Raw genomic sequence first — 55,726 nt, forward strand, 5'->3', positions numbered from 1 at the left:
TAAGCGGGAAACCCACCTCTAAACAAGCATTCCCTGAAGAGCCGTGGTAGACCACCACGTCGATAGGAGGCATGTGGAAGCACAGCAATGTGTGAAGCTTAGCCTTACTAATCGCTCGTTCGGCTTGATCCCTCACCGCTCATGCGCAGCGGCAAACCCACACGAACACGCATACACAAGCATCAACCCGCACACTTCACAAAACCAATCCCTGTTACGCGCCGACCTGGTGGTCATAGCGAGGGCCCCCCACCCGATCCCATCCCGAACTCGGCCGTGAAACCCCTCTGCGCCAATGGTACTTTGTCTTAAGGCACGGGAGAGTAGGTCGCCGCCAGGTCCGCTCGTAACAGGTAATCACGATACCAGAACAAAACGCCCCTCGGCACATCGCCAAGGGGCGTTACCGTTTGGGGGCACCAACCCCCTCTGACGCGGGGTGGAGCAGCCCGGTAGCTCGTCAGGCTCATAACCTGAAGGTCACAGGTTCAAATCCTGTCCCCGCATCCATAAAAGCCGCTGAACTCGTAAGAGGGCAGCGGCTTTTTGCTATCTGCGCCATACCGATACAGCAGACAGTGACGGAACACCCAAACCCGAATGTTCCGTCAGAACCTCTCAATTCTACCCCCGCTTGCTTCGCGGAGCGGCAGCCTTGCGTGGTTCCGGTTCTGGCGGCGGGGGCGTGTCGGTGGCGGCGACATCGGCCAGGATCGCGTCCAGCACGGCGAAACTCTGGGCCGGGGCGGTACTCTCCCCCTTGCGCTGACGCAGGAATTCCTGAAGCGACGGGTTGGCCTTGATGGCCCGATCGACCTCCATGTCGCTGCCGGCGCGATAGGCGCCCAGGCGGATCATCTCCTCCATCGCCTCGTACCGGGACAGCAGGGCGCGGGCGCTGCTGGTGGTGGTGTTCTCCGCCTCCGTATGGCAGGCGGGCAGGGCGCGGGACACGCTTTTCAGCACGTCGATGGCGGGATAGCGGCCCCGTTCGGCGATTTTACGATCCATGACGATATGGCCGTCCAGAATGCCGCGCACGGCATCGGCCACCGGCTCGTCATGGTCGCCACCATCCACAAGCACGGTGAAGACGCCCGTAATGTCGCCCGTGCCCTCCGCTCCCGGCCCGGCCCGTTCCAGCAGGCGCGGCAGTTCGGCAAACACGCTGGGCGGATAGCCCTTGGTCGTGGGCGGCTCCCCCGCTGACAGGCCGATCTCCCGCTGGGCCATGGCAAAGCGGGTGACGCTGTCCATCAGGCACAGCACATCACGCCCGGCATCGCGGAAATATTCCGCCACCGCCATGGTCAGATAGGCTGCCTGCCGGCGGGCCAGCGCCGGCTCGTCCCCCGTGGCGACGATGACGATGGATCGGGCCAGCCCTTCCGGTCCCAGATCATCCTGGATGAATTCCTGCACCTCGCGCCCGCGTTCCCCGATCAGGCCGATGACATTGACATCAGCGGCACTGGACCGGGCCAGCATGGCCAGCAGGGTGGATTTGCCGACACCGGAGCCGGCGAAGATGCCCAGGCGCTGGCCCCGGCAGAGCGGGGTGAAGGCGTCGATCACCCGGATGCCGGTTTCCAGCCGCTCCCCCATGCGCCGGCGCTCAAACGCCGGAGGGGGCGGCGCGCGTAAGGGGCGGTTGGCATCACCGCGCCCGATATGGCCCTTGCCATCCATGGGCTTGCCGAACGCATCGACCACCCGGCCCAGCCAGCTTTCATCGGGGCGTACCAGCCCCATGGCGGTGCCGGCCTCCACCTTCGATCCCAGCCCCACCCCTTCCAGCGTGGCCAGCGGCAGCAATACGGCCCGACCCTGGCGGAAGCCCACCACCTCGCACGGCACGCTACGGCCATCGCGGGCCTGCACGCGGCAGCCATCGCCAACGGACAACCAGCGTTCCAGCCCTTCTGCCTCCAGCGCCAGACCGGAGCAGGTGACGATCTGCCCGTGGAAAAAGGGGCCGGGAAGCTGTTGGATATCGGCCAGAAGGCCGGCCAGGATGGTCATGGGGCAATCCTTGCACGCACGAGATGCCGCCATCCTTGGGACCATGAGGTTAAAGCCGGTTAAAGCCCGGCCCCATTCGCCCCGTCCTTAAACGCCGCTTTAAGCCCGCCATGGAACCATCCGACCCCGAGCCGCATGGGCCCGCCCGGAGCCACCCGCTTTGGAAGCCCCCGCATCGAGGAGTTCACAATGGATCTCGCTTCCATCGGTCTGTTCAACCTGGCCAGCCGCCGCATGGAATATCTGTCGGCACGCCACAAGGTGCTGGCCGAGAACATTGCCAATGCCGATACGCCGGGCGTGAAGGCGCATGACCTGAAGCCGTTCGATTTCGCCCAGGCGATGCGTGGCGCGGGCGTCGCCCAGGCGCGTACCGATGCCGCGCATCTCGTCTCCACCCGCCCCGCTGCCGCCTTCCGCGAGGATCGGCGCGTCACGCCCTATGAAATGGCGCCTGATGGCAATGGCGTGGTGCTGGAAGAACAGATGATCAAAACGGCAGAGGTGCGCGGTGCCTACGACCTGGCGGCCAACCTGTTCCAAAAACATGTCGGCATGATGCGCCAGGCTTTTGTCAGCCGCTGATCGGGGAGTGTTGAGCCATGTCCTTTGATAATCTCGCCTCCTCCTTCGGGATCGCCGCCACGGGCATGAAGGCGCAGACCGCGCGCCTGCGCGTGGTGGCGGAGAATATGGCCAATGCCAATTCCACGTCCGAGACGCCGGGCGGTGACCCCTATCGCCGCAAGACCGTCGTCTTCGCCTCCGTGATGGACCGCGCGCTTGGCGCGGACACGGTGGAGGTGAAGCGCGTGGGCCGCGATCTCAGCGATTTCACCCTGCGCCATGATCCGGGCCATCCGGCGGCGGATGAGAATGGCTATGTGAAGGTGCCCAACGTCAACACGCTGGTGGAAGCGATGGACATGCGCGAAGCCGGCCGTTCCTACGACGCCAACATGAATGTGATGCAGCAGGCCCGCGGCATGTTGAGCCGCACCATCGACATGCTGCGCGGCTGATCCTGACAGGGGAATATATCCATGGTCGTCGTTCCCGTTTCCGGCGTTACCAACGCCTATGCCGCCGGCAAGCTGCCCGGCATTGCCGGCCCGGCGGAAGGCATCACTGCCACGCCGGCGCGCGGCTCCTTCCCGGAGATCATTGGCAATGCGGTCAAATCCGCCATCGCCAATGTGAAGCAGGGGGAGCAGGTGGCCGCCGCCGGCCTTCAGGGCAAGGCCAGCGCGCAGGAGGTGGTGCAGGCCACACTCTCGGCGGAACTGACGGTGCAATCCGTCGTCGCCGTGCGGGACAAGCTGGTCACCGCCTATCTTGACATCATGCGCATGCCGATCTGACCGGGAGGGACGCGCGGTGACGGAGGCTGATGTCCTGGACCTGCTGCGCAGCGGCATCTGGGCTGCCATCTGGGCGGCCACACCGCCGTTGGTCGTGGCGCTGGTCGTGGGGCTGGGCATCTCCTTATTGCAGGCGCTGACCCAGGTGCAGGAAGCCACCCTGTCCTTTGTGCCCAAGATCGTGGCCATTCTGGTCACGGTCGTGCTGTCGCTGCCCTTCATGTTCCATATCCTGGCCCGGTATTGGGAAGAGATACTCACCATCATCAGCGGCGGTGTGCCGCCATGACCGGGGGCGGCCGCATCCTGCTGCCGCTGATCCTGCTGGCCCTGTTGCTATCGGCGGCGGTGCCGGCGGCCGCGTCACCTTCCCCCGCGTCGCATGCCATCGCGTGCCTGTCCGCCATCCGCATGGCGGAAAAGCAGATGCGGATGCCGGGCCGGCTGCTGATGGCGATTGGTGTTACGGAATCGGGGCGGGAGGTGGAAGGGCGGCTGACCGTCTGGCCCTGGACCGTGAATGCGGAAGGGCGCGGGCGCTATTTCGCCGATAAGGAAGCTGCCATCGCCCATGTGCGCGGCCTGCGCCAGCGGGGCGTGCGATCCATTGATGTGGGCTGCATGCAGGTGAATCTGCACTGGCACCCCAAGGCCTTTCCCGACCTGGAAACGGCGTTTGATCCGGAAGCCAATGTCGCCTATGCCGCGACGACGCTGAAGGAATTCCACGGCGATCTGCGCAACTGGACGCGATCAGTCAAACATTACCATTCCCGCACCCCGGACAAGGGCAATGCCTATTTCGACCGGGTGGCGGCCAATCTGCGCCTTGTCATGCTGCGCCGGAACGATCTGGCCGATGCCCCGCCGCCGCGCAAGCGCCGCCCGGCCACGGGGCCAGAGGAACGCTGGGCCCTGCCGCCGCAGATGGGCTGAATGAAAAGGGATCGGCCGGGCAAAGACGCCTTGTCTTGAACCCCAGATTTACCGGGCTTGCGTAGTGTCAGGCCGGATACGTTCCGGAGAACCAGAGCCCGATGTCTGCCGCCACCGCCATCCCCGCCGGCCTGCGCCATCGCGACGTCTTGTTCGCCCTTGGCCTTGTGCTGATCCTGACCATCCTGATCCTGCCGGTTCCGCCCTGGATGCTGGATATGGGCTTGGCCATGTCCATGGCGGTCAGCGTGCTGATCCTGATGGTGGCGCTCTGGATCAACCGACCGCTGGATTTCTCCAGCTTCCCCACCATCCTGCTGATCGCCACCATGTTGCGGCTGGCGCTCAACCTCGCCTCCACCCGATTGATCCTGTCCCAGGGCCATACCGGCACCGATGCCGCCGGCCATGTGATCATGGGCTTTGCCGATTTTGTGATGGGCGGCAATTTCATCATCGGGCTGATCGTCTTTGCCATCCTGGTTGTGGTGAATTTCATCGTCATCACCAAGGGTGCGGGGCGTATCGCGGAGGTGGGCGCGCGTTTTGCCCTGGATGCCATGCCCGGCAAGCAGATGGCGATTGATGCCGACCTGTCCGCCGGCCTGATTGATGAAGGCACGGCCCGCCAGCGCCGCAGCGAGCTGGAACAGGAAAGCCAGTTTTATGGCGCCATGGATGGTGCCTCCAAATTCGTGCGCGGCGATGCGGTCGCCGGTCTGATCATCACCGCCATCAATGTGCTGGGCGGGCTGCTGATCGGTGTGACCCAGCATGACATGGCGTTCGGCGACTCAGCCCGCACCTACACGATCCTGACCGTGGGTGATGGTCTGGTCACCCAGATCCCGGCCCTGATCGTCAGTCTGGCTGCCGGTATCCTGGTGTCCAAGGGTGGCAATCAGGGTTCCATCGACAAGGCGATGCTGGGCCAGTTGGCGGCATATCCCAAGGCGCTGGGGGTGGCATCCGGCCTGCTGGTGCTGCTGGCGGTGACCCCGGGCCTGCCGGTGCTGCCCTTCCTGATCCTGGGCGGCATGGCCGGCGGGCTGGCCTGGTATCTGCCCCGCCAAGCCGCCAAGGAGGCGGAGCAGAAGCGCCATGATGAGTTGATGGCCGCCAAGGCACCCACGGCGGAAGAGCCGGTGGCCGACATGCTGCGGGTGGATGATATCCGGGTGGAACTGGGTGGCGGCCTCGTCTCCCTGATCCTGGACCCGGCCATCGGCCTGTCGGCCAAGGTGCGCCGCCTGCGCAAGCGCTTTGCCACTGAATTCGGCTTTCTGCTGCCGTCGGTCCGGCTGCGTGACAGCGCCACGGTGCAGATGAACAGTTACGAGATTTCCATCCAGGGTGTGGTGGTGGCCAAGGGCGATGTGCAGGTGCGCAAGATGCTGGCCATCGACCCGCGCAGCGAAGGCATCGATATTCCCGGCACCGATACGCGGGAACCCACATTCGGCCTGCCCGCGCGCTGGATCGAGCCCTCGCTGGCGGAAGAGGCGGAACTGCGCGGCTTCACCGTTGTCGATCCCGACAGCGTGATCACCACCCATCTGGCGGAGGTGATCAAGGAACATATGCCCACGCTGCTGGGCTATGCCGCCACCAAGCGCCTGCTGGATGAGATGGACCGCGAGCATCAGAAACTGGTGGCCGACCTGATCCCGTCCCAGGTCAGCCTGTCCGTGGTGCAGCGTGTATTGCAGGCCCTGCTGTCGGAGCGGATTTCCATCCGCAACCTGCCTTTGATCCTGGAAGGGATTTCGGAAGCCGCCGCCTGGACCCGCAATATCACGCTGATGACCGAGCATGTCCGCTCCCGTCTGGCGCTCCAGATCTGTCAGATGCTGACCACGACGGATGGCACCATCCCCGTCATCGTCGTCAGCCCGGAATGGGAACAGATCTTCCTGGATAATATTGTGGAGCAGGGGGAGGACCGGCAGTTCGTGATGCCGCCTTCCACGGTGCAGGATTTCCTGCTGGCCGCCCGCTCCCGCATCCAGACCCATGCCACGTCCGATTACTGGCCGGCGGTGCTGGTGGCCCCGGCGGCGCGGCCCTTCGTGCGGTCGCTGCTGGAACGGGTCAGCCCGTCCACGCCGGTGATCTGCCATAATGAACTGCACCGCAAGGCGCCCGTGACCACGATCGACCAGATATGATCGCCGCCACCGGTCACCGCCCATGACATTGACCCTGACCGAGCTGCTGACGGGGGAGCTTTACGGCCTGCTGCTGGTGCTGATCCGGGTGGGCGCGGCCATGTCCATGCTGCCCGGTTTCGGGGAAATGACGGTGCCGGTGCAGACCAGGCTGGCGGCGGCCTTTGGCCTGTCCCTGGCCATTGCCGGCATCGTGCCGGGATTGCCGCCCGCCCCGGATACGATATCGGACCTGATGCGCCAGATTTTCGCGGAATTTGCCGCCGGCATGGTGCTGGGCGTCAGTGCGCGCATCCTGTTCGCCGCCCTGCAGATCAGCGGTCAGGTGATTTCCCAATCCACCGGCCTGTCCAGCATCTTCGCCCTGCCGGGCACGGGGTTTGAAGGCGGGTCGGTGCTGGGGTCTTACATGATGCTGGGCGGGCTGGTGCTGATCTTCGTCACCGACCTGCACCATGCCGTCATCGGCGCGCTGGTGGAAAGCTATCGCATGTTTCCGCCGGCCACGCTGCCGGCCATGGGTATGCTGGCCCAGATCACGACGGAGGCGGTGTCCACCTCCTTCCGCATGGCGGCGCAGTTTGCCGGCCCGTTCATCGTGCTGGGCTTCGTCTATAATGTCGGTCTGGGGCTGATCAACCGCGCCATGCCGCAATTCGCCGTCTTCTTCATCGGCCTGCCCATTTCCATCCTGGGTGGCCTGTTCATCCTTTCCCTGACCATCGCCGCCATCCTGACCGGTTTCCTGGACGGATTTGGCGGCTGGCTGGCGCGATTCGGCGGGTGACATGAGCGAACAGCCCGATGACAGCCAGAAAACCGAAGAACCCACCGAACGAAAACTGGAGGAAGCGCGAAAGCGCGGCGACCTGCCGACCAGCCGCGATGTCGGTGCTGCCCTGCTGGTGTTGGCCGCTGCCATCCTGGCCGGTGGGCTGGGGCCGGGGCTGGCGACGGACCTGATGGCCCTGTTCCTGCCGCTGGTGGAAAATCCCGGCGATATCCTGCTGGCGAACCCGTCCGATGCGTTCGCCCTGGTGGGGCAACTGGCCGGGCAGGTGGGGCTGGTGCTGTTGCCGGCAGCAGCCCTGTTGATCGGGGCCGGCCTGCTGGGCGCGGTGGGGCAGGGCAGTGTCGTGGTGGCGGGGGAGCGGATCGAGTTCAAGCTGAACCGCATCTCCCCCCTGGCCGGGCTGAAACGGCTTTTCTCCCTGCGCACGCTGGTGGAGTTTCTGAAAGGGCTGGCCAAGGTCGTGGCCATCACCTTCGCTTTTGTGCTGGTGGTGGGGCCCGCTGTGCGGCAGGCAGAGGCGATGGCCTTGTCCGATGCCGCGACCATGCCGGGCATGCTGGTGGATGTGACCGTGAAGCTGCTGCTGGCCGTGCTGGTGGTCAGCATCATCATCGCCATCCTGGATGTGCTGTGGCAGCGCCTGTCCTGGCGGCGGCAGCAGCGGATGAGCCTTCAAGAAATCAAGGACGAGTTCCGTCAGGCTGAAGGCGATCCGCATGTGAAGGCGCGGTTGAAGCAACTGCGCCGTGACCGGGCGCGCAACCGCATGTTCGCCGAATTGCCCACCGCCACCGTGGTCATTACCAACCCGACCCACTTTGCCGTGGCCCTGCGCTATGACCTGTCCAAGGCGCCGGCACCGGTCTGTGTCGCCAAGGGGCAGGATATGGTTGCCCTGCGCATCCGCGAGACGGCGACCAAGCATGAGGTACCCATCGTGGAGAACCCACCCCTGGCCCGCGCGCTGCATAAGGCGGTGGAGATCGGGGAAGAGGTCCAGCCCGAGCATTACGTGGCCGTGGCCGAACTGATCAGCTATGTGCTGAACCTGAAGGCGAAGACGACGGTGGTTTGAAGTTTGTGAGTTTTAGGCTGGATCGGAATGGTTCTCACGACCGTCACCCCGGCGCAGGCCGGGGTCCAGGGGCCACAAGCACTTTGCTCTACGAAACTGGACCCCGGCCTGCGCCGGGGTGACGGTAGAGGAACGCGAAGGCTGTGATGCTGAAAGCGCCTGCCTCATCCCCCATACCCCAACACCAAAAAGCCCCCGACGCGGCTGCGCGGGGGCTTCAAGCGATCGTCCCTTTCCCTGCCTTTATTCCGGCAGGCTGGCCGTCTGGGGCGGGTTCTTGCGGGCGCCGCCGGGACGGTCGGCGGGCAGAACGCGGCGTTCAGCCAGGGTGCGGGTCAGGGCGTTGACCTTGCGGGCATCCATTTCCGCCAGGATGGGGGCGGAGCGGCGTTCCTGCATCAGATCCAGCAGATCAACCAGGATTTCCGGGTCCGTCTCGTTCAGCAGGCGGGCGGCATCCTTGGGCTTCATATTCTCATAGATGGAGACCAGCCGCTGAAGGTCGGCCTTGGCCATGCTGGCGCGCCGGTCGAGCAGGCCGCCGACATCGCGGGCGGCCTGTTCCAGCCTTGTCACCTGGGCTGCGGCTTTCTTTTCCGCCGCGGCCAGCATCTGGGCGCGCAGGTCGAGTTCTGCCTGTCGGGCAGCCAGCGCCTTGCGTTCCGCCGTCAGCAGTTCCGCCAAACCGGGATCGCAAACCATGGGCGGGGCATCCCAACCGGTTGCTGGCGGTGTCGTGTTCAGCATGTCGGTATAAGCGGGCAACTTGCCCGGCGGGTCTAGGGGCTTTGGCCCAGGCGGCGGTGTGGTCGCTGTCGCCCCACCGCCATTCCCGCCATCCTGGACGGCGGCGGTCAGGATCGATCCGTTCATCCGGTTCACCACGGCCAATGCATAGACAGGCACGGCGATGGCGCAGATGGCGATGGCGGTCGGCAACAGACGCGGCCGGGTCAGCAGGCGCTGCATCAGCTTGGCGGGATCAAAGGCCACGGAATGTCTCCCGGAACAGTCGCATGGCGGCCCGTTCATGCGGGCCGGCCGGGGCTTGGGGCGAACCCACGGGGGCCCCCTTGAGCAAAGCGGCGTCGGCAAAGGGTTTCGGCTTGGCCGGGCCGGGCTTGGTGGCTTTGGCCGGCGCTGCGCTTTCTGGTGTCGGGGCGGCAGTGACACTGGCCGCTATCGGTCCCAGCCGCTCCATCGCCTGGCGCGCGGCGGCGCAGGTCCGGTCTACTTCCGCCCGCAGCCGTTCCGCCTCGTCCATCGTGCGGCCCAGATCAATGGCCAGGGCCTGGGCCGACTGGCGCATGGCGGTGATCGACCGTTCCGCCCCATCCACCGAATCGGAACAGGCACGCAGCAGGCCGCGCAGTTCCGACTGGGCGCCGCGCATCGCGGACACCCGGTTTTGCAGGCGGGCCAGATAATAAAGCGTGCCGGCGAACAGCACCGCCATGGTCAGGCTGAACAGGGGACTTAAGAAATCAGCGCTGAAGAAGGCCATGGATCACCTCGTCCTGACCGCCGAGATCGGCCTCGATACGGATGGCGATACGGCCGTTGCGCTGCCCCATCTCGCCCACGAACATCGGCACATGGCCACAGCACAAAGTGGGGCGGGCATCGCTGCGCGCCTCCAGCTTCAACTGCGTGCCGGGCTGCCAGTTCAGGATATCGGCCAGGTTCACCGGCACCTGGGCCAGCACGGCGGACAGGTCCACATTGGTGCGCCGCAGCTCATTCTTCAGGTGGTTTTCCCACATGCTGTCACGGCCGAATTTCTCGCCCATGAACATCTGCAACAGCACATCGCGCACCGGTTCCAGCGCCGCATAAGGGATCAGCAGGCTCATGCTGCCGCCGCGCCCGTCCAACTGCGCGTTGAAGGTGACGGCGACGGCGGCATTGTTGGCACGCGTGATGGTGGCGAATTGCGGATTGGTCTCGATCCGCTCCGGCACGAAATGCACATCGGCCAGTGGCGCAAAGGCGGCGCCCAGATCGCGCAGCACCATCTTGATCACCCGCTCGGCCAGCGCGCGCTCAATCACCGTATAGGGGCGGCCATCAATGGGGGCCGGCTCGCTGCGCCGCCCGCCCAGCAGGATATCGACGATGGAATAGATCAGTTCGCTATCCACGGTCAGCAGCAGGCTGCTGTCCCATTCCTCCGCCTTCACCACGGTGATCAGGGAGGGCAGGGGAATGCCGGACAGAAAGTCGCCGAAGCGCACGGCAGCCGGCGTTGCCGCCGTCACTTCCACATTGCCTGAGGTCATGTTGCGGAAGCTGGAACTCATCATCCGCACCAGCCGGTCGAAAATCACGTCCAGCATGGGCAGCCGGTCGTAATTCACGAAGCTGGAATTGACGATCTGGTCGATGACGCTGCGCGGGGGCGCGCTGGCATCATTGTCAAACTGCATCAGACGGTCGATTTCCGTCTGGCTCAATACCTTGTCGGCTTCCGCGGCCAGCATGCTTTCCCATGCCGCCTCGTCATCGCCCGCCATCTCCGCATCGCTCATCGCCTACTCCTATTGCAGGATCAGGGTGCGCAGCAGCACCGATTCCACCGGGACCGGATCGGCCATCAGCCGGATACGGCGCAACAATTCCGCCCGCAGGGTTTCCACCCCCGTGCGGCCTTCAAGATCGTTCTCGTCCAGCGTGCGCAGATATTGCTGCATGCCATCCACCAGAACCGGCTCCAGCGCCGCCAGGGCGGCGCGGTGTTCGCCATCGGTGGACAGGGTGACGCCGATCTTCATCAGCTTCACCGCCGCCGTCGGGCGCAGATTAACGGTCAGTTCCGGCAGCACGATGAAGCGTTCGGCGGCATTCACGGACAGGGGCGATGCCTCCTGCGCGGGTGGCGCATCCACGCTCATCCGCCCGACCACGACACCAGCCACGGCACCGGCCAGCAAGGCGGCGCCCACCACCAGAAGCTGACGACGATCCTTCTGGCCCGGCGCCGGCAGACGTTTTTCCAGACGGTCAAATGTACTTTCAGTCATTCTCGGTCCCGTCGCAGAATATGCCAGGAAATTCGAAGTATTTTCTCTGGTTCTACTGACTGCCCCTTTTTCGCCTCTGCATCCATCGGCCGTTTTTACGCCCGTTAAAAGTGCCTCGGCTAAGGTGACAACCAGGTCACGGGTTCGAACATACCGGGGCCGGTTTCCAGAAACGTTAAAGAGCCGAGGCCAGGGTGGCGAACCTCCTTCAGAACCTGATGGCGTTGGGACCGCGGCGACTGGCGCTTATGGGCGCTATCGCGGTGGCGGTGATGGCAGCGGTGGGCGGTGTCGCCTATACGGTGTCGCGTCCCACCATGGGCGTGCTCTATGCCGGATTGGACGATGCCGAAGCCGGCCGCATCCTGGGCCAGCTCCAATCCATGAACATCACGCACGAGGTCAGCCGCGAAGGCGGGGCCATCCGTGTGCCAGCGGACAGTATCGCCCGCATCCGGATGGAACTGGCCCAGCAGGGCCTGCCCAGCGCCGGCGGCGTCGGGTACGAACTGTTCGACAGCCAGGGCGCCCTGGGCCTCACCTCCTTCATGCAGAAGGTGAACCGGCTGCGCGCCATGGAAGGGGAATTGTCCCGCACCATCCAGACGCTGAACGGGGTCAAATCGGCCCGCGTCCATCTGTCGGTGCCGGACAGCGACTCCTTCCAGCCGCGTTCCACCAAGCCGGCGGCGTCGGTGGTGGTGCGCACGGCAACGGCGGGGCTGGACCGGTCGCAGGCCATGGCCGTGCGCCATCTGGTGGCGGCCGCCGTGCCCGGCATGCAGCCCGGTGCCGTGACCGTGATGGATGGCAATGGCGTGGTGCTGGCCGCCGATGGCGGGATGGCCGACGGCATGGCCCTGCTGCGGGCCGAAGAACTGCGCGCGGCGACCGAACAGCGTCTGGCCCGCGCCGTGGAGGAAATCCTGGTGCCGAAATTCGGCCCCGGCAATGTCCGCGTCCGCGTGGCGGCAGAGATCGACCTGGGCCGCGAAACCCTGCGGGAGCAGATTTTCGATCCCAATGGCCGGGTCGAACGCTCGGTGCAGAGCGTGGCGGAACGGGAAAATTCCTCTGACAGCCAGGGCGAGCAGCCCACCACCGTGCAGCAGAACCTGCCGCTGGAGGATGTGAACCAGGGCACCGCCGCCGCTTCCACCAACGAGACGGCGCGGGACGAGGAAACCACCAATTACGAGATCAGCTCCCGCCAGCGGGAACGGGTGCAGGATGCCGGCGATATCCGCCGTCTGGCCGTGGCCGTCGTCGTCAATGGCGTCTACAGCGCTGGTGCCGATGGTGCGGCCAGCCAGTACCAGCCGCGCACGGCAGAGGAATTGCGGCAGGTGGAAAATGTCGTCCGCACCGCCATCGGCTTTTCCGAGGCGCGCGGCGATCAGGTGACGGTGGAAAATCTCCAGTTCCTGGAAGAACCACCCATGGCGGAAGCGGCCCTGCTGGCCGGTGGCGGCAGCGCCACGCGCGACTGGCTGCCCTGGATCATTGCCGGGGTGGCGGCCACGCTGCTGGCCCTGGTGGCGATGCGACCGCTGCTGGGCCGCCTTGTGCCCGGTCTGGCCCCGACACCCGCGCTGGCCGCTGCCGGTGTGGGCGGCCTGGAAGGGGAGGCCGCGCAGCTTGGTGCCGATGCCACCACCACCCAGGCCCCCCTGCTTGGCCATGCCCCCGGCACCGACCTGGCCGCCGCCCCCGGTGCGGCAGGCGAGAGGGAGGCGGAAGAAGATGAAGAAGTGATCGACCTGCGATCCGTGGAAGGCGGGGTCAGTGCCGCTGCCATCCGCCGCCTGATCGCCATGGTCGATACCCATCCCGAAGACAGCATCAATGTGCTGCGCAGCTGGATCTATGAGGGGACGTCGTAACCATGCGCCCTTTTCTGTTCGACACGCATTTCCCCGCTGACGCCCTGGACGAATCCGGTCCTGCCCCCTTGCCCCGTCCGGAGCCGTCCTTCCAGACCGGCGGCTTTACGGAAGAAGACCTGGAGGCGGTGCGCGACCGTGCCTTCAAGCAGGGGATGGAACTGGGGGAGCGCGACGGGTTTGAGCGCGGCCAGCAGGCCGCCCGCCAGTCCCTGGATGCCCAGCGCACCCAGGCCCTGGCCGCCATCGAGTCGGCGATGAAAGGGGCGATGGAGGATGTCACCGCCTTCCGGGAGCGGCTGGAGCATGACACGGTGCGTGTCGTCAGCGCCCTGGTGGCCCGGTTGGCGCCGCCGCTGCTGGATGCGGTGGCCGATGCGGAACTGGACAGTCTGGTCCTGGACATGCTGCGCGCGGCCATCGGCCGGCCTTTGCTGGAAATCCGCGTTTCCCCCGCCACGCAGGAACGGCTGCAAGCGGAAATCGACACGATGGCGGCCAATGCCGGCTTCCGCGGCGATGTGCGCCTGATTGCCGATGCGTCCCTGACCGCGGGCGCTGCTGTGGCGGATTGGGGCACCGGCGGGGCGCAGCATGACCCCCGCGCCCTTGAACGCGCCCTGGCCGATGCCGTGGCCATCGCCATCAGCCGCCTGGGTGTGCATAGCCGCGCCAGCCGCTGACCCTTTCTCCCGCCATTCCCGCACAAACCCTTTTTTTGAGGAACCAGTCCATGAGCCAGCAGGGAACTTTCCCCGGCGCCACCGCCGCCCCGGCCGCTGACGAGCCCGAAACGGCCTCGCCCCAGGACCGGGATGAATTGCGGGCCATCTTCAATGTGCCCGTCAATGTCCAGGTTGTGCTGGGCCGCACCACCATGCCGGTCAGCCAGCTTCTGAAGCTGGGCCGTGGCGCCGTGGTGGAACTGAACCGCAAGGTGGGCGAGGCGGTGGATGTCTATGTCAATGACCGGCTGATCGCCCGTGGCGAGGTGGTGATTGTCGATGAAGGCCATCTCGGGGTCACCATGACCGAGATTGTCAAAAGCGAACTCGGGCTGATCTGACCCGTGGCCCCCCGTTCAGAAGGACGGCTGATGTCTGCGGCCCGGTTCCCCTTCCTGATCCTGTCCCTGCTGCTGCTGGCGCTGGTCTGCCCGCCGGCCATGGCGCAATCCATCACGCTGGATGCCGGCAGCGGCGGTGCCGCCTTCTCCGGCCGGCTGGTGCAGGCCGTGGCGCTGATCACCGTGCTGTCGGTGGCGCCGGGCCTGCTGGTGATGGTCACCAGCTTCACCCGTATTGTCGTGGTGCTGTCGTTGCTGCGGTCCGCCCTGGGCCTGCAGCAGACGCCGCCCAACATGGTGCTGGTGGGGCTGGGCCTGCTGCTGACGGCCTATATCATGGCCCCCACCATGGACCGCGCCTGGACCGAAGGGGTGCAGCCCCTGGTCGATGGCCAGATCGTGGAGGAACAGGCGCTGGAACGCACGGTGGAGCCGTTCCGCGCCTTCATGATGACCCATGTCCGGCCCAAGGATCTGGAAGCCTTCCAGTCCCTGGCCAACAGCCTGGGCCAGCCACCGGCTGGGCAGTCATCCCCCAGTCAGCCGGTGGCCGAACAGCAGCCCGGCCTGCGCACGCTGATTGCCGCTTTCGTGATTTCGGAGCTGCGGCGGGCGTTCGAGATCGGCTTCATGCTGTTCCTGCCCTTCCTGGTCATCGACATGATCGTCGCCGCCGTCTTGATGGCGATGGGCATGATGATGCTGCCGCCGGTGGTCATTTCCCTGCCATTCAAGATCATCTTCTTCGTGCTGGTGGATGGCTGGCTGCTGGTGGCGCAAAGCCTTGTGCGGTCCTATGGGGGTGGGGGATGAACGATCTGCCCACCCGTCGCCCGGATATGGGCGCCCGCGCCGCCGCCCTGCAGTATCGGCGCGGGGATGATGCGCTGCCCCGCGTCACGGCCAGCGGCCGGGGCGCCGTGGCGGAACGGATCGTGGAACTGGCCTTCGCCCATGGCATCCCCGTGCGCGAGGATAGCGACCTTGCCACCCTGCTGGCGGCGGTGGAGCCGGACAGCGACATCCCGGTGGAAGCCATCATGGCTGTGGCCGAGGTGCTGGGGCACCTGTACCGCCTGAATAACTGGCTGGCCGGGGAGATGGCGGAAAGCGCCACCCCGTCGCCGGCCCCCCTTATGCCCAGCGGAGACCGTTGATCATGAAAGTACGCAGCGATCACAAGACCCTGAACGGGCTTGAAAAGGCCGCCGTCATCCTGCTGGCGCTGGGCGAGGAGCGCGGCGCCCGCCTGATGGAACGGCTGGAGGATGATGAGATCCGCGAAGTCTCCTACTCCATGGCCGGGCTTGGCACCGTGTCGGGCAAGGTGGTGGAGCGGCTGATCCAGGATTTCACCCACCGTTTCTCCGGCACGGGCGAACTGGCCGGCACCTTCGATACGACCGAACGGTTCCTGTCCAAGTTCCTCAGCGGTGACCGGGTGCAGGAGATCATGGCCGACATGCGCGGCCCCGCCGGCCGCACCATGTGGGAGAAGATGAGCAATGTGAATGAGCAGGTGCTGGCCACCTACCTGCGCAATGAACATCCCCAGACCATCGCCGTGGTGATGACCAAGATCAGGCCGGAGCATGCGGCCAAGGTGCTGGGCCTGCTGCCGCAGAATCTGGTGCAGATGGTGGTCTCGCGCATCATCAAGATGGAAGCGGTGCCGCGCGACGTGCTGGAGGATGTGGAAAAGACCCTGCGCAGCGAATTCATGGCCAATTATGTCCGTACCCTGGGCCATGACAGCCACGCCATCATGGCGGAAATCCTCAACCGTACCGAAAAGGGCCTGTTCGACACGATCATGGAGCCGCTGGAGCGGCGCATGCCGGAAAGCGCGCACCGCATCAAGCAGCTTATGTTCACGTTCGAGGATCTGGGCAAGCTGGAGCCGCAGGCCATCCAGGTGCTGATCCGCAATTGCGATACGGCCCAGTTGGCCCTGGCCCTGAAGGGGCTGGACGATGGCATGCAGATCCATTTCCTGGGCAACATGTCCGAACGCGCCGGCAATCTGGTGCGCGACGAGATCGAGCTGATGGGCCCGGTCCGCGCCAGCGATGTGGAGGCTGCGCGCCTGTCCATCCTGCGCACCGCCAAGCAACTGGCCGAGGATGGCCAGATCCTGATCACCAACAATGGCGATCAGGCCAATATGCTGGTCTATTGATCGGCCAGGGCGGGGCGTAGCACATCATGGCGGCGGACAGGTTCAGCACCGGGGCCACGGGGGCAATCCCCCCGACCGGCCCTGTTTCCCCGGCGGCAGCGGCGAAACCGCCGGCCCTGCCGATGCAGGCGGCGGTGCTGGCCCGTCCGCCGCAACTGAACCTGTCTTCCGCGACGACTGTCACCGGCACGCTGGGCACCGCCCTTCCCAGTGGCGAAGTGCCGCTCACCACCAGTTTTGGCAATGTCCTGTTGCGCCCCGTGCCGGGGGCGTGGCCGGCGGAATTGCCTTCCGGCTCCACCGTGTCGCTGGTGCTGGGACCGGGGGCGCGGGCCGGCAATATCCAGCAGGCAGCGACACCCGCTCTCCCTCAGACATCGGCGGAACGGCCGGTCCCTACCGCAAATGCCCGCCCACCCGGCGGCGGGGCGGAACTGGCCTTGCGCGGCTTCCTGGCCACGGCGGGGGCTCAGGGAGCCAGCAGTTCGGCCGCGCCGCGCCCGGTGGTCGCGCCCGTCAATGCCGCGCCGGCAGCGGCCCCGCCCAATCCGGGACAGGCGGCGAACGCGCCGGCCGTGAATACGCCCCTGGTGGCCACTGCCGGTGCGGTGCAGGTGCCCAAGCCCGGCCCGGTCGCGGTGGGGGCGCCGGCATCGGCGGCCGACCCGCAACGGGGGATCGCCGCTTCCCTGGCTCCCCAGGCGGTGGCCGATGTGGCGAAGGAAGCCAAGGCCGGCATGCAGGATCTGCAGCGGCAGGCCCTGTTGCAGGGACAGGCCGATACCATCAAGGATGGTCGGGCCCGTCCTGCCAGCGCTCCGGACCCGCTTTCCCTGGCCACGGCATCCCTGGCGGCCCCCGCCGATCCGGCGGCCCCCCGGCCCGATCTGGTGCTGGCCCAGGCGCTGGCCCATCCCGGCATGATGGCCCGCATGGCTGCCTTCATGCCCCGCGCCGACCGGCTGGGCGGGGTGGCTTTGCTGCTTTATCTCTTTGGCGCGCGCAATGGCGGCGTGCGTGCCTGGTTGGGGGATGATCAGGTGCGCCACCTGACCCGCAGCGAGGCGGCGGCACTGGCCGAAGTGGAAGAGGCGATGGTGCCCAAGCCGCGCATGGCGGCGGATGGGTCCATCTGGTCCACGCTGATGGTGCCGTTCAATGATGGGGACAAGCCATCGGTCATGATGCTGGCGACCATGCCCGGCCTTGTCATGCCCGTTGATGGGGATGAGGCAACACCGGAACAGCCGGGAGAAGGGGGGGGACCCGCCACCGCCTTCACCCTGGGGTTGGAACTCAGCCTGCTGGGGCCGGTGCAGTTGCGCGGGTTCGGTGTGGCCGACCGTCTGGTGCTGGACCTTTCCGTCTCCGCCCTGCCTGACGGGTCCACCCGTTCCCTGTTTCAGGAGGCGGTGGACAAGGCGCTGATCCGGATGGACATGAAGACCAGCCTGCGGCTGCATTGGGGGCGTGGCCCCTTCCTGCCGGACCTGATGCCGGCGGCGGGCCTGCCTCTCCAGGACCATAGGGCCTGATATTCAGGCAGGTGCTGCCTGATATTTAGCTGCCAAATTGCCGGGCTGCGCCGTTTTTAACGCCGCTTTAACCCGGTTCGTATCAAATTTTAGGAAAAATACCACGTCGGAAAGCGCCGTGCTTTCCGGTGCCATTGTATAGGAGGAACCGATGTCTCTGGTTGCTTCGCTTCAGATCGAATTACACCGCTTGTTGGATAGTGCGGCCCAGCTCAGCGACGAGCAGGCGCTGGCCCGCCTCCATCAGATGCTGACCTGCCTCGCCGAAGGGGCGGAGCTGGTCAGCTACAATCTGGACGTGCCGGATGGGCTTGGCCATGTGCCGGCCCTTCAGCGGGCTATGCTGACCCAGACCCTGCTGACGGCGGATACGGCTGGCCGCTGCTGAATTGCGGATGAGGGGCGTCGGCACCTTCATCTTGGAACCGGTAGAACCGCGCCGGCGATCAGGGTTTTCCAGCCGCATCAGAAGAGGCGGATACCCTGGGCGGGCATAGTGGCCGAGAATGATTGGGTATGTTGGGGCCGGGCACTGCAATCCGGCCTTTTTATCATCCGGGCTCTGGCTGATATCCTGTCAGGAGCCGCTGGGCTTGCGGCCTTTCAGGCGGCTGTCTGCCGCCTCCAGTACCGCCCAGAATTGCTTGAACATTTCCACCCGCAGCGGATAGCTCTCATCCCGCACGGCGGTATCGGGGTGGAACAGGCGGGCGAAGGCGACCTTCAGCGCCGCCACTTCCTTTTGCGCGATCACCATATCGGCCAGCCGTACCGTGTCCTCCCCGCCAGGTGGTTCGCTTTGGGCGTCTTTGCGGGTTCCTTCCGGCTTGGGCGGCGGGGGCTTTTCCGCTGTGCTGGCTTTGGCCGCCAGATCGGCCTGCCGGTCGGCGATAAAATGGGGCCGGCTGATCCGCGGCTGAAAATGGGTGGCGATACGGCGCGCCTCCGGCACATCCAGGCAGACATAGGAGGCGGCGAGCATATGGCTTTCCGGCTGCCAGCGTACCACGCGCAGTTCCGCCGGGAAGGTGAAGCGATGGCCAGCAGAAAGCAGCTCCACCTGGGCGGAGACACGCCCGCCGCGCTGGGCCGGCGGATCATCGGCATGCATCAGCAGGCCGTTCTGGCTCCAGTTGACCAGGGGCATGATGTAATCGCCGACCCGCACGGACCCGGATTCCACCGGCTCCCGCAATTGGCGGCGTTTCTCAAAGAATGGACTGCGCACCGCCGTCCCCTGCGGCTGGAAGGAAAGCCACTCTACCTAAAGCGGCTTAAGGGCCGGTAAACCAGGGGGCAGGCCCTAAAATGTCACAACGAAGGGTGGTTGCGGACCTGCGGGAAGCGGATACGAAAAGGGCCGGGAAAACCCGACCCTGAAAGCATCTGATTCTGCGGATGAACAGAAATCAGGCGGTGATGTTGACGAAGCTGCCGCGTGTGCGACCGGATTGAAGGGCCTGCTGGCGCTCCTGCTCCGTCGGTTCGGTATTCTGCGCCGTTTCCTGCTGCTGCTGGGCGGTGGTTTCCCGCTCCGCCGCTTCAACAGGCTGCACCGGCTGGGCGCGGAAGCCGCCATCCGTCGTCCGGACCGTCGGGCTCTGCGCGACAGCCTGGGAGGCATAAGAAGAAATGCTGCTGATGGCCATAATCCACCTCACTTGATCTCCCCCAAAATACCCTCGGACCGATAGTCCGTCAACCGGGCCCGGCAGACCTTTCGGTCAGGGGGCCATGCGTGGGGCGCTGGCGGGGACGGCGGTTCCTTCTGCCGGCCCCGGATTGGCTGTTCCCTCCCTGCCGCTTTCAGGCATGATGGAGGCCGGTTCCGTTAAGGGAAAGGGGAATGCCCCGATGATCAATCTGCTGCTCAATGTGCTGTGGGTGTTCTTTTTTGGCTTTGCCGCGGCTCTCGGCTGGCTGACAGCGGCGCTTTTCATGGTCATCACCATTGTCGGCATTCCCTGGGCGCGGGCGGCGGTCAATATCGCCATCTTCATGCTCTGGCCGTTTGGGCGGGTGGCGGTGGACCGGGAGCTGTTGACCGGCCGGGGGGATCTCGGCACCAGTCCGCTGGGGACGATCGGCAATATCCTGTGGTTCATCTTTGCCGGCATCTGGCTGGCGCTGGGTCACCTGATCCTGGGGATCGGCTTCTGCCTGACCATCATCGGCATCCCGTTCGGCTTCCAGCATTTCAAGTTTGCCGGGCTGGCGCTGGCCCCCATTGGCAAGACCATTGTCGACCGGGAAGTGGCCGATGCCATGATTTATGGGCGGCGTTAAGGCTGGTGCTTACCGACCCGCTGCCGCCCCGGTTGGTGTCAGCGGGGCCAGCAGGTCGGGCACCCGGTCCTTTTCCACCGCTTCCAGCCAGTAATCGGCCAGCCGGTCGGTTTCCGCCACCGCCTGACGCCAGTAACGCTGGCGGGCGGCGGTTTGCATGCGCTTGAAATCGCCCCGGTCGGGGATTTTGCCGTGGGGCAGGCCGGCGGTGAAGTTGGCGGACGGGCAGATCAGCAGCGTCCGCGACAGGTTGGCCGCGTGGGCGCGGCGCCAGCGCAACGGCTTGTCGAACCAGCCGGGCACAATCCTGTCACTGAAATGCGGGTAAAGCACCAGACCCGGCGCCGTGAAGCGCAGGTCCAGATGGTAATCCAGGATGCCGCCATCCAGATAAAGCCCCGGCAGCGCCCCTTCCAGGGCTGCCACCCCGTCAAAGACGAACGGCACGGCGGAAGAGGCGAGCAGCGCCGCCACGGCATTGCCCACTGTCAGCGCCACGCGCTGTGACGGGAAATCGCCTGAACAATCAAAGGGCGGCGGGTCGCGCCGGTCATGGATGATGGTGCGCTGGAAAAACAGGCCCACGCCCCGGCGGTTGATGCTGTTGGCCAGCCCTGCCGCCGCCAGCCCTGCCCCCAGCCCCAGCCGGGAACCCGGCCGCACCGGCCCCCGTCCGCGCACGGCCAGGATGGATTGGCGCATGAAGGGATGCTCCACCATATGGGCCACCCCGTCGGCCCCGAAAATAATCTCCAGGAACTGGCGGCAATGGTCCGTCAACTCAGCCGATGTGACCGGGGGTTCGACCGCATAATCCAGATAAGCATCCTCAAACCGCTTGCAGGCGGCCACCGGGTCGGGCTGTGACAGGCAGGCAAAACGCCAGGTGCCGATGGAACTGCCCACCATATGCAGAGGCCGGGTGCGGCTGCGGAACCAACGGCCGAACAGGGCCTGATCCAGCCGGGTCAGCCCCAGCCATTTCGCCCCGCCGGACGCACCCGCCACCACATCGAACAGATCCTCATGCAGCCCGTCGCGGCGGATGCGTTCCATCGCTTCCGGCCCGGCCAGCAGGCGTAGGGGCTGATTATCCCGTACGGGGATGATGAAAGGGCTGGGGTGGGTGGCGGTCACGTCATATCCCCGGTTCCGATACGGCGGTGCCGCCCGCTATTGACGGCGGATCGGCCCGCATGGTGATAGTGCCTGCAACCAACCCTGACAATGCGGACCATAAGGGCAGGACCCATGTTCACTATCGCCACCGTGGATTTCCAGGCGCCGGACGCGCCGGAACAGTTTGTGCGCTCCATGCATGAGACCGGCTTTGCCGTATTGCGCAACCACCCGATCGACCAGGGCCTGATCGGTGATCTGTATAAGGTCTGGTCAGGCTTCTTCGCTGGGGCGGAGAAACATGATTACACCTTCGATCCCGCCCATCAGGACGGCTATTTCCCGTTCAAGTCGGAAAATGCCAAGGATAGCGCGGTCAAGGACCTGAAGGAATTCTACCATGTCTATCCTGGCCGTCGCCTGCCGCCGGGGGTGAAGGACGCAACCGACCGGATGTATGCCGATCTGGCGCGCCTGGGCGATACGCTGCTGGGCTGGATTCAGGATCAGGTGCCGGCGACTGTGCGCGACAGCTTCTTTGAACCGCTGCCCAGCATGATGCACGGATCCGACCGGTCGCTGTTCCGCGTGCTGCATTACCCACCCATCGGGGAAGGGTACGAGCCCGGCGCCGTGCGCGCCGCCGCGCATGAGGATATCAACCTGATCACCCTGCTGGTGACGGGGTCGGAGCCGGGCTTGCAGGCGCAGGATACGGCGGGCACCTGGTATGATGTGCCGTGCGATGCCGGGATGATCGCCGTCAATGGCGGTGACATGCTGAAGCTGGCCTCGGGCAATTACATCCCGGCCACGCCGCACCGGGTGGTGAACCCCCCACCCGAACATAATGTCTCCCGCTATTCCATGCCCATGTTTCTGCACCCGCGCGCCGATGTGCGCCTGTCGGCGGACTTGACGGCAGGGGAATTCCTGGACCAGCGGCTGCGGGAAATTGGCCTGAAGAAGTAATACCAATCCGCCTTGAGCTTGACTCATGGCGGATTGGGATCGGCGGCGACTGCCGCCGCGCGGCACGTGCCGCGTTAGCCAAGCCAACTGATGTTGGCGCCGGCGCCTGAGGTCGTCGAAGGGTTGACCAAGGGGCAATCCTTCGGCGGATTGGTATAAGTCCCAATAAGGCTTTATCCGTACCCAGGCGCCGGCACCGTCAAGGTCCGGCGCCTTTCTTTATGCCCTACCCTTGACGACGACTATATGAACCATATACGGATCATATATTGATGAAGAGGGGCGGCTGATGGGCATTGTGAAAATCGACGATGATCTGCATGAGGAGGCCCGCCGGGCCGCCACGGTCATGTGCCGGTCGATCAATGCGCAGGCGGAATTCTGGATGAAGATCGGCATGCTGGCCGAGGCGCACCCGACCCTGTCCTTCAATGAAATCGTGAAGATGCAGCTCACGGCGGCGCAGGTCCGGCTGACCGATCTGGCGGTGGCCTGATCATGGTGAAAACCCCCGATGAACTGGCGCTGATGCGGGCCGCTGGGCGCTTGCTGGCCTCAGTATTTGAGATGCTGGACGGGCTGGATCTGGCCGGCATGTCCACCATGGCGGTGAATGATCTGGTGGATCGTTTCATCAGCGTGGACCTTGCCGCCCGCCCGGCCAGCAAGGGGCAATATGGCTATCAATATGTGCTGAACTGTTCGATCAACCATGTCGTCTGCCATGGCGTGCCGGATGCCGATACCATCATCCGTGACGGCGACATCATCAATCTGGACATCACGCTGGAAAAGGATGGCTTCATCGCCGATTCCAGCAAGACCTATATGGTCGGCACGGTTTCCCCGGCGGCGAAGCGGTTGGTTCGGGTGGCGCAGGAAGCGATGTGGCAGGGCATCCGGCAGGTCCGGCCGGGCGCGCATCTGGGCGATATCGGCTTTGCCATCGAACAGCATGCCAAGAAGAGTGGCTATTCCGTCGTCCGGGATTATTGCGGCCATGGCATCGGCCGGGACATGCATGAAGAGCCGCAAATCCTTAATTTCGGCAAGCGCGGTACCGGCATGAAATTACGGGAAGGCATGGTTTTCACCATCGAACCGATGGTCAATCAGGGCACCCGCAAAGTCTCAACGGAAAGCGACGGCTGGACCGTGGTGACCGACGACCGCAAACTTTCCGCCCAGTTCGAGCATACGGTGGCGGTGACGAAAACCGGGGTTGAAGTCCTGACCCTGCGCCGGGATGAGAAGGCGGCAATGGCTTAAAGATGGTGCCCGCTACCGGACTCGAACCGGTACGCCCCGGAGGACAACAGATTTTAAGTCTGTGGCGTCTACCATTCCGCCAAGCGGGCCCAAACGTGCAAGGACGCTAAGCCGGCGGGGAACCTAGCTGAACAGGGGGCCGGCTGCAAGCCCATGTGGCAGGCGCCGACCCCTTCTGCTCTGACATAAGGATCAAGCCGCCTGGGCGGTCCCGCCATCCTGGCCGGTGGACAGGCTCTTGGCCAGATTCTGGCCGATGATCTTGCCGTGGCGCTGGTTGTCTTCATCCTCCTCATCATCCCGTTTACGGGCTTCCGGGCTGCCAGGGCGGGCGGCGGGGTCGGACAGGCGGGGGCGCTCAGTCAGGCGCAGGGTTTCGCGCCACATTTTTTCATCATCTGTGGGCGGGGCAACGCCAGCCTGCATCAGCTTTTCACCCATGCCGGTGACCTCAAGGGACAATTCATTGCCCTCCAGCGTGAAACCGCTGGCCGCGTCGATCTGCTTGGCGGCGGAGATCAGGTTGCGATTGGCGTCGGCTTCTGCCGTACCAGCATTGATCTGGCGATACCAGCCGGCCTGCGCCGCCGCATGCTCCATCAACTGGGCGTCGCCCACCAGCTTGCCCAGGCGCCGTTTCAGGTCCGGCTGGTTATCCAGGGCGGCCATGATGTCTGCGCGCCTCGGATCGTCGGCGGTGACATCAAGCTCCCCCTGTTCATCGCGGGTGAAGGTGATGGGCGGGCTACTGCGGATGCCAGCAATACCCAGCACCATCTGCAATTCATTGCCAAGGGCTGCCTTGTCCCGCTTCACGCTGTCAGCGCTGGGCATTTCCAGATTTGACAGGCCCTCGATCTGCGTTCCCTTTGTCCCGGTAATCCCGCCCTGGCTGCTGGTGCTTTCCCCGGTTGCACTGCTGCTGGTGGCGTCGCTGCTGGTGACATCATCGCTGTTCTTGGTCGCTTGGGCAGCGCTGGTGGCGGTGGCGGCGAAGGGCTGCCATTGGGTGCGGCGGGCAAGAAGTGACTGGATATCCATCCCATCCCCCTATGGTTGGGCAAAATTTGCCCATCTCGCGCGGCAGGCTTTGCCGGGCCGTGGCGAGGCGTTCAGGCGGGAAATGGCAGAAATCCAGCGGCCGCCCGCATTACCGGCCTTGTCCTGGGGCCGCAATGCGGCACCTGCGCGGGTGACTAAAAGCAAACCCCGTGCCGGTGGCAGCGGGGATGAACAGGCCGGGGTTGACAGGGGGGCTCGCCCGCCTCACATCCAGGGAATGACAGAGAACCAGCTCCTCGCCCTCGTCTCTTCCATCCTGGTGTTGATTATCGTGCTGCGGGGGCGCGGGCGCCACGTGCTGCGCCAAGGCGGGCTATTGCCCAAGATCGCCATCTGGCTGGCATTATTTGCCGCGGCGGGGTTTATCTACCACCTGTTCGGGCCGTTCGGTAATTTTTGACCCGGCCCGCCGGGGGCGACCTCTCCCATAAAGGAAAAGGCCGCCGCCCCTTTGTTATTATGATTCCGGAACAACCTTGGCCGGACGACGGCGACGGTTCCGCCACCGTTTCAACAATTCCTCGAACGGTTCCAGCAGCCGCTCCTGCAAGCCGGGGTCACCTTCCAGCTTGCCAAAGACAAAGGCGCCGGCTTCCAGGGTGGAAACGCTCTCGCGGCGGGGTTCCTTGCGGATCGTTCCGTAGGCGGAACGGAAATCCGGATGGATCACGATGCGCCGCAGCTTCAACAGCCAGGCATTGCGCCACCACAGGGTCTTGGCCTGGCTCCATGTCCCGTCAATCAGGACGATGCCTTCCAGGTCGGCCAGCACCAGATCGCTGTCGGGCAGAATATCCTTGCGGCCCATCACGGCGATGCCGCCGCGCGGCACCTTTGCCACTTCTTCCTTGCTGCCCATGAACAGCACGCCCCAGCGCTTGGGGTCGGCCTGCCGGCCCAGCAGCTTGGACAGGGACGGCCAGGACAGGCCGACCTTGACAAGCGCGCCTTCGATCTGGCCGCTGAGCAGCCGGGCGGTGCCCAGTTCCACATCCTGTTCCTGCGGATGCTGAAGGATCAGCAATTGCAGGCGTGTGCGCTCCAGCGTCAGATCGGCGCAGAGGCAAAGGTCCGGGGGCTTGCCGCAAATCGGGCAGGGTTCCGGCGGCGGGGGCGGCGGGGGAAGGATCAGATCATCGCTCATGGTGGGCGCACCATAGCGCAGCCGGGCCTGTTGCGGCAGGGGGTTCCGCCGCTGCCCTGGCCCGCGTTGCCGGCACCCGCATGGGCGGGCGGCCCTCAGCGCTGTTTGCCCGGCGGGGCAGGGGGTGTAAGGTCGCTGCCGGAAGGGCCTCTGGCGGGCCCGATGATGGAAAATGGTGCTGGCAGCGGCGCCGATGCTGAACGAGAGAGTAGCCTGACGTGATGAATGACGAGATCGCCGACGATTTCGAGGAACGGCGCCCGATCAAGATCCACAAGCCCGAGGATTTCGAGGGCATGCGCCGGGCGGGGCGTTTGGCGGCGGCCACGCTGGATTATATCACCCCCTTTGTCGTGCCCGGCGCCGTGACCGGCGATCTGGACGATAAGATCTTGCAATTCGTGCTGGATAATGGCGGCACCTCGGCCACGGTCGGCTACAAGGGCTATACCAAGGCCAGTTGCATCTCCATCAACCATGTCGTCTGCCACGGCATTCCGGGGCCGAAGCGGCTGGTCAATGGCGATATTGCCAATATCGACGTGACCGTCATCGTGGATGGCTGGTTTGGTGATACCAGCCGCATGTATATGGTGGGCGATGTGCCGCTGAAGGCGCGCCGGCTGGTCGATGTGACCTATGAGGCGCTGATGCGCGGCATCGCCGCGGTAAAGCCGGGCGCCACGCTGGGCGATATCGGCCACGCCATTCAGTCCTATGCGGAGAGTTTCCGCTATTCCGTGGTCCGTGATTTCTGCGGCCATGGTCTGGGCCGCGTGTTCCATGACTCGCCCTCCGTGCTGCATTATGGCCAGCCGGGGCGGGGCGTGGAACTGAAGGAAGGCATGTTCTTCACCATCGAGCCGATGATCAATGCCGGCCGGTACGAGGTGAAGGTGCTGGCCGATGGCTGGACGGCGGTGACGCGGGACAAGAGCCTGTCGGCCCAGTTCGAACATTCCATCGGCGTGACCAAGGATGGATGCGAGATTTTCACCCTCTCGCCCGCCGGCTTTACCAAGCCGCCTTATAGCGCGGCATAAAACCAACCCCTGTTACAGCCCCGAGATGCTTGCACCTGTCCCTTTACACTTGTAATCAGGTGTATGGACGGATTCATGCACATCAGGGCTGTAGCATGGCGAAGCGCACAAAAGCGACGGATGGCGCAGCAGATGTGGCCGCGATGGACGATCTGCTGGCCGCGGCCCTGGCAGGCAATGGGGAACCGCCGCCCGCCCGTCGCAACAACCGGTCTGGACCCGAAGGGCCGGCGGGTGCCCCTTCCGCCGCTCCAGCCATGGCAGGAGAGGCGGAAGAAAAGCCCCATTATCATGGCCATCGCGACAGGTTGCGCAGCCGGTTCCTGACCGCCGGTCCGGATGCGCTGCAGGATTATGAATTGCTGGAACTACTGCTGTTCCAAGCCATTCCCCGCCGGGATGTGAAGCCGCTGGCCAAGGAACTCCTGACCGCCTATGGCAGTCTCTGGGCCGTGACCCAGGCCCCGGCTGACCAGCTTCAATCCCGTTTCAATTTATCGGAAACCGTGGCGGCGGCCATCCGGGTGGTGGGCGCCATTGGCCTGCGCATGGCGCGTCAGGCGGTCATCGGGCGCCCGATCCTGTCTTCCTGGCAGAAGCTGCTGGATTATTGTGCCGGCGCCATGGCGCATGAACCGGTGGAACAGTTCCGCCTGCTGTTCCTGGACCGGAAAAATACGCTGATCGCCGACGAGGTGCAGCAGCGCGGTACCGTGGACCACACGCCGGTATATCCGCGCGAGGTGGTGCGGCGGACCCTGGAACTGGGCGCTTCAGCCGTTATTCTGGTCCATAACCATCCCTCCGGCGACCCGACCCCCAGCCGCGCCGATATTGACATGACCAAGCAGATTGTCACCGCCGCCAGCACGCTGGGCGTTGTGGTGCATGATCATGTCATCATCGGCAAGGGCGGCAAATATGTCAGTTTCAAGAGTGCCGGCTTGATGTGAGCCGTGTCAGGCGGCCTTGCGGCCCCTGGTTGTTGCGGTCAACCATCGCCGCTTCCCCCAATCGACCCTGATCAAAAGGATAGGTTTTGGGACCGGGCTGGCCCGCGTCCTGAAAAGGTCGTTGCTTTATGCAATATTTTGCAAAGTGCAATTGCATTATTTAATAAATTGCTTTTTGCAACATTCAATCGGTTTGAGCCCGTAGCCGTAAGTTATTGATTCTTATTGGTTGGTATTGCGACCAGCGGTTGGCACCGCGGCTGCAACATTGGTTGGCAAGAAGGCAAACGCCTCCAAACGAACCGAACCGATGGAGTTTCCAATGTTCAAGACCGCCCTGCGCGCCGCCGCCCTGTCCCTGATCACCGTTGCCGCCGCCGCCCCCGCCATGGCGCAGAATGCGAACGGTACGATCCAGTTGCGCGGCAATGTGCAGCTCTCCTGCACCATCAGCGTCCAGGACCAGGGCCAGAGCCTGAACCTGAAGAATGGTGAGAACCAGAAGACGGTCGGCACCGTGACCGAGAGCTGCAATTCCGGCTCCGGCTACAAGATTACCCTGGCTTCCGCCAATTCCGGCAAGCTGAAGTCCGGCAACACCACGATCGATTATCAGGTGAATTACGACAACCAGGGTGGTGCGCTGACCTCCCAGATGGTCGTGGACCGCGCTACCGCCCAGTTCAACAAGCGCGCCGACCTGAAGGTGACCGTTCCGGCCTCCGAACAGTATGTCGCCGGTGATTACGCCGACACCATCACCGTCACCATCGCCGCCAAGTGAGGATCAGGGCGGTGCCCTGGCGCCGCCCCTCTCAACCGATGCGTGACCCGGCGCGACTTATCCCCTATATCCAGGCCCTTGATCCCCTGGTTGGTGGGCTTGCGTCCGGTGTCTGATTTCGAGCAACGATTTGGTGAACCGCTGGCCAAAGTGCTGATGCGCTTTGACGAGCTGCGTGACGGGCTGGCATCCGGCGCCCTGTCTGGGGATGCCTTTGTGAAGGCCAGCCAGGAATATGCCGAGCTGGAACCGGTGGCCGCCACGATTGCCGAGATGCGGCGTGCCCGCACCGATCTGGTCGATCTGGCCGCCATGGCCGAAGGTGATGATCCCGATATGCGGGCGCTCGCCCGTGAGGAAATGGCCGAGGCCGAGCGCCGCTTGCCGGAACTGGAACGCAAGGTCCTGCTGGCCCTGTTGCCCAAGGATGAGGCGGACGAGAAGAACGCCATCCTGGAAGTCCGCGCCGGCACCGGCGGGGACGAGGCCGCCTTGTTCGCCGCTGAACTGTTCGAGATGTATAAGCGCTATGCCGGGCTTCAGGGCTGGCGCTTCGAGGTGATGGAAATCAGCGAAACCGGCATTGGCGGTTACAAGGAAGCCAGCGCCACCATCACCGGCCGGTCGGTGTTCCGCCGCCTGAAATTTGAAAGCGGCGTGCATCGCGTCCAGCGCGTGCCCGCTACCGAGACGCAAGGCCGTATCCACACCTCTGCTGCCACCGTTGCCGTGCTGCCGGAAGCCGAAGAGGTGGATGTCCATATCGATGAGCGGGATCTGCGGATCGACGTGTTCCGTTCCTCCGGGCCGGGCGGGCAGTCGGTCAATACGACCGACAGTGCCGTGCGCATCACCCATCTGCCCACCGGCCTCGTCGTTTCCCAGCAGGATGAGAAAAGCCAGCACAAGAACAAGGCCAAGGCCTTGAAGGTGCTGCGCGCCCGGCTGTATGAGGCCGAACGCCAGCGGCTGGCCTCTGAACGGGCGGCTGACCGTAAAAGCCAGGTCGGCAGTGGCGACCGGTCAGAACGCATCCGCACCTATAATTTCCCGCAAGGCCGTATCACCGACCACCGCATCAACCTGACGCTTTACGGCAAGATCGACCGCTTCATGCTGGGGGAAATCGACGAGGTCGTCGATGCCCTGATCGCCCAGGAAGAGGCGGAGCGGCTGGCAGAGCTGCAATGATGCCATGAAAGTGAAGCGGCCCCGCCTTCCAGGGGGAGGGCGGGGCCGCTTTTGCGTCGTCGTCAGGTTGCGTGACGCGGTCTATCCCTGTTCCAGTTCTGCGCCCCAATATTCCGCACTGGTCATGGAATGCGGGAAGGCAGGATCGTCGGCGGATGCATCCTCGGCCACGCCCATGTCCGACGCTTCCTCTTCCACCCGATCGTAGAACAGGAAGTCGCGCCAGCTTTCATGCAGAAAGGTGGGCGGGAAGTGCCGGCCATTTTCCTGCAGATCATAGGCGGTGGGCGCGAAAGCCGGCTGACGTGGATGCATGCCGCATTGATGCGGCAGCCGGCTGCCCTTGGCCAGATTGCAGGCAGAACAGGAGGTGACGACATTGTCCCAACTGGTACGGCCCCCCCGGCAGCGGGGAATGACATGGTCGAAGGTCAGTTCCTGCGTTGGAAACGGCTGCCCGCAATATTGGCAGGTGAAGCGGTCACGCAGGAAGACATTGAAGCGGGTGAAGGCTGGCCGCCGGCTGGACGGCACATATTCCTTGAGACTGATGACACTGGGCAGACGAATGGCGATCTGCGGTGAGCGTACGGTCCGGTCATAATGGGAAATAATGTTCACCCGATCCAGGAACACGGCCTTCACCGTTTCCTGCCACGACCAGAGTGACAAGGGGAAATAGCTGAGCGGACGGAAATCCGCATTCAGTACCAACGCCGGACAACCATCAAAAGGTGGGGACAAGCTTCACCCCCTTCCGCTGTTCCGTGGAATCCCTAAACATGTCGGACCGCGCGGAAATGCGGGTCTGGCCTGCATCGGGGTGCGGATTGATATACCGCGCGGGCCCTTCCCTGGCAATGGCCGCCGGGGACGGTTTTGTTAATTGTCATGATCGCGCAATCAAAATGACACTCTATAGATAGTGCTGGTGCCGATGCTGTGCCCCCATTTCTGGTGGTGGTAGGCCTTTTGGGCTAGGGGTGTGGGGCATCTGGTGCTTGCCATGCCGGGGGTGGGGGTGTAGCGACAAATGATCGCTTCTCCCCCACCCCTTCGCCTTCTGGTTCATGTCCGGCATCGTCACCCGTTTCGCCCCCAGCCCGACCGGTTATCTGCATCTCGGTCACGCATTATCGGCTTTGTTCGCCTGGGATGCCGCCAGCCAGGTGCCAGGCGGGCGCTTCCTGCTGCGGATCGAGGATATCGATCCCCATCGCTGCCGGCCTGAATTCGATGCCGCCTTGCGGGAGGACCTGTCCTGGCTGGGCCTGTCCTGGCCGGAGCCAGTGCGCCGCCAGTCCGAGCATATGGCCGATTATCAGGCGGCGCTGGACCGTCTGGGCGCGCTGGGCGTGACCTATCCGTGTTTTTGTTCCCGCAAGGATATTGCAGACGAAATTGCCCGCGCCGGCAATGCGCCGCATCTGGTGGCAATGGGGCCGGAAGGTCCGCTCTATCCCGGCTTGTGCCGCCACCTGGACCGCGATGCGGCGGCGGCGCGGGTAGTGGCGGGGGAGTCCCACGCCATCCGGCTGGATGTGGCCAAAGCGGTGGCCCTCACCGGGCCGCTCTCCTGGCATGATCGTGGGCGGGGGCTGATCGCTGCCGATGCCGGCCTGCTGGGTGATGTGGTGCTGGCCCGCCGCGATGTTCCGACATCCTACCACCTGTCCGTTGTGGTGGATGATGCCTTGCAGGGCGTGACGCTGGTGACGCGGGGCGAGGATCTGTTCCACGCCACCCATATCCATCGGCTTTTACAGGCCCTGCTGGGCCTGCCTGTGCCCGACTACCACCATCATGGTTTGCTGATGAATGAAGAAGGGGTGCGGTTGTCTAAACGGGATGGTGCGACCGCGCTGCGGGCACTGCGTGAAGCTGGCCTTGACCCAGCCTCTATCCGTCAGCGTGTGCGACCTGTATCGGCAAATGCCGAAAATTTCCATTAACCTTCAGAACAGATGCATTTTCACCAGTTTGCGTGGAAACTTGTGGTATGGATGCTCACGCCATGCAGAACGATAACATGCTCGACCAATACCGCCTGCTCGTCCGCAACACGACCATCGATGACAGGACCCTGTTATCGACGGATTATTTCAATCACTTCAATGAAGTGATCATGTTGCTCTCGATGCTGGGCGATATGCCCGACATGCTGGACGATATCGTTGCCTGGATTCCCAAGACCTATCGCCAGCATTTTGAAACGTCGGGTCTGGCCTTTGCGCCGCTGGCCATCGAGGCTTATGAATATGTGCCGCCGGAATTCCGGGTAGCATTCGACGAGAATGTGAACGAGATGAACAGCCTGATCGTGGAGGCGGTGGCCAATTTGTCCGCCCTGCGCGACGATCCGGACATGCTGGGATTCACCGCAGGCGATTATTGGCAGCGTTTGCAGGCCATGGTGGATCGCGGCAGTGCTATCGTCCACGGCTCTCTGCAGGATGATAATCCCGAGGTCACCATGGACCAGAGCGAGATCGACGACCTGTTCTGAGGGGACGTTCCCGCAGCACCAGTTATCGGTCAGGTAAAAAGAGAAAGGGGAAGGCGGTCGCCTTCCCCTTTTGCTTTGGTCACGCGGACTGTTGTTCTTCCACCGGCTTTCCGGCCATTTCCATGGCCGACTTTTCGCCCAGCGCCTCCTCGATCATACCGCGTGCGGTTTCCCGCTCGCCCATGATCACGGTGGTGGCGCCGTGCTGGCTGAGATATTCGACCTCTGCATCGGCATGGGCGCGGGCGATGATGGTCAGGTTGCTGTTGGTGGCACGGGCCTGGCGCACGATCTGCCCCGCCTCAAACGAGCCCGGAATGGCAACGAACAGGAAGCGGGCAGCGGCGATATTGGCTGCGGCCAATATCTCTGGCAGCACGGCATTGCCGGACAAGACCTCGACCCCCTCCTGGCGCAGGGCATCAACACGGCTGTCGCTGTCTTCCACGACCAGGATGGGGATGCCCTCGTTGCGCATCCGCTCCCCGATCAGGCTGCCAACCCGGCCATAGCCGATGATGATGGCATGATCGGTGAGGGTGCTGGCGACGGGAACTTCGCGGGTCGGCTCCTGCGGGGCGGCAGGGGTGCCGTCATCCGCCGTCCCTGGCGTTTCAAGCTTGTGGCCGAACTTGTCGATCAGCGTGAACATGACGGGGTTCAGCAGGATCGACAGGATGGCGCCAACGAGGATCAAATCCTGCCCTTCCTGGGGCAGCAGACCGACCTGCATGCCCAGTGCGGCGAGGATGAAGGAAAATTCACCGATCTGCGCCAAGCTGGCAGCAATGGTCAGCGCCGTCCGGCGGGGATAGCCGAAGGCAACGACGATCAGATAAGCAGCCAGCGACTTGCCAACCAGGATGATCATCAAGGTCGCGAAGACGGGTAGCGGCCGTTCCAGGAGGGTCGTCGGGTCGAACATCATGCCGACCGAGACGAAGAACAGCACCGCGAATGCATCCCGCAAAGGCAGTGATTCTTCCGCAGCCCGATGGCTGAGCGGCGATTCCGACAGCACCATGCCGGCAAAGAAGGCGCCCAGCGCGAAGGAGGCGCCAAACAGTTCCGCCGCGATGAAGGCAACGCCCAGGGCAATGGCCAGAACTGCCAGCCGGAACAACTCCCGCGAGCCGCTATGCGCGATCTCGTGCAGTACCCACGGGATGACGCGGCGGCCCACCAGCAGCATGACAGCGACAAAGGCGCCGACCTTGCCCAAGGTGATCAGCAAGGCCATGCCCAGAGAGCCGGTGGAGGCCGTCGCCTCGCCGCCTGCTGAGGCATTGTCGCCCATGAAGCCGGCCAGGGAGGGCAGCAGCACCAGGGCCAGCACCATGGCCAGATCTTCCACGATCAGCCAGCCGACAGCGATGCGTCCGCGCTGCGTTTCAATCAGGCGTCGCTCTTGCAGGGCCCGCAGCAACACCACGGTACTGGCCACCGACAGGGCCAGACCGAACACAAGACCAGCCCCCACGGTCCAGCCCAGGATCCAGGCCAGCGCCATACCCATGACGGTAGCGGAACCGATCTGCACGATGGCGCCCGGAATGGCGATGGCTTTAACCGATAACAGGTCTTTGATGGAAAAATGCAGGCCGACGCCAAACATCAGCAGGATGACGCCGATTTCCGCCAATTGCGGAGCCAGACTGGCGTCAGCGACATAGCCGGGTGTCGCCGGGCCGATCACGACGCCTGCCAGCAGATAGCCGACCAGGGGGGAGATGCGGAGCCGGTGCGCAATGGCGCCGAAAAGGAATGCCAGCCCAATGCCGGCGACAATCATTGTTATCAATGGTGCGTGATGCATAAGCGCTGCCTTCCAACCGGAGGCCTTCATAACTGCTGAAGCAGCCTTGACCTCTCCGCTAATTTGACCATATTCACCCAATATGGTTGAAATTTTCGACAGCGCAAGGCTGGTTGGAGAGAAAAACGTGCCGACGGAGATTTTACCCGCTCAATGCCGGGCCGCCCGCGGGCTGCTGGATTGGAGCCAGGAGGATTTGGCTCAGGCGGCAGGCCTTTCCCGCAGCACGATCAAGGATTTCGAGGCCGGCAGGCATGAGCTGCAGCGGGCCAGCGCGGCGCAGCTTGTGCAGTCGCTGGTGACAGCCGGTGTCATTCTGCTGCCGGCGATGGAAGCGGGCTTGGGGGCTGGCGTCCGGCTGGTCCGTGGGGACGCATTTTGATGCCGACACGGGCGCCATGCAGGCCCTATCAGGGGAGAAGGCGGGCGTCAGCATGCGAAAGAATCCGCTTGTCCTGAATCTGCCTAATTTTTGGGCGCAGGCGTTGAGGCGTAGGGCTGAAGCCAGCGAATCATGCCGCGTTCACAGACTTATCCACAAAAACTGGGGATTTCCCGACGCAAGGTTGCGCCCGCCGCCCTGATCAGGGCGGGGATGGGATAAGTCGCAAAGGGCATGTGCTTGGGGCTTGCCTTGACCGCCTTGGCACAATACCCATGTAAGCAGAGAAATGGGGAGGTGGTGCCGGTACGGGCCGCTTCTCCTTCGGCCCGTAACCCTGGGGGGCATCTGCTGTCCCGGCGGGCGGTCCGAACTCGCTCGTTTTAGAGGAGATGGCCCTGTGACGACCCGTCTGTCGCTGTTCAACAGCCCGTTCCTTCTCGGTTTCGACCAGTTTGAGCGCACGCTCGACCGGATCGCCAAGAACGCGAATGAAGGCTACCCGCCCTACAATATTGAGCAGACATCAGAAGATGGGCTGCGTATCACCCTGGCCGTTGCCGGCTTCACTGCCGATGACCTGCAGGTCCAGATGGAGGACAACCAGCTTGTCATCCGCGGCAAGCAGCAGGATGACAAATCCCGGCTCTATCTCCATCGCGGGATCGCGGCCCGCCAGTTCCAGCGCAGTTTCGTGCTGGCAGAGGGGATCGAGGTGATGGGCTGCGACCTGAATAACGGCCTGCTGAATGTAGATCTGCGGCGCCCGATCCCGGAACCGAAGGTGCGGACGATCAAGATCGGCACCAACGCTGCCGGTGAGCAGGACGGACCGCAGACCATCGATGTGTCGCCGGAACGGGCGGGTTGAAAATCTTACGACAATCGCGGCCGTAAACCTGTTCTTCAGATTTTCGTCTTTTAATAGACGTGAACCGGTTTTCCCGGCGATTGCCGATGCCAGGAGTGGCACCTATGAATCCGACCACCCATTTCCTTCGCCAGCTCAGCCCCAAGGATTTCGCCTCTTTCGGGGTGAATGATCTGGCCTATGTCAAGCCCGTGACGCTGGAGGGCAAGCCCGGCTTCGCCATCCATGCCGCCGATGGCACGGCCCTGACCGTGGTCGCCCGCCAGGATGTGGCCATGGCCACCGTGCGCCAGCATGATATGGAGCCGCTGAGCCTGCATTGAGCAGCGAACGCGCACCTGTTGCTCTGCCGGCTTCTGGTTTCTCCTTATAGAAGAACAATGGCACCACCTTCGCGGGTGGTGCCATTTTCTTTTCCGATGTTTGGTCCGGCTTTCGAAAGCCAATGAATAATACGAACGGTCCTAATTCATGAGCATTCGTACGGCGGCGACTGCCGCCGCCCGGCGCTTGAGGGGCAGGAAAGATTGACCAAGGTCACGATTTCGTGCCGCTGTATAAATTTGTCCGGCATACAATTTTGATGTGGCATCAAATCAAGCTATGGCCAATATGGGAATCGGAGGAAATGGCCCAGCCAAAGTGAAAAATAAATGACCTTTATGTTATCAACATTCGATCACTCGGATCGATATTGCATTGCAACACCAGAACCGCTGCGTAAGGGGTGGGTGCTGGTCCATGAATTCCATCATAAAATATTGACGTTATTTACGGTTTTATACTTTGTCTTTGCTGTTCATGTCGTCTTTTTGCCGGATGCGCTGCGGCAAAGGCAGGGTATTCCCCTTCGCCGCCGGCTTGGTCCCCTGGCGGGGCTCGTGATGCTGTTATTGGCGGCGCTGGGCGCTAACATGCCCATGGCTGCGCAGGCCGCCCCCGGCGGCGCCATCGGGGCTGTCACTGAGACAGTCACAGGGTGGGAAGGGGAAATGGCGCCCCTGCCGCAATATCAGGCCTATTGCCGCACCTATGGCGGTCGCGACCCCGGCTGTGCGGTGGAACTGGGGGGCACCGCACCCCTGGTGGGGCCGACGCGGCTGACGGGGAAGCAGAAATCCCTGTCCATGGCCCTGCATGTCCACCGGCAGGTGGTGGATGACCTGATCTATCGGGAAGATGCTGAGGATGTGTGGCAGATCCTCGGCTCCATCGGCACCGGGATGGAAGGCGATTGCGATGATGTGGTCATGACCACCATTGCCCGTCTGGTGCGCCGGGGATATCCGCGCGGTGCCTTGCGTGCCACCATTGTGCAGCTTCCCGCCGATGGCGGCTATCATCTGATCCTGGCCATCCGCTTGGGTAATGGCGAGATGTATCTGGACGACCGGCACCGCTGGCCGAAAAGTGCGGCTGATCTCCAGGCCCTGGGTTATCGCTTCGTTGCGCAGGAGGTGCCTGGCCAGGTCTCTTGGGTTCGGGCCCTACCGGATTTTCCTGCTGTCCCGCTTACGCCTGCGCCACAGGTAGCGGACAGGAATTTGTCCGAACAATAAACCCCCGACTAAAGTCGAAACCCCTCTCTTGATTTTGCCTCAATTTTTCTCATATTTGTCTCATCTCCCGAAAATGATCCGCCAGTCGGTGAATATTTAGACAGGCAGCAATAAAACGCGGCAGCCTGCCCATGCTTTAGGCGAACAGGTATGGCGCATACGCTTGCCTGCCCCGGTTTTGCGGGCGCAATCAATTGGCACGCTTGTTGCTGAAACTGTATTTCGGATCAGGTACATGAAGAATGCTGCATCGCCGAAGGACACTTGGCGGTGAACCGCTCCCCCATGTCTTGACGAAACAGGCTGTCCAGCAGGCGAAGGATGATATGGCAAAACATGCCGTAAGAGTCGCTGTCAGGAACACAGTCAAGGTGGTCGCTGTATCGCGTCCGCCATCAAAGGCGCACCAGGCGCCGGGAAATCCGGCCGTGGCGGTACAGGGGCAGGGCAGGCCCGAACTTCTCTCAGGTGTTGCCTGGGATGATGGCCGCAAAGTGTGGCTTATAAACCCCGTCCCGGTCGTGACAGGCCGTTGACGGACACAGGACAATAAAATTCAGGAGGTTGGATTTGAAACGGATTGGTTGCCTGACGGGCTTTGCCCTGGCGTCGCTGCTGGTGGCAGGTGCCGCCAACGCGCAGGAGATCAAGCGCACGGATGTGCCCAATTTCCCTATCGCCTCCTCGGTTCTGGTGCCGGGCGGTTCGGACCTGATCTTCCTGAGCGGCACCGTGCCGCCGGTGGTGAACAAAGACGCGCCCAAGGGCAGCACGGAAGTCTTTGGCAATACTGAAACGCAGGCTTTCAACGTCCTGACCCGCATTAAGGAGACGCTGGCGGCCCAGGGGCTGACCATGGGCGATGTGGTCTTGATGCATGTCTATCTGGTGGGTGATCCCGCCAAGGGCAATGTGATGGATTTCAGCGGCATGATGGCCGCTTACACCAAATTCTTCGGCACGCCGGAACAGCCGAACAAGCCGGCCCGGTCCACGGTCCAGATCGCGGCCCTGGCCTCGCCGGGCATGCTGGTGGAGATTGAGGTCGTGGCCGCCAAGGCCAAGGCCAAGTAACGGAAAAAAGGGCGGGATGGCGAGGGGTCGCCTCCCGCCCTTTTTAAGGTCGGGGCCACCCTGTTCCAGGGGGCTCAACATGGGGTTTCCGCCTGCGGGTACAGGCGGTTGAACAAGGCGGGCCGACAGCCCCGTCAGCCGGAAAACCGGCGGCGGGGCGGGCTCACGCCGATAAGGCCGGTCAACGGCTGTTCCGGGGATGGATCAACGCACCAGGAGGCAAAGAACGAAACAACCGAGTTGAACAGGGGACTAAATATGCGGGTAAAGAACAGCATACCGGCTCAGCAACCGGCACTACGCAAGATCGCCCTTGGCATTCTCTGCTCCACCAGCCTGCTTCCGCTGGGCATGGCCGCTCCCGCCACTGCCCAGGAAATTGATGAGATCATCGTCACCGGTACCCGCGTCGCCAACCGGACCGCGACGGAAAGTTTGGCACCGATTGACGTGTTCGGTGCGGGCGACCTGGAAAAGCAATCCTTTACCGATACGAATGATATTCTCCGCACCCTGGTGCCGTCCTTCAATGTCAGCCGTAACGCCATCTCCGACGGTTCCACCTTCGTGCGCCCGCCGACGCTGCGCGGCCTGCCGCCCGACCAGACCCTGATCCTGGTGAATGGCAAGCGCCGCCATCGCTCGGCCCTGGTGCAACTGGGCGGTGGTGCGCTGGCGGCCGGCGCCCAGGCGTCCGATCTGGCGCAGATTCCCGCCATCGCCATCAAACAGGTCGAAGTGCTGCGCGACGGCGCCTCGGCCCAATATGGTTCCGACGCCATTGCCGGCGTGATGAATTTCCAATTGAAGGATGCCTCGGAAGGCGGCACCGCCGAAATCCAGTATGGGTCGACCTATGAAGGTGACGGCGACAATATGAAAATGGCGGCCAATGTCGGCCTGCCGTTGGGGCCGAATGGCTTCTTCAACATCTCCGCCGAATATACCCAATCCGATCCGACCAATCGCGGCGTTCAGGACCCGCGGGCACCGGCGGCCAAGACCGATCTGGCCATGAACTGGGGTTCGCCGGATGCCGATGCGACCCGCGTCTTCATCAATAGCGGCATCGACCTGACCGACACGCAGAGCATCTATCTGTTCGGCAATTACGGCACGTCCAAGAGCAATGGCAGCTTCTTCTACCGGCCGCCTTCGACCGACCATGCGGTGAATGGCCCGGTCCTGCCGGTGGCAGGCGATCCGGATGGCTTTACCTTCCGGGAATGGTTCCCGCTGGGCTTCACGCCGCGCTTCTATGGCGACATGAAGGACGCCTCGCTGGTCGGTGGCTTCAAGCATGAGCTGGAAAGCGGCCTGACCTATAATATCAGCGGCTCCTATGGCCGTAACCAGCTCGATTACGATCTGAAGAACACGGTTAACCCCTCCATGGGCCCGGACAGCCCGCGGGAATTCTATGTCGGTCGTCTGGTGCAGGAAGAGACCAGCGCCAATATCGACTTGGCCTATCCGGTGGAAATCGGTCTGGCCAGCCCGATGAACCTCGCCATCGGCACGGAATTTCACCGCGAAGTCTATGAAATCGCACCGGGCGATACCGCCTCCTACACGGTTGGCCCCTACGCCTCCTACACCGATCCGGTGACGGGCGCGATCCTCGGCATGCCGATCGGCTCCAACGGCTATCCGGGCTTCCGGCCCGAGGATAGCGGCGAGTTCACCCGCGACAATATCGCCTTCTATGTCGATACCGAAACCGATGTGACCGAGGCATTCACCCTGGGCGTTGCCGGCCGGTACGAGGATTTCGATTATTTCGGCTCCACCTTCAACTGGAAGGTCAGCGGTCGTTACGAGTTGACGGACAGCTTCGCCGTGCGCGGTTCGGTCAATACTGGCTTCCGCGCCCCCACGCCCGGCCAGTCGCAGACCTCTTCTGTGCAGACCTATTTCCCGGCGGGCAGTTCCAGCCCGGTGGCGCGCGGCACCTATCCTGCCGACAGCATCGTCGCCCAGTATTTCGGCGCCGAGCCTTTGTCGGAAGAGAAGAGCACCAACTTCGCCGGCGGCTTCGTGGCCGATGTGGCCGATATTTCAGTCACTGTTGACTATTACAACATCAAGGTGGAAGACCGGATCGCGCTGTCAGGTGATTTCAACCCCACCGCGGCTGACCGTGCCGCCCTGGCGGCCCTGGGCGTGCCCGGCGCCAACACGCTGGGGGCGGTCAATTACTTCACCAACTCCTTCGATACCCGCACCCAGGGTGTCGATATTGTCGCCAATACCAGCGTCGATGCCGGTGACGGCAAGATCGATCTGACGGCGGCCGTCAACTACAACAAGACCAAGGTCATCGCCCGCAACGAAGATGTCATTGATGATGACCGCGTTGCCGATCTGGAGAAGCAACTGCCGAAATATCGCGGCAATTTCACCGCCCTTTATTCGATCGGTGATTTCTCGCTGCTGGGCCGCGCCAGCTATTACAGCAAGTTCACCGATACGGCGAACTATGCCAAGACCTTCGGCTCCGAATGGCTGTTCGATACCGAGGTCAGCTACACGTTCTATGAGCAGATCACGGTGTCGGTCGGCGCGCAGAACCTGTTCGACAATTATCCCGACAAGCTGAATGCCAATACCGATGGCAGCTATTCCGTGGGGCAGGTTTATCCCGATACGGCCCCCATCGGCTATGACGGCGGCACCTACTATGTCCGCCTGAAGGTGGCGTTCTGATGATCCGGGTTGGGCGGTGGCTCTGCGCCGCCGCCCCCTCCTTTCCCGAAGCGTGAGAGGGACGGGCCCCGGACATAGCCGTGGCACGTCCGCTTGAGGCAGAGAATGGCTGTAGAGAACATCATGCCGTCGGCGGGTCGCATGACCCGTCGCCAGTTACTGTCGATGATCGGCACCGCCGCCGGCAGCTCCGTCATGTACCAGGCGGCGACATCGCTGGGTTATGCCGCGGAGAGCGAATTCAAGGGGCCGCCCTCCCTGTCCGGGGCGCCGAAAGGGGCGTCGGTCTTGATTCTGGGCGCCGGCTGGGCCGGTCTGGTCGCCGCTTATGAACTGGGCAAGGCCGGTTATAAGGTGCAGGTGCTGGAATATCGGGAAAAGGCCGGTGGCCGTGCCTGGACCCTGCGCGGCGGCGACACCTATACCGAGTTGGGCGGCTTCACCCAGAAGGTCGGTTTTGATAAGGGGCATTATCTTAATCCCGGCCCCTGGCGCGTGCCGTACCATCATCGCGCCGTGATGCATTATTACCATGAGCTGGGCGTGAAACTGGAGCCGTTCTTCCAGATCAATTACAACGCCTATGTCCATTCCAAATCCGCCTTTGACGGCAAGCCGCAGCGCTATCGCCATGTGCTGGCCGATTTCAACGGCCATGTCGCCGAGCTTCTGGCCAAGCTGGGCCATAAGGGCGGCCTGGACGGCTATGTCACGAAGGAAGATCAGGAAAAGCTGCTGGCCGCCATGCAGGATTGGGGCGCGCTGGACGATAATTACGCCTATGCCGCGAATGCCGATACATCCAACCGGCGCGGGTTCGAGAAGGATCCCGGCGGCGGCCTGTCCGGGGAACCGGTCTTCTCCAAACCGATCGAATTCTCCCAATTGCTGCAATCCGGCCTCTGGCGGGCCATCGGCACCGGCTCGGGCTATGAGTTCCAGACCGCCCTGTTCCAGCCGGAAGGCGGCATGGATGCAGGCCCGATGGCCCTGGCGGAAAAGGTGAAGGACAAGATCACCTTCAACGCCAAAGTGACCGAGATCCACCAGGATAATGGCGGCGTCACCGTCACCTATGTCGATACCAAGGCCGGCGGGGCCGTGAAGACGGCCAAGGCCGATTGGTGCCTGTGCACCATCCCGGCATCCATCCTGTCGCAGATCAAGAAGAACGTCTCGCCCGCCATGGAGGCGGCCATCGACGCGCTGCCTTATGAGGCGGCGTTCAAGGTGGGCTTGCAGTTCAAGCGCCGTTTCTGGGAGCAGGATGAAGAGATTTACGGCGGCATCTCCTATACCGATCTGCCCATCTCGCTCATCGCCTATCCGCAAAGCAATTATGGCTCCAAGGGCAAGGGTGTGCTGCTGGGGGCCTATCCCTGGGGGCCGTTCGCTTATGAGTTCGCCGCCATGGCGCCGGAGGAACGGGTGAAGAAATGCGTGGAGTTCGGCGCGCAGATCCACCCGCAATATCGGCAGGAATTCGAGAATGGCGTGGCTGTCGCCTGGCACCGCGTGCCTTGGACATTGGGCTGTTTCGGTTCCTGGACGCCGGAGAAGCGCAAGGAACATTACAACAACCTATGCCAGATCGACGGGCGCATCCTGCTGGCGGGGGAGCATGTCTCCTACCTGCCGGCCTGGCAGGAAGGGGCGGTTCTCTCCTCCCTGGACGCCATCACCCGCCTGCATCAGCGCATCACCGCCCGTTGAGGGAGAGACCCATGCATACCCGTCTTCTGTCCGCCGGTCTGCTGGCCATCGCCCTGTCGGCTGCCGCCTTGCCCGCCGTCGCCCAGCGTACCGATGCCCAGAGCAGCGATTTTGCCGATGCCCGCCGCTTCTCCTATCAGGATGGCGAGCATCTCTACCGTGCCATCTGCCAGGGCTGCCACATGCCGGAGGGGCAGGGGGCGCAGGGGGCCGGCGCCTATCCCGCCCTGGCCGCCAATCCCAATCTGGAAGCAGCCGCCTATCCCATCCATATGGTGGTCAATGGCCAGAAGGCCATGCCATCCTTCGGTTATCTGAGCGATGCGCAGGTGGCGGCCGTGGTCGGCTATATCCGCACCCATTTCGGCAATGGATTCGCGGAGCCGGTGACGGCAGAAGAGGTCAAGGATACACGGATCACACCCTGAGCGCCTGACAGGGGGGAGCCAAAAGGGGAGCAATATGGGGGAAGGGTTGCATCTGCGCCTTGCCACGCCAGCGGACCGGCCGGCGCTGGCAGCGCTGGTCGACCGCTCTGTGCGGGAGCTGAGTCGGGATCATTATAGCCCGGCCCAGATCGATGGCTCTCTGGCTGCCATCTTCGGGATCGACGGTACGCTGATCGCGGATGGCACCTATTTTGTGGTGGAGACGGGGGAAGGTGTGCCGGCCGGGTGCGGAGGCTGGAGCCGGCGGCGCACCTTGTGCGGCGGCGACCAGTTCAGCGACCGTTCGCCCGAACTGGTCGATCCAGCACAGGAGCCGGCGAAGATCAGGGCCTTCTTCGTCGATCCCGCCTTCGCCCGCCGGGGCGTTGGCCGGATGTTGATGGCCGCGTCGGAGGCGGCGGCAGGGGCGGCAGGTTTCACAATGCTGGAACTGATGGCCACATTGCCGGGGGTGCCGCTTTATACCGCCTTGGGATTTACGGCGACCGGAAGGGTTGAATTACCCCTGCCCGATGGTGGACGCATTCCCTTTGTCCCGATGCGAAAAAACTTGGTTGAGGGGCTGGCTTAAAGGGCGGTTTTGCTAGGCCATTGCGCTTAGGCATACTGGGGGCTGGCGATTTGGACCCCATATCCGTCAGGATCATGGTTTATCGCCCCCCTTTCCTTGTCCCTGGATCAGCCTTGAACCGACCGCTTGCCCTGCTTTTGATGGCGGCCATCCTGCTTCCTGGCATGACGGTCGGACTGGTGGCATGGCGCACCCATGATGCAGCCATTGCCAAAGCCGCGGATGACCGGCGACAGCAGGCGCGTGCGCTGCGGGAACATGCTTTGCGCGTGTTCGAGGCGCAGGCCCTGACCATCGCCCTGGTCGATGCCGAACTGGGAGATGAGCCCCTGGAGACGGCTGCGGCGAATCCCCGGTTGCAGACGCTGATGCACCGTATTGTCACCCAGTCTCCTCATATTGAAGGGATATGGCTGGTCGATGCCAGCGGGCACATGGTGCGGGGCATCGGTGGGCGGGTGGCTGAAGAGGATGATATCACCGGAACATCCCTGTTCCAGGCGACCAAGCAGGATACCGATTTTCATCTGGGGGCGGTTGACCGGCCGGGAGATACCGGCTGGGCCCTGGGCATCGCCCGGCGCCGGGGCGCCGAAAATGGTGGCACTACCTTTGACGGGGCCATCCTGGTCACCGTGCAGCGTCGCTATTTCGAACAGATCTGGCAGGAAACGGGGGTGCCGGAAGGCCGCATCGTTTCCATGATCAATGCCCAGGGGGAGTTCCTGGCCCGGTTCCCTTCAATCAGCGGTACGCCCCCCCGGCTGCCGGCGGATAGTGGCTTTTTTGCCCAGCGGATCCAGCATCCGGAGGAAGGGGAATATCGCTACAACTCCATTTTCGACAATGTGGACCGGTTCTACAGCTATATCCGCCTACCCGATCTGGACAGCTATATCGTCGTGGGGCTGGATGGCGCGAGTGTAACGGCGACCTGGCGGCGGGAGACGGAATGGCAGGCCCTGATCGCCCTGCTGGTGAGCGCGGTTCTGTCGGCTGCGGTCCTGCAGGCGTGGCGGCGGGGGCGGGCACTGGCCCGTGCCAATGTGCGTCTGCTCAGCACCACCGGCGCGCTGGAAGCGGAAATCGCCCGGCGCCGCGCGGTCGAATCCACCCTCATGGCCCGGGAGGAGCATGATGCCGCCTTGCGGGCCGCCAACGCCGCCCTGCGGGCGGAGGAGGAGCGGTTCCGTCTGCTTTTCACCACCATGACGCAGGGGGTGGTGATCCACGGTCCCGACGGCGCCATCCTGTCCGCCAATGCGGCGGCAGAACAGATCCTGGGCCGCAACCTGGACGAGATGCGGCGCGCCCGCGCCGATGACCGGGAGTGGGCGGCGGTGGATGTGGATGGTCACCGGCTGGAAGCCCATGAGCATCCGGCGATACGGGCATTGGCGACTGGCAAAGTGGTGCAGGCCACATTGATGGGGGTCTTCAATCCCCGCCGGTTGGAACGGCGCTGGATCGTGGTGGACGCCGTTCCCATGCTGCGTGATGGGGATACGGTGCCATCGGGCGCCTATGCCGTGTTCAGCGACGTAACCGACCGGCGTCGGGGGGAACAGGCCCAGAGGCTGCTGATCCGGGAGGTGGACCACAGGGCCAAGAACGCGCTCGCCGTGGTCCAGGCCGTGATCCGGCTGACCAAGGCGGAAACGCCGGAACGGTTTGTGGAGGTGGTGGAAGGCCGTGTGGCGGCGCTCGCCCATGCCCATACCATTCTGGCCATGAACCGGTGGGAGGGGGCTTCTCTCACCCGTCTGGTCCAGGTGGAACTTGAGGCTTATGCCGACCCCGACTCCGACGCGCGGGTCAGGCTTGAGGGACCGGATATCGTCGTCCTGCCAGAAGCGGCCCAACCACTCTCCATGGTGCTGCACGAACTGACCACCAATGCCGCCAAACATGGAGCCCTGTCCCGGCCTGAAGGCCGGCTGCTGGTGCGCTGGTCGGTTATTGCAAATGGCGATTGGATAAGGCTGGACTGGCAGGAAACAGGCGCCCCTGTCGGGGAGGCGCCGATCCGTCAGGGATTCGGCTCCACCATGATCGAAGCCAGCATGCGCCAGCAGCTTCAGGGCACCATCACCTATGATTGGACGCCACAGGGCCTGCATGCCGTCATCAATTTTCCCGCCGACCAGCTTGTGACGCAGGAGGACACGTCCCCCGTCCCGGCTCCGGACACTGCCGACAAGGGCGATGGTCCGCGCGGGCCCCGCGTGCTGGTGGTGGAGGACAGTATCCCGCTTGGCCAATTATTCCGCGAAATGCTGGAAGTGCTGGATTATCGCGTCATCGGTCCCGCCAATACCATGTCGGCCGCCCTTGCCGCCGCCCAGGTGGAGGCGCTGGACGCTGCCATGCTGGATATCGGCATGCGTGATGCCGAAGTGTTTCCTGTCGCGGAAATCCTGCGGGAACGGGGCGTGCCGCTGCTGTTCTGTACCGGCTATACCAATGTGACCGACTGGGGATCGCAATGGTCGGATGTGCCGGTGCTGCGCAAGCCGGTGACCCTGCCGGCCCTGCGCGTCGCCCTGGCCCGGCTGCTGGAACAGCCGCATCTTCACGCCGAACCTTGATCCGGCACAAGGTTGCCTTGCGTGGTCCCATCCTAGACAGGCAAAGCGCGGGTGGTTACATCAGATGATGCCGTGCCGGGTCTTTTCGCCCGGCAGCGGTTTCATCCACGTAATGGTGTGCCATGACGACCCGCGATACCGCTTTCACGCCCTATCCCGCCGCCGAACCCAATCCGGATTTCCCCCGGATCGAGGAAGAGGTGCAGCGGATTTGGAAGGAGAATGCGGTCTTCCAGCAGTCGGTGGATTTCCGCCCGCTGGAAAAGGACGGCCACCATAATGAATTCGTCTTCTATGACGGCCCGCCGTTCGCCAACGGCCTGCCGCATTATGGCCATCTGGTCACCGGCTATGTGAAGGATCTGGTGCCGCGCTACCAGACCATGAAGGGCCGCAAGGTCGAACGCCGCTTCGGCTGGGACTGCCACGGCCTGCCGGCGGAATTGCAGTCCGAAAAGGAACTGGGCGTTTCCGGGCGTCACGACATCCTGAAATATGGGATCGATAAGTTCAACGCCCACTGCCAGGTGTCGGTGCTGCGCTTTACCCAGGAATGGGAATATTACGTCACCCGCCAGGGCCGCTGGGTGGATTTTAAGAATGATTACAAGACCATGGACATCAGCTTCATGGAAAGCGTGATGTGGGCCTTCAAGCAGCTCTGGGACAAGGGGCTGGTCTATGAAGGCTATCGCGTCGTGCCCTATAGCTGGGCTGTGGAATCGCCGCTCTCCAACTTTGAAACCCGGCTGGATAATTCCTACCGCGAACGGCAAGACCCGGCGCTGACCGTGCGGTTCCGCCTGCACCCGCGGGCGGGCGATGCCGGCGCTCTCGATATCCTGGCCTGGACGACCACGCCCTGGACCCTGCCGTCCAACCTCGCCTTGGCCGTGGGGCCGGAGATCGAGTATGCGGTCATGCGCAAGGGCGATGACCGGCTGATCCTGGCCAGCAGCGCCATTGGCAAATATGCCAAGGAGCTGGAAGGGTACGAGCAGGAATCGACGCTGACGGCGGAAGAGTTGCGTGGCCGCACGTACGAGCCGATCTTCCCCTATTTCAAGGGGCTGGAGAAGGCGCACCAGATTCTGGTGGCGGATTTCGTCACCACGGGTGACGGCGTGGGCATCGTCCACCTGGCGCCCGGCTTCGGTGAGGATGACTTGGCCGTCTGCAAGGCCAACGGTCTGCCGGTGAAGGTGCCAGTGGATGTGGCCGGCAACTTCACCGCCGAAATCTCCGATTATGTCGGGCTGAATGTGATCGAGGCCAACAAGCCGATCATCCAGGATTTGAAGGCGCGGGGCGTCGTGCTGCGGCACGAGACCTATCTGCATAACTATCCGCATTGCTGGCGCACCGATCAGCCGCTGATCTACAAGGCGGTGAATAGCTGGTACGTCGAGGTTTCCAAGTTCAAGGACCGGATGGTCGAGCTGAACCAGCAGCAGATCAACTGGATCCCCGGCCATGTGAAGGATGGCTCCTTCGGCAACTGGCTGGCCAATGCGCGCGACTGGAACATCTCCCGCAACCGGTTCTGGGGTTCGCCCATCCCGGTCTGGCGCAGCGATGACCCCCGATATCCGCGTATCGACGTCTATGGCTCCATCGCGGAACTGGAACGCGATTTCGGCGTGAAGGTCACGGACCTGCACCGCCCCGCCATCGATCATCTGACGCGCCCCAACCCGGACGATCCGACCGGCCAGTCGATGATGCGCCGCGTCGAAGACGTTCTGGATTGCTGGTTCGAAAGCGGCTCCATGCCGTTCGCCCAGCAGCATTACCCGTTTGAGAATAAGGAACGGTTCGAGCGCAACTTCCCCGCCGATTTCATCGTCGAATATGTGGCGCAGACCCGTGGCTGGTTCTACACGCTGATGGTGCTGTCCACGGCCCTGTTCGACTGCGCGCCGTTCAAGAACGTGATCTGCCACGGCGTGGTGTTGGACGAGGATAAGCAGAAGCTGTCCAAGCGTCTGCGCAACTATCCCGACCCGGTGGAGGTGCTGAACAACCAGGGTGCCGACGCGCTGCGCTGGTATCTGGTGTCCTCGCCGCTGATGGTGGGCGGCGATCTGGCCATGCCCAAGGATGCGCGCGGCATCGCCCAGGCCCTGCGCCAGGGCGTGTTGCCGCTGTGGAACGCCTATAGCTTCTACACGCTCTACGCCAATATCGATCAGGTGAAGGGCACCATCCGCGCCGACCAGAAGGGGCTGCTGGATCGCTATATCCTGGCTAAGACGCGGGAGCTGGTGGAAGGCATTGAAGGCAGGCTGGACAGCTACGACCTGCCGGGTGCCTATGCGCTGGTGGCTGGATATTATGATGCGCTGAACAACTGGTATATCCGTCGTTCCCGCTCCCGCTTCTGGCGGGAGGCCGGCGAGACTGAGGCCCAGGATAAGCGCGATGCCTATGACACGCTGTACACCTGTCTGGTGACGGTGACCAAGGCGCTTGCCCCCATGCTGCCGCATGTGACGGAGCGGATTTATACAGCATTGACCGGCGAAGCCTCGGTGCATCTGGCCGACTGGCCAGACGTGTCGCATCTGCCGTCCGACCATGAATTGACCAGCCAGATCGACCTTGTGCGGGAAATCTGTGCCGCCACCATGTCGCTGCGCGAAGCCAAGAAGCTGCGCATCCGCCTGCCGCTGCGCACGCTGACCATCGTTCACCCGGATGCCGACCGGCTGAAGGGCCAGTTCGACGCCGTGCTGGGTGCGCTGGTGGCGGACGAGGTGAATGTGAAGCAGGTGACTGTTTCCTCCGACATCTCCCTGGTCGGCACCCGCCAACTGGCGGTGAATGCCGCATTGGTTGGCCCGAAGGTGGGGCCGAAGATGAAGGAGGTGATGGCGGCATCCAAGCAGGGCAAATGGGCCGACAAGGGTGACGGTACGGTTGAACTGGCCGGCGTTGTGCTGGAAGCTGGTGATTTCGACATCCGCATCCAGGCCAAGGAAGGCACCCACGCCGCCCGCTTTGCCGGCGGCAAGGGCGTGGTGGTGCTGGATGTGACCGTGGATGCGGAACTGGAGGCGGAAGGCTGGGCGCGCGACTTCGTGCGTGCCGTGCAGTCCACCCGCAAGGAGTCGGGCTTCCAGGTCACCGACCGCATCACCATCACCACCCAGGTGCCCGATGCGGTGGCGGGGGCCTTGGCGACCCATGCCGACAGCATCAAGCGGGAAACCCTGGCGCTGGATCTGCTGGTGAACCCGGCTCAGTTGCCCGAAGGGGCCATCTCCGTCGATCTGTCCGGTGCCAGCATCGCGCTGGCGCTGGCCAAGGCCAACTGAGATGGCTGAAGCGCTGGCGTCGGTATTGGCGGAACTGCGGGCGCTGCTGCTGGACGGGGAGGGGCTGGTCAGGGCCACAGCATCTGGCCGGCAGCGCAATACCAGCCCGCCCTGGCGCCGGCTGGAACTGCGGCCCGTTTCGCTGAAGGCAGGCCAACGCCTTCAGCGCGTCGCCTATGATGAACGCCAGGCCCACACGTCCAACGCCGCCTATGGCGACGAGGCGGCTGCCATGGTGGATGAAGCCCTGTCCCAGGGCTTCGCCAACTGGCATGTGGAAAGCACCGGCGGCACGCTGCAGATCCGCATCACCAAGAAGGGTGAGCCGATGGTCAGCCGCAGCAAACAAGCCGCCCCGGTGGAACGCGAACTGTCGCACAACCGGGCCAAGGCGCGGCTGCTGGACCCGGCAGACCCGTTCTGGCAGGCGATTGGCATTGCGGACGCCGATGGCCGCATCAAGCCGACCAAACAGGACAAGTTCCGCCAGGTAGAGGAATTCCTGCGCGCGCTGGATGCGGTGCTGAAGCCGGAACAATTGCCAAGCGACCGACCGCTGCGTGTGGTCGATCTGGGTTGTGGCAACGCCTATCTGACCTTCGCCGCCTATCGCTTCCTGGCCCATGTGCGCGGGCTGGATGTGGATATGGTGGGCGTGGATGTGAAGCGGCAGGCCCGCGAACGCAACAGCGCGCTGTCGGCCCAACTGGGTTGGGGCGGGTTGCGCTTTCTGGAAGGCACCATCGCCGAGGCCCCGCTGGACGGGGCCGATGTGGTGCTGGCCCTGCATGCCTGTGACACCGCCACCGATGATGCGCTGGCCCGCGCCGTGGCCTGGAAGGCGCGCTTCGTGCTGGCGGCCCCCTGCTGCCACCATGATCTGCAAAAACAGCTCCGTGCCGCCGAAACGCCGGCCCCCTATGGGCTGGTGACGCGCCATGGCATCCTGCGGGAACGGCTGGCCGATGCGCTGACCGATGCGCTGCGCGCCGCCCTGATGCGGCTGTCCGGTTATCGGGCGGAGATTGTGGAATTTATCGGCAGTGAACATACCCCGCGCAACACCCTGTTGCGCGCCACCTTCACCGGTGGGGCGGGGGATAAGGATGTGCTGGCCGATTACCGCGCCCTGATCACCGAATGGAAGGTGCGCCCGCGTCTGGCCCAGTTGCTGGGGCTGGAAGGGGCGGGGCTGGAATTGCCCAAGGCGGGGGATGCGGGGTTTTAGCCTTCGATCTAGGGGCGTGTCATCATCGCCTATGCAAATTTTCTGCTGCGCGATTCTCGTCTCTTAAAACTGATTTGGGCAGCAGCAGTACCCTTTGGGTGCTTGACGATTCAGATTATCAGCGCTATCTACAAACTACCTAGTGATGCCGCTTATTTTAACCGCCGGTCTCGCTGGGCTTACAAGGGTCCCTTTATAGGGGCCCTTTTTATTTTCTCCAATATGCGTTACCTCGATTGGATTAATACAGCTATCGAGGGTATTGGCATGGAGCGATACGCGGTTTTTGTGGATGCTGGCTACCTTTATAAGAGTGGCTGCAAACTTTTGGGGCATGATGGCGCTCCCCGCCAGCACATGACCCTGAACCCACAAGCTTTTGTGCAAACCCTGGATAGTCACCTAGCAGGCAAGGTCAATGGTTCCCTGCTGCGGGTTTATTGGTACGATGGGTTACCGCAGAGCGGTACGATGTCATCTGACCAATCGAAAATTGCTTTTACTGATAATTTCAAGCTTCGTCTTGGCCAAATCAACGGATTTGGCCAGCAGAAGGGCGTTGATTCGATGATTATCACCGACATGATCGAGTTGGCGCGCAATGGCGCGATCGGCGACGCGCTTCTGATCGGGGGTGATGATGATCTTCGGATCGGAGTCCAGGTCACGCAGACGTTCGGTGTTCGTGTCCATCTGCTTGGGCTTGGCAGTGATCCAAGTCAGGCGTCGATGAGTCGCTACCTGCGACAGGAAGCGGATTCGACAGCGGCCTGGGATCAGTTGACTGTGACAACGTTCTTGACGGTCGCGGCTTCGGCTCCCCCGACGTTGGCAGCGACTGCTGGCATCACCGCCGTAACTTCTGCTTCCCCCTCTATTGCTCAGAGTGCGATCGAGAATGCTGTCGATACTTTCGTGACACAACTCGACTCCAACCGCCTGTCCAGTGTTGCCCAGCACCAATCCGGGACAGGCGATAAGAGCATCCCTTCCGACCTTGACAGGGAATTGCTCAAAGTTGCCAGGCAAGCGATTGGTGCTCCACTAGATACGCAGCAGAAGCGTGACATGCGGCGTTACTTCAATACTAAGGTGAACAGCCTGCCGCGAGGAGGTCAGACCCCGTGATCCCGCGCTTCCTCCTGGCCCTCACCGGACTGTCCCTCATCACCCCAACCGCTTCCGCCCTGGAACCGGGTGTGCCACCCGTCCCCGCCGCCGTCAGTGCGCTGACTGGCTGCTGGAAGGGGGAAGGCGTCGTGATGGACAAGAAGGTTTCCATCAGCCTTTCCGCCCGCGCCGTGGCGCTGGATGCCATGTTCGCCATCGACAGCGACAGCACGACGATCGGCGATCCTTCCGATCGTTACGCCGCCCATCTGCTGTTCGGTGCCGGTTCGGCCAAGGATGACAAGGCGGTTTCAGGTTTCTGGTCCGACAGTTTCGGCGGCACCTTCACCGCTATCGGTACCGGCTCGGTCCAGCCCGGCGGTTTCGATATCAGCTACCAATATCCCGACAGCCTGTTCATCAATCGCTGGCGCATGGGGGATACAGGCTTGCGCTGGGACATCATCGCGCGCGATGCCAACGGCAAAGAAGCCCCGTTCGCCGCCTATACGCTGACGCGCGCTGCCTGCCCTTGAGCGTCTAAAACCGTTACAGCCAGCCGCGCCGGCGGAAATACCAGAGCGGACCCACGGCGGACAGCACCATCAGCAGCAGGGCCAGCGGATAGCCGTAATCCCAGTTCAGTTCCGGCATGATGTTGAAATTCATGCCGTAAATGCTGGCGACCAGGGTGGGCGGCAGGAAGGCCACCGAGGCGACCGAGAAAATCTTGATGATGTTGGTCTGCTGGATATTGATCACGCCCAGGGTGGCATCCAGCAGGAAAGTGGTCTGCATGGTCTGGAAGCCAGCATGTTCCACCAGAGAATGCACGTCGCGGCTGATCGTCTTCAGCCGGACTTTTTGTTCCTTGTTCATGTGCGGGCCGGCGACGGTGGAGGCAAAGGCGCACAGCCGCTCCAGCCCGGCCAGACTGTCCCGCACCTTCTGCGTCAGGTCGCCGGCCCGGCCGATGGCGGTGATCACTTCCGTCATGGCATTGGCTTTCGCGGCACGGCGGCGGCGCTGCTCCTTCCGCACCGTGCGGCGGCGCAGCGCGCCGCTTTTGCTGGCACCATCCAGCAGCCCGGTTTCCAGATCATTGCTGTCGGCAAAAATGCGATGGGAAAGCTGGTCCAGTTCCCCCGCCACCCGTTCCAGCACGTCGGCTGCCCGGTCAACCACGGCTTCCAGAAGTCCCAGGAAGGCATCCATCATCGTGGTTGCCACCCCGGCATGGCGCATGGCGCGGGCGGCGAAAATGGCGAACCAGAGCGGTTCGGTATGCCGGATCGTGACCAGGATGGACGGGGTGAGGATAAAGGTCAGCAACCCCAGATCCAGGCGCCCCGTCTCCGACCGCGCAATCACCGGCGTGGTCAGGAAAGAGGCCTCGCCCTCCACATAGAGGCGGGAGGAGATTTCAATCTCGCTCATATCCTCCTTGGTAGGCAAATCCAGCCCCAGATGGGCGGATGCCAGTTCCCGCTCCGCCTCTTCCGGGCGCAGCATATCCACCCAGATCGTGCCCGCAGGCAGCGCCTCGCCGGGGGCCAGGGCCTGGCCCCGCAGCCGGTCGCCGTCGCGGATATAGGCCGTGATCAAAGGCCGACCCCGGCGGGCACCGCCACACCAGCGGCGCGGCAGGCGGCGGTAACGGTATTGGACAGAAGGCAGGCGATGGTCATGGGGCCGACACCACCCGGCACCGGGGTGATGGCCCCGGCCACGGCAGCCGCCTCGGCATAGGCGACATCGCCGACGATGCGGGTCTTGCCGGCAGCCGCCGCTGCCGGGTCGCGGGCCGGCACGCGGTTGATGCCGACATCAATCACCGTGGCCCCTTCCTTGATCCAGTCGCCGCGCACCATTTCCGGCCGGCCCACGGCGGCGATCAGGATATCGGCCTGCCGCGCCACGGCGGGCAGGTCGCGGGTGCGGGAATGGGCGATGGTCACCGTGCAATCGGCGGCCAGCAGCAATTGCGCCATCGGCTTGCCGACAATGTTGGACCGGCCGATCACCACGGCATTCATGCCGCGCAGGTCGGACAGCGTGTCCTTCAGCAGCATCATGCAGCCCAGCGGGGTGCAGGGCACCAGGGCCGGCAGGCCGACCGACAGGCGACCGGTATTGACGACATGGAACCCGTCCACATCCTTGGCCGGGTCGATGGCGGACAGCACAGCCTGGGTGTCGATATGGCCGGGCAGGGGCAGTTGCACCAGGATGCCATGGATGGACGGGTCCTGGTTCAACTGGTTGACCAGGCGCAGCAGCCCTTCCTGGCTGGTATCAACCGGCAGGCGATGGGTGACGGAATGCATCCCCACTTCCCGCGTCTGCTCCCCCTTGTTGCGGACATAGATCTGGCTGGCCGGGTCTTCGCCCACCAGCACCACGGCCAGGCCCGGCACCAGCGCATGGCGCGTGCGCAAATCCTCCACCGCAACGGCGATGCGCGCGCGCAAGGAGGCGGCGAAGCCCTTGCCATCGATGATGCGTGCCTCGGCCATGATCAAATCCCCTTATGCCTTGTCGCGGTGCGCCGGCGCTACAGGCCGGCAAGCCATGTGGTGAGCAGCGGTTCCAGCACCGCCCGTTCGCCGGCAACGAATAATACTTTGGACCGGTCGGTGCCACCCGCGACAATGTCGATGCTGGATTTCGCAATCCGCCATTCCTTGGCCAGGATCTTGATGATGGCGGCATTGGCCTTGCCATCTTCCGGCACCGCCGTGACGGCCACCTTGACCTGCATCCGCTCATCGGCCCCTGGCGCGATACCCTGCACCGCATTGCGGCTGGCGCGGGGGCTGGCCCGGACAAACAGCCGGGCGCCCCCTTCCACCAGTTCCAGGGCCGGCTTGGCCATGGGTTAGAATACCAGCCCGTAATTCACCAGCAGCCGCTGGAGGAACATGACCAGCAGGATCACCACAATGGGCGACAGGTCCAGCCCGCCCAGATTGGGCAGGATGTTCCGGATCGGCCGCAGCACCGGCTCCGTCAGCCGGTACAGCACGTCCGACACGGTATAGACGAATCGGTTTTGCGTATTGATGACGTTGAAAGCGATCAGCCAGCTCAGGATGGCGGAGATGATCAGGACCCAAACGAAAAGGTCCAGCACCACATAGAGAATCTGGAAGAGGGTAGTCAGCAGCGGTCCCATGATTTTCCCGGCTCAGTTCCGTGGCGGTCTCGCCTGCCATGGAACGTAATGGCCCATCCCGGCCCTGTCCAGATGCACCACCCCGCTTGATTGGAAACGGAAAACAATTTCCATGTGCTGCCGCGAATGGGGGCCTTGACAGGCCGGGGGTGGATGAGCATTATCCGCGCCACTTCGCCACCTGAGGCACTGTTTTATTACGGGCTGCAAGGATGGCCGGGTCTGGTGTGGGGCCGTAGCTCAGCTGGGAGAGCGACGCGTTCGCAATGCGTAGGTCGGGAGTTCGATCCTCCTCGGCTCCACCATTCCCCTTCTTCAATATTGGTTGTTCGTTACAGCGTGGGATTTTCCCGCGCTTTTTTGTTTTGCTGCCTTTTGCTGCCGTCGTAGTGGCACGCGGGCGGTGCGGCATCACGCCGCCGCCGCCATCCGCTTTTCCCCCCAGCGCACGGCCTGGGCGATCAGGAAATTCATCGCCAGATAAATCGCCCCGGCAATCACGAACAGTTCCACCGGCTGGAAGCTGCGTGATGCGATGGTGCGGGCGGCACCCGTCAATTCCATCAGGGTGATGGTGCTGGCCAGCGATGTCGCCTGCACCATCTGGATCATCTCATTGCCATAGGCAGGCAGGATCTGGCGGAAGGCCTGGGGCAGAATGATGCGGCGGAACATCAGGCCGCGATGCATGCCCAGGGCGCGCGCCGCCTCAATCTGGCCGAACGGCACGGCACGGATGCCGCCGCGCAGAATTTCCGCTGTATAGGCGGCGGTGTTCAGGGTCAGGGCGATGATGGCGC

57 protein-coding genes, 3 tRNA genes, 2 rRNA genes and 1 pseudogene (1 of these 63 cut by a window edge) are annotated in these 55,726 nt (G+C 63.4%); 45 read left to right on the top strand and 18 right to left on the bottom strand.

Features of this window, described 5'->3' with window-relative positions; genetic code table 11:
* From G473_RS0101405 to G473_RS0101415, 3 genes are all read left to right on the top strand, one after another.
* Nucleotides 1-132 (top strand): 23S ribosomal RNA (locus G473_RS0101405); the annotation flags it as partial.
* Nucleotides 133-225: 93 nt separating this feature from the next.
* Nucleotides 226-340: ribosomal RNA gene (gene rrf / locus G473_RS0101410) — 5S ribosomal RNA — on the top strand.
* A 93-nt stretch (nt 341-433) separates the two neighbouring features.
* Nucleotides 434-510, top strand: a tRNA-Met gene (locus G473_RS0101415).
* Nucleotides 511-624: 114 nt separating this feature from the next.
* Here the strand turns inward: G473_RS0101415 and fliI are convergent.
* Nucleotides 625-2,022: a flagellar protein export ATPase FliI gene (fliI, locus tag G473_RS24475; RefSeq protein ID WP_084437565.1), complete on the bottom strand. Its 1,398-nt coding sequence runs from the start codon at nt 2,020-2,022 to the stop codon at nt 625-627.
* A 189-nt stretch (nt 2,023-2,211) separates the two neighbouring features.
* On the opposite strand from fliI, the gene G473_RS0101425 reads away from it, so the two are divergent.
* The 8 genes from G473_RS0101425 (at nt 2,212) to flhB (ending at nt 8,355) form a co-directional block, all read left to right on the top strand.
* Entirely contained in the window at nt 2,212-2,607 is a 396-nt protein-coding gene (locus tag G473_RS0101425; RefSeq protein ID WP_029011640.1) for a flagellar basal body protein, read from the top strand.
* Nucleotides 2,608-2,624: 17 nt separating this feature from the next.
* On the top strand, nt 2,625-3,044 hold the full coding sequence (gene flgC, locus G473_RS0101430) for a flagellar basal body rod protein FlgC (protein ID WP_029011641.1): 420 nt from the start codon (nt 2,625-2,627) through the stop codon (nt 3,042-3,044).
* A gap of 21 nt (nt 3,045-3,065) precedes the next feature.
* Nucleotides 3,066-3,383, top strand: coding sequence for a flagellar hook-basal body complex protein FliE (gene fliE, locus G473_RS0101435; RefSeq protein ID WP_051329759.1), 318 nt, complete (start codon nt 3,066-3,068; stop codon nt 3,381-3,383).
* A gap of 16 nt (nt 3,384-3,399) precedes the next feature.
* Nucleotides 3,400-3,672 (top strand): flagellar biosynthesis protein FliQ, encoded by a 273-nt coding sequence (gene fliQ / locus G473_RS0101440; protein ID WP_029011643.1) that lies wholly within the window; start codon nt 3,400-3,402, stop codon nt 3,670-3,672.
* A complete protein-coding gene (locus G473_RS24480; protein WP_051329760.1) occupies nt 3,669-4,319 on the top strand; it encodes a lysozyme family protein in 651 nt (216 codons plus the stop codon). Before fliQ ends, G473_RS24480 begins: the two co-directional genes overlap by 4 nt.
* 101 nt (nt 4,320-4,420) lie before the next feature.
* Nucleotides 4,421-6,487, top strand: a complete 2,067-nt coding sequence (gene flhA, locus G473_RS0101450; protein WP_029011644.1) for a flagellar biosynthesis protein FlhA — start codon at nt 4,421-4,423, stop codon at nt 6,485-6,487.
* Nucleotides 6,488-6,509: 22 nt separating this feature from the next.
* On the top strand, nt 6,510-7,274 hold the full coding sequence (locus G473_RS0101455; RefSeq protein WP_029011645.1) for a flagellar biosynthetic protein FliR: 765 nt from the start codon (nt 6,510-6,512) through the stop codon (nt 7,272-7,274).
* A gap of 1 nt (nt 7,275) precedes the next feature.
* The gene (gene flhB / locus G473_RS0101460) at nt 7,276-8,355 is read left to right on the top strand and encodes a flagellar biosynthesis protein FlhB (RefSeq protein ID WP_029011646.1); all 1,080 of its coding nucleotides are present in this window, start codon (nt 7,276-7,278) and stop codon (nt 8,353-8,355) included.
* Nucleotides 8,356-8,598: 243 nt separating this feature from the next.
* Here the strand turns inward: flhB and G473_RS28845 are convergent, their stop codons facing one another.
* From G473_RS28845 to G473_RS0101480, 4 genes are read right to left on the bottom strand one after another with little or no spacing between them, the layout of a single operon-like run.
* Nucleotides 8,599-9,348 carry a MotE family protein gene (locus tag G473_RS28845; protein ID WP_051329761.1) on the bottom strand — a complete coding sequence of 250 codons (750 nt, stop codon included), beginning with the start codon at nt 9,346-9,348 and terminating at the stop codon, nt 8,599-8,601.
* A complete protein-coding gene (locus tag G473_RS0101470) occupies nt 9,338-9,859 on the bottom strand; it encodes a DUF6468 domain-containing protein (RefSeq protein WP_029011647.1) in 522 nt (173 codons plus the stop codon). Before G473_RS0101470 ends, G473_RS28845 begins: the two co-directional genes overlap by 11 nt.
* Nucleotides 9,840-10,883: a flagellar motor switch protein FliM gene (fliM, locus tag G473_RS0101475; RefSeq protein WP_029011648.1), complete on the bottom strand. Its 1,044-nt coding sequence runs from the start codon at nt 10,881-10,883 to the stop codon at nt 9,840-9,842. The genes G473_RS0101470 and fliM overlap by 20 nt, the downstream gene beginning before the upstream one ends.
* 9 nt (nt 10,884-10,892) lie before the next feature.
* Nucleotides 10,893-11,375, bottom strand: a complete 483-nt coding sequence (locus G473_RS0101480; RefSeq protein WP_029011649.1) for a flagellar basal body-associated FliL family protein — start codon at nt 11,373-11,375, stop codon at nt 10,893-10,895.
* A gap of 194 nt (nt 11,376-11,569) precedes the next feature.
* On the opposite strand from G473_RS0101480, the gene fliF reads away from it, so the two are divergent.
* The 8 genes from fliF to G473_RS0101520 all read left to right on the top strand — a co-directional run bounded on the left by fliF (nt 11,570) and on the right by G473_RS0101520 (nt 18,426).
* Nucleotides 11,570-13,258 carry a flagellar basal-body MS-ring/collar protein FliF gene (gene fliF / locus G473_RS0101485; RefSeq protein ID WP_029011650.1) on the top strand — a complete coding sequence of 563 codons (1,689 nt, stop codon included), beginning with the start codon at nt 11,570-11,572 and terminating at the stop codon, nt 13,256-13,258.
* A gap of 2 nt (nt 13,259-13,260) precedes the next feature.
* Complete coding sequence (locus tag G473_RS28850) at nt 13,261-13,941, top strand: FliH/SctL family protein (RefSeq protein WP_051329763.1); 681 nt, start codon at nt 13,261-13,263, stop codon at nt 13,939-13,941.
* Nucleotides 13,942-13,991: 50 nt separating this feature from the next.
* Nucleotides 13,992-14,324 (top strand): flagellar motor switch protein FliN, encoded by a 333-nt coding sequence (fliN, locus tag G473_RS24495; RefSeq protein WP_051329764.1) that lies wholly within the window; start codon nt 13,992-13,994, stop codon nt 14,322-14,324.
* Between the two features lie 30 nt (nt 14,325-14,354).
* A complete protein-coding gene (gene fliP, locus G473_RS0101500) occupies nt 14,355-15,137 on the top strand; it encodes a flagellar type III secretion system pore protein FliP (protein WP_029011651.1) in 783 nt (260 codons plus the stop codon).
* Complete coding sequence (locus G473_RS0101505) at nt 15,134-15,481, top strand: EscU/YscU/HrcU family type III secretion system export apparatus switch protein (protein WP_029011652.1); 348 nt, start codon at nt 15,134-15,136, stop codon at nt 15,479-15,481. Before fliP ends, G473_RS0101505 begins: the two co-directional genes overlap by 4 nt.
* Before the next feature lie 2 nt (nt 15,482-15,483).
* Nucleotides 15,484-16,503: a flagellar motor switch protein FliG gene (locus G473_RS0101510; RefSeq protein WP_210163202.1), complete on the top strand. Its 1,020-nt coding sequence runs from the start codon at nt 15,484-15,486 to the stop codon at nt 16,501-16,503.
* A 26-nt stretch (nt 16,504-16,529) separates the two neighbouring features.
* Complete coding sequence (locus G473_RS0101515; RefSeq protein ID WP_029011654.1) at nt 16,530-18,038, top strand: hypothetical protein; 1,509 nt, start codon at nt 16,530-16,532, stop codon at nt 18,036-18,038.
* A 151-nt stretch (nt 18,039-18,189) separates the two neighbouring features.
* Nucleotides 18,190-18,426: a hypothetical protein gene (locus tag G473_RS0101520; RefSeq protein ID WP_029011655.1), complete on the top strand. Its 237-nt coding sequence runs from the start codon at nt 18,190-18,192 to the stop codon at nt 18,424-18,426.
* Between the two features lie 189 nt (nt 18,427-18,615).
* Here the strand turns inward: G473_RS0101520 and G473_RS0101525 are convergent, their stop codons facing one another.
* Both G473_RS0101525 and G473_RS0101530 read right to left on the bottom strand, forming a co-directional pair.
* Complete coding sequence (locus G473_RS0101525) at nt 18,616-19,266, bottom strand: hypothetical protein (protein WP_154667211.1); 651 nt, start codon at nt 19,264-19,266, stop codon at nt 18,616-18,618.
* 181 nt (nt 19,267-19,447) lie between these two features.
* Entirely contained in the window at nt 19,448-19,687 is a 240-nt protein-coding gene (locus G473_RS0101530) for a hypothetical protein (protein WP_029011657.1), read from the bottom strand.
* Between the two features lie 205 nt (nt 19,688-19,892).
* On the opposite strand from G473_RS0101530, the gene G473_RS0101535 reads away from it, so the two are divergent.
* Nucleotides 19,893-20,324 (top strand): YccF domain-containing protein, encoded by a 432-nt coding sequence (locus G473_RS0101535; protein WP_029011658.1) that lies wholly within the window; start codon nt 19,893-19,895, stop codon nt 20,322-20,324.
* A 9-nt stretch (nt 20,325-20,333) separates the two neighbouring features.
* Here G473_RS0101535 and G473_RS0101540 read toward each other — a convergent pair whose 3' ends face one another.
* The gene (locus G473_RS0101540; RefSeq protein ID WP_051329765.1) at nt 20,334-21,461 is read right to left on the bottom strand and encodes a patatin-like phospholipase family protein; all 1,128 of its coding nucleotides are present in this window, start codon (nt 21,459-21,461) and stop codon (nt 20,334-20,336) included.
* Nucleotides 21,462-21,575: 114 nt separating this feature from the next.
* Between G473_RS0101540 and G473_RS0101545 the strand changes: the two genes are divergently transcribed.
* From G473_RS0101545 to map (G473_RS0101555), 3 genes are all read left to right on the top strand, one after another.
* Entirely contained in the window at nt 21,576-22,415 is an 840-nt protein-coding gene (locus G473_RS0101545; protein WP_029011660.1) for an isopenicillin N synthase family dioxygenase, read from the top strand.
* 289 nt (nt 22,416-22,704) lie between these two features.
* Nucleotides 22,705-22,911 (top strand): ParD-like family protein, encoded by a 207-nt coding sequence (locus G473_RS0101550; protein ID WP_029011661.1) that lies wholly within the window; start codon nt 22,705-22,707, stop codon nt 22,909-22,911.
* A 2-nt stretch (nt 22,912-22,913) separates the two neighbouring features.
* A complete protein-coding gene (gene map, locus G473_RS0101555) occupies nt 22,914-23,684 on the top strand; it encodes a type I methionyl aminopeptidase (RefSeq protein WP_029011662.1) in 771 nt (256 codons plus the stop codon).
* A gap of 3 nt (nt 23,685-23,687) precedes the next feature.
* Here map (G473_RS0101555) and G473_RS0101560 read toward each other — a convergent pair.
* Nucleotides 23,688-23,773, bottom strand: a tRNA-Leu gene (locus tag G473_RS0101560).
* Between the two features lie 103 nt (nt 23,774-23,876).
* Entirely contained in the window at nt 23,877-24,725 is an 849-nt protein-coding gene (locus G473_RS0101565) for a hypothetical protein (protein WP_029011663.1), read from the bottom strand.
* Nucleotides 24,726-24,963: 238 nt separating this feature from the next.
* Between G473_RS0101565 and G473_RS30140 the strand changes: the two genes are divergently transcribed.
* Nucleotides 24,964-25,146 (top strand): hypothetical protein, encoded by a 183-nt coding sequence (locus tag G473_RS30140; RefSeq protein WP_029011664.1) that lies wholly within the window; start codon nt 24,964-24,966, stop codon nt 25,144-25,146.
* Between the two features lie 57 nt (nt 25,147-25,203).
* Here the strand turns inward: G473_RS30140 and G473_RS0101575 are convergent, their stop codons facing one another.
* Complete coding sequence (locus G473_RS0101575; RefSeq protein WP_051329766.1) at nt 25,204-25,890, bottom strand: tRNA-uridine aminocarboxypropyltransferase; 687 nt, start codon at nt 25,888-25,890, stop codon at nt 25,204-25,206.
* 221 nt (nt 25,891-26,111) lie between these two features.
* Here G473_RS0101575 and map (G473_RS0101580) point away from each other — a divergent pair, with 221 nt between their 5' ends.
* From map (G473_RS0101580) to prfA, 4 genes are all read left to right on the top strand, one after another.
* Nucleotides 26,112-26,933, top strand: a complete 822-nt coding sequence (gene map, locus G473_RS0101580; RefSeq protein WP_029011666.1) for a type I methionyl aminopeptidase — start codon at nt 26,112-26,114, stop codon at nt 26,931-26,933.
* Nucleotides 26,934-27,028: 95 nt separating this feature from the next.
* Nucleotides 27,029-27,886, top strand: coding sequence for a RadC family protein (radC, locus tag G473_RS0101585; protein ID WP_084437567.1), 858 nt, complete (start codon nt 27,029-27,031; stop codon nt 27,884-27,886).
* Between the two features lie 322 nt (nt 27,887-28,208).
* Nucleotides 28,209-28,670, top strand: coding sequence for a spore coat protein U domain-containing protein (locus G473_RS0101590; protein ID WP_029011668.1), 462 nt, complete (start codon nt 28,209-28,211; stop codon nt 28,668-28,670).
* A 108-nt stretch (nt 28,671-28,778) separates the two neighbouring features.
* Entirely contained in the window at nt 28,779-29,861 is a 1,083-nt protein-coding gene (prfA, locus tag G473_RS0101595) for a peptide chain release factor 1 (RefSeq protein ID WP_035705014.1), read from the top strand.
* 201 nt (nt 29,862-30,062) lie between these two features.
* Here prfA and G473_RS24505 read toward each other — a convergent pair.
* Nucleotides 30,063-30,605: pseudogene (locus G473_RS24505) on the bottom strand (HNH endonuclease); the annotation flags it as partial.
* Between the two features lie 326 nt (nt 30,606-30,931).
* On the opposite strand from G473_RS24505, the gene gluQRS reads away from it, so the two are divergent.
* Nucleotides 30,932-31,813 (top strand): tRNA glutamyl-Q(34) synthetase GluQRS, encoded by an 882-nt coding sequence (gluQRS, locus tag G473_RS0101605; protein ID WP_029011670.1) that lies wholly within the window; start codon nt 30,932-30,934, stop codon nt 31,811-31,813.
* 62 nt (nt 31,814-31,875) lie between these two features.
* Entirely contained in the window at nt 31,876-32,367 is a 492-nt protein-coding gene (locus tag G473_RS0101610; protein WP_029011671.1) for a hypothetical protein, read from the top strand.
* Nucleotides 32,368-32,446: 79 nt separating this feature from the next.
* Here G473_RS0101610 and ybaL read toward each other — a convergent pair whose 3' ends face one another.
* On the bottom strand, nt 32,447-34,213 hold the full coding sequence (ybaL, locus tag G473_RS0101615) for a YbaL family putative K(+) efflux transporter (protein ID WP_051329769.1): 1,767 nt from the start codon (nt 34,211-34,213) through the stop codon (nt 32,447-32,449).
* Between the two features lie 97 nt (nt 34,214-34,310).
* Here ybaL and G473_RS0101620 point away from each other — a divergent pair, with 97 nt between their 5' ends.
* The 14 genes from G473_RS0101620 (at nt 34,311) to G473_RS0101685 (ending at nt 52,287) form a co-directional block, all read left to right on the top strand.
* Nucleotides 34,311-34,565 (top strand): helix-turn-helix domain-containing protein, encoded by a 255-nt coding sequence (locus G473_RS0101620; protein ID WP_029011673.1) that lies wholly within the window; start codon nt 34,311-34,313, stop codon nt 34,563-34,565.
* A gap of 400 nt (nt 34,566-34,965) precedes the next feature.
* Complete coding sequence (locus G473_RS0101625; RefSeq protein WP_029011674.1) at nt 34,966-35,436, top strand: Hsp20 family protein; 471 nt, start codon at nt 34,966-34,968, stop codon at nt 35,434-35,436.
* A gap of 104 nt (nt 35,437-35,540) precedes the next feature.
* Complete coding sequence (locus tag G473_RS0101630; RefSeq protein ID WP_029011675.1) at nt 35,541-35,759, top strand: DUF1150 family protein; 219 nt, start codon at nt 35,541-35,543, stop codon at nt 35,757-35,759.
* Between the two features lie 561 nt (nt 35,760-36,320).
* Entirely contained in the window at nt 36,321-36,995 is a 675-nt protein-coding gene (locus tag G473_RS0101635; RefSeq protein ID WP_161630926.1) for a transglutaminase-like cysteine peptidase, read from the top strand.
* A 570-nt stretch (nt 36,996-37,565) separates the two neighbouring features.
* Complete coding sequence (locus G473_RS0101640; RefSeq protein ID WP_029011677.1) at nt 37,566-38,069, top strand: RidA family protein; 504 nt, start codon at nt 37,566-37,568, stop codon at nt 38,067-38,069.
* Between the two features lie 258 nt (nt 38,070-38,327).
* The gene (locus G473_RS0101645) at nt 38,328-40,775 is read left to right on the top strand and encodes a TonB-dependent receptor plug domain-containing protein (protein ID WP_084437568.1); all 2,448 of its coding nucleotides are present in this window, start codon (nt 38,328-38,330) and stop codon (nt 40,773-40,775) included.
* Between the two features lie 105 nt (nt 40,776-40,880).
* Nucleotides 40,881-42,488, top strand: a complete 1,608-nt coding sequence (locus tag G473_RS0101650; RefSeq protein WP_245579966.1) for a flavin monoamine oxidase family protein — start codon at nt 40,881-40,883, stop codon at nt 42,486-42,488.
* Nucleotides 42,489-42,499: 11 nt separating this feature from the next.
* Complete coding sequence (locus G473_RS0101655) at nt 42,500-42,916, top strand: c-type cytochrome (RefSeq protein ID WP_029011680.1); 417 nt, start codon at nt 42,500-42,502, stop codon at nt 42,914-42,916.
* Nucleotides 42,917-42,950: 34 nt separating this feature from the next.
* Complete coding sequence (locus G473_RS0101660) at nt 42,951-43,508, top strand: GNAT family N-acetyltransferase (protein WP_029011681.1); 558 nt, start codon at nt 42,951-42,953, stop codon at nt 43,506-43,508.
* A gap of 113 nt (nt 43,509-43,621) precedes the next feature.
* Nucleotides 43,622-46,096 (top strand): HWE histidine kinase domain-containing protein, encoded by a 2,475-nt coding sequence (locus tag G473_RS28855; protein ID WP_051329771.1) that lies wholly within the window; start codon nt 43,622-43,624, stop codon nt 46,094-46,096.
* 122 nt (nt 46,097-46,218) lie between these two features.
* On the top strand, nt 46,219-49,413 hold the full coding sequence (gene ileS, locus G473_RS24515) for an isoleucine--tRNA ligase (protein WP_051329772.1): 3,195 nt from the start codon (nt 46,219-46,221) through the stop codon (nt 49,411-49,413).
* 1 nt (nt 49,414) lies between these two features.
* Nucleotides 49,415-50,641 (top strand): class I SAM-dependent methyltransferase, encoded by a 1,227-nt coding sequence (locus G473_RS0101675; RefSeq protein WP_029011682.1) that lies wholly within the window; start codon nt 49,415-49,417, stop codon nt 50,639-50,641.
* Between the two features lie 102 nt (nt 50,642-50,743).
* Nucleotides 50,744-51,769 (top strand): NYN domain-containing protein, encoded by a 1,026-nt coding sequence (locus G473_RS28860; RefSeq protein WP_051329773.1) that lies wholly within the window; start codon nt 50,744-50,746, stop codon nt 51,767-51,769.
* A complete protein-coding gene (locus G473_RS0101685) occupies nt 51,766-52,287 on the top strand; it encodes a hypothetical protein (protein ID WP_029011683.1) in 522 nt (173 codons plus the stop codon). The genes G473_RS28860 and G473_RS0101685 overlap by 4 nt, the downstream gene beginning before the upstream one ends.
* Nucleotides 52,288-52,300: 13 nt before the next feature.
* Here G473_RS0101685 and G473_RS0101690 read toward each other — a convergent pair whose 3' ends face one another.
* From G473_RS0101690 to G473_RS0101705, 4 genes are read right to left on the bottom strand one after another with little or no spacing between them, the layout of a single operon-like run.
* Complete coding sequence (locus G473_RS0101690; RefSeq protein WP_029011684.1) at nt 52,301-53,356, bottom strand: magnesium transporter CorA family protein; 1,056 nt, start codon at nt 53,354-53,356, stop codon at nt 52,301-52,303.
* The gene (gene folD, locus G473_RS0101695; protein WP_029011685.1) at nt 53,353-54,267 is read right to left on the bottom strand and encodes a bifunctional methylenetetrahydrofolate dehydrogenase/methenyltetrahydrofolate cyclohydrolase FolD; all 915 of its coding nucleotides are present in this window, start codon (nt 54,265-54,267) and stop codon (nt 53,353-53,355) included. Before folD ends, G473_RS0101690 begins: the two co-directional genes overlap by 4 nt.
* 38 nt (nt 54,268-54,305) lie before the next feature.
* Nucleotides 54,306-54,626 (bottom strand): DUF167 domain-containing protein, encoded by a 321-nt coding sequence (locus tag G473_RS0101700; RefSeq protein ID WP_029011686.1) that lies wholly within the window; start codon nt 54,624-54,626, stop codon nt 54,306-54,308.
* Nucleotides 54,627-54,629: 3 nt separating this feature from the next.
* On the bottom strand, nt 54,630-54,926 hold the full coding sequence (locus tag G473_RS0101705) for a YggT family protein (protein WP_029011687.1): 297 nt from the start codon (nt 54,924-54,926) through the stop codon (nt 54,630-54,632).
* Nucleotides 54,927-55,155: 229 nt separating this feature from the next.
* Here G473_RS0101705 and G473_RS0101710 point away from each other — a divergent pair.
* Nucleotides 55,156-55,231 (top strand) — tRNA-Ala (locus G473_RS0101710).
* A gap of 106 nt (nt 55,232-55,337) precedes the next feature.
* On the opposite strand, the gene G473_RS0101715 is transcribed toward G473_RS0101710, so the two are convergent.
* Nucleotides 55,338-55,726, bottom strand: partial view of an ABC transporter permease gene (locus G473_RS0101715; RefSeq protein WP_029011688.1) — the 3' portion only. 283 nt of this gene lie beyond the right edge of the window; only the last 389 of its 672 coding nucleotides appear in the window; its start codon lies off the right edge, out of view; the stop codon is at nt 55,338-55,340.

Origin of the sequence: Niveispirillum irakense DSM 11586 (assembly GCF_000429645.1) — a bacterium.
In the GTDB taxonomy this organism is placed as follows: domain Bacteria; phylum Pseudomonadota; class Alphaproteobacteria; order Azospirillales; family Azospirillaceae; genus Niveispirillum; species Niveispirillum irakense.

Excerpts from the sequence above, each read along its gene's own strand:
- fliI (WP_084437565.1), bottom strand. The coding sequence starts at position 2,022 with ATGACCATCCTGGCCGGCCTTCTGGCCGATATCCAACAGCTTCCCGGC.
- G473_RS0101425 (WP_029011640.1), top strand. The coding sequence starts at position 2,212 with ATGGATCTCGCTTCCATCGGTCTGTTCAACCTGGCCAGCCGCCGCATG.
- flgC (WP_029011641.1), top strand. The coding sequence starts at position 2,625 with ATGTCCTTTGATAATCTCGCCTCCTCCTTCGGGATCGCCGCCACGGGC.
- fliE (WP_051329759.1), top strand. The coding sequence starts at position 3,066 with ATGGTCGTCGTTCCCGTTTCCGGCGTTACCAACGCCTATGCCGCCGGC.
- G473_RS24480 (WP_051329760.1), top strand. The coding sequence starts at position 3,669 with ATGACCGGGGGCGGCCGCATCCTGCTGCCGCTGATCCTGCTGGCCCTG.
- flhA (WP_029011644.1), top strand. The coding sequence starts at position 4,421 with ATGTCTGCCGCCACCGCCATCCCCGCCGGCCTGCGCCATCGCGACGTC.
- G473_RS0101455 (WP_029011645.1), top strand. The coding sequence starts at position 6,510 with ATGACATTGACCCTGACCGAGCTGCTGACGGGGGAGCTTTACGGCCTG.
- flhB (WP_029011646.1), top strand. The coding sequence starts at position 7,276 with ATGAGCGAACAGCCCGATGACAGCCAGAAAACCGAAGAACCCACCGAA.
- G473_RS0101470 (WP_029011647.1), bottom strand. The coding sequence starts at position 9,859 with ATGGCCTTCTTCAGCGCTGATTTCTTAAGTCCCCTGTTCAGCCTGACC.
- fliM (WP_029011648.1), bottom strand. The coding sequence starts at position 10,883 with ATGAGCGATGCGGAGATGGCGGGCGATGACGAGGCGGCATGGGAAAGC.
- G473_RS0101480 (WP_029011649.1), bottom strand. The coding sequence starts at position 11,375 with ATGACTGAAAGTACATTTGACCGTCTGGAAAAACGTCTGCCGGCGCCG.
- G473_RS28850 (WP_051329763.1), top strand. The coding sequence starts at position 13,261 with ATGCGCCCTTTTCTGTTCGACACGCATTTCCCCGCTGACGCCCTGGAC.
- fliN (WP_051329764.1), top strand. The coding sequence starts at position 13,992 with ATGAGCCAGCAGGGAACTTTCCCCGGCGCCACCGCCGCCCCGGCCGCT.
- fliP (WP_029011651.1), top strand. The coding sequence starts at position 14,355 with ATGTCTGCGGCCCGGTTCCCCTTCCTGATCCTGTCCCTGCTGCTGCTG.
- G473_RS0101505 (WP_029011652.1), top strand. The coding sequence starts at position 15,134 with ATGAACGATCTGCCCACCCGTCGCCCGGATATGGGCGCCCGCGCCGCC.
- G473_RS0101510 (WP_210163202.1), top strand. The coding sequence starts at position 15,484 with ATGAAAGTACGCAGCGATCACAAGACCCTGAACGGGCTTGAAAAGGCC.
- G473_RS0101515 (WP_029011654.1), top strand. The coding sequence starts at position 16,530 with ATGGCGGCGGACAGGTTCAGCACCGGGGCCACGGGGGCAATCCCCCCG.
- G473_RS0101520 (WP_029011655.1), top strand. The coding sequence starts at position 18,190 with ATGTCTCTGGTTGCTTCGCTTCAGATCGAATTACACCGCTTGTTGGAT.
- G473_RS0101530 (WP_029011657.1), bottom strand. The coding sequence starts at position 19,687 with ATGGCCATCAGCAGCATTTCTTCTTATGCCTCCCAGGCTGTCGCGCAG.
- G473_RS0101535 (WP_029011658.1), top strand. The coding sequence starts at position 19,893 with ATGATCAATCTGCTGCTCAATGTGCTGTGGGTGTTCTTTTTTGGCTTT.
- G473_RS0101545 (WP_029011660.1), top strand. The coding sequence starts at position 21,576 with ATGTTCACTATCGCCACCGTGGATTTCCAGGCGCCGGACGCGCCGGAA.
- G473_RS0101550 (WP_029011661.1), top strand. The coding sequence starts at position 22,705 with ATGGGCATTGTGAAAATCGACGATGATCTGCATGAGGAGGCCCGCCGG.
- map (WP_029011662.1), top strand. The coding sequence starts at position 22,914 with ATGGTGAAAACCCCCGATGAACTGGCGCTGATGCGGGCCGCTGGGCGC.
- G473_RS0101565 (WP_029011663.1), bottom strand. The coding sequence starts at position 24,725 with ATGGATATCCAGTCACTTCTTGCCCGCCGCACCCAATGGCAGCCCTTC.
- G473_RS30140 (WP_029011664.1), top strand. The coding sequence starts at position 24,964 with ATGACAGAGAACCAGCTCCTCGCCCTCGTCTCTTCCATCCTGGTGTTG.
- G473_RS0101575 (WP_051329766.1), bottom strand. The coding sequence starts at position 25,890 with ATGAGCGATGATCTGATCCTTCCCCCGCCGCCCCCGCCGCCGGAACCC.
- map (WP_029011666.1), top strand. The coding sequence starts at position 26,112 with ATGAATGACGAGATCGCCGACGATTTCGAGGAACGGCGCCCGATCAAG.
- radC (WP_084437567.1), top strand. The coding sequence starts at position 27,029 with ATGGCGAAGCGCACAAAAGCGACGGATGGCGCAGCAGATGTGGCCGCG.
- G473_RS0101590 (WP_029011668.1), top strand. The coding sequence starts at position 28,209 with ATGTTCAAGACCGCCCTGCGCGCCGCCGCCCTGTCCCTGATCACCGTT.
- gluQRS (WP_029011670.1), top strand. The coding sequence starts at position 30,932 with ATGTCCGGCATCGTCACCCGTTTCGCCCCCAGCCCGACCGGTTATCTG.
- G473_RS0101610 (WP_029011671.1), top strand. The coding sequence starts at position 31,876 with ATGCAGAACGATAACATGCTCGACCAATACCGCCTGCTCGTCCGCAAC.
- ybaL (WP_051329769.1), bottom strand. The coding sequence starts at position 34,213 with ATGAAGGCCTCCGGTTGGAAGGCAGCGCTTATGCATCACGCACCATTG.
- G473_RS0101630 (WP_029011675.1), top strand. The coding sequence starts at position 35,541 with ATGAATCCGACCACCCATTTCCTTCGCCAGCTCAGCCCCAAGGATTTC.
- G473_RS0101635 (WP_161630926.1), top strand. The coding sequence starts at position 36,321 with ATGCTGTTATTGGCGGCGCTGGGCGCTAACATGCCCATGGCTGCGCAG.
- G473_RS0101645 (WP_084437568.1), top strand. The coding sequence starts at position 38,328 with ATGCGGGTAAAGAACAGCATACCGGCTCAGCAACCGGCACTACGCAAG.
- G473_RS0101650 (WP_245579966.1), top strand. The coding sequence starts at position 40,881 with ATGGCTGTAGAGAACATCATGCCGTCGGCGGGTCGCATGACCCGTCGC.
- G473_RS0101655 (WP_029011680.1), top strand. The coding sequence starts at position 42,500 with ATGCATACCCGTCTTCTGTCCGCCGGTCTGCTGGCCATCGCCCTGTCG.
- G473_RS0101660 (WP_029011681.1), top strand. The coding sequence starts at position 42,951 with ATGGGGGAAGGGTTGCATCTGCGCCTTGCCACGCCAGCGGACCGGCCG.
- ileS (WP_051329772.1), top strand. The coding sequence starts at position 46,219 with ATGACGACCCGCGATACCGCTTTCACGCCCTATCCCGCCGCCGAACCC.
- G473_RS0101675 (WP_029011682.1), top strand. The coding sequence starts at position 49,415 with ATGGCTGAAGCGCTGGCGTCGGTATTGGCGGAACTGCGGGCGCTGCTG.
- folD (WP_029011685.1), bottom strand. The coding sequence starts at position 54,267 with ATGGCCGAGGCACGCATCATCGATGGCAAGGGCTTCGCCGCCTCCTTG.
- G473_RS0101700 (WP_029011686.1), bottom strand. The coding sequence starts at position 54,626 with ATGGCCAAGCCGGCCCTGGAACTGGTGGAAGGGGGCGCCCGGCTGTTT.
- G473_RS0101705 (WP_029011687.1), bottom strand. The coding sequence starts at position 54,926 with ATGGGACCGCTGCTGACTACCCTCTTCCAGATTCTCTATGTGGTGCTG.